Consider the following 57,228-nt stretch of genomic DNA (forward strand, 5'->3'; position numbering starts at 1 on the left):
CGAGCGGTCCAGCTCCGGGCGCAGCTGCTCGATCAGCACGTCGCGCAGCACGGCACGCGCCTCGTCGGTGGTCCGCACGCTGCGCGCCGCCATCTCCGCACGCAGCCGGGAGACGACGGCCGTGGTGCTCGCGGTGCCGAGGTCGGCGAGCACGAGGGTGTCCTCCACCTCTTCCCACGAGTCGTCGTCCAGGTCGCCGCCGCCGAGCAGGCCGAGCAGGCTCTTGCCGACCGCGTTCTGCGAGCGCGACAGCCGTCCGCGCAGCCGGACCAGGCGGCCCGCGGTGGGCTCGATCTCCTCCAGCGCGGCGGGCGCCTCGACGCCAGCGGGCGTGTCGGGCGCGACGATCTCGGTGGTGACGCCGGTGTCCGTGCCCGCGGTGCCGGTGACCGGCTCGGCGGTCGTGTCCTGAGCCGGGGCCTCCGGGGCCTCCACCGCGTCGCTGTCCTGCGGCACCGTCTCCGGCCCGGCCTCCGCTTCGGTGGCCGGCTCGACGACTTCCGGCGCGGGGGCCGCCTCGGTGACGTCGGCATCCGGCAAGGGAACGTTCGTGATGCCGCGTTTGGGCGCGTCGCGCGGTATCGCGGCGTCATCGCCGACGTGCGGCTGTCCTTCGGTGTCGGTGCGCTCGACCGGTTGCGGTTCGGTCGCCGTGCCACCCCGGCTGAAGGAGAATCCGCCGGACGCGGTGTAGCCACCGGACCGGTCGGTCAGCTCCTTGTCCTGCGTGGGCGGCGTCAGCGACACGCGGCCGCGCTTGTACCGGACGAATCCGGCGACGAGCACGACGAGCAGCAGTGCGGCGACCGCGGCGATCAGGATCCAGACTTCGGGACTCACGCGGACCATCCTTGCAGACCGGTCGTCACGGGATCGGCCCCGAGCCGCACCCGGCGCGCGAGTCGCGCGCCGGGGCCGACGGCGCGAAGTCGGCGAACATCGCAGGTACCGGGCCGTGGGCCGGTGCGAGCGGGCACCGACACAGCCCTCCAGATTTCTTGTCCTGCGGAACTTCTCGCGAAGGGACAATAGGATCGGCGACGTGACCGATCGAAACGTGCTTGGGGGGCCGCTGGAAGAGTGCGGCACCGATCCTCTCACCGGCTTCTACCGGGACGGCTGCTGCAGTACCGGGCCGGAGGATCTGGGCAGCCACACCGTCTGCACCGTTGTCACGGCAGAATTCCTGGAGCATCAGGCTTCCATCGGAAACGATTTGAGCACACCCCGTCCGGAGAACAATTTTCCCGGTTTGCAGCCGGGGGACCGGTGGTGCGTGGTCGCCGTGCGATGGCTGCACGCGCACGAGGACGGCGTCGCCGCGCCCGTGGTGCTGGCCGCCACACACGAGAACGCCCTGGAAGTGATCTCGATGGACATTCTGCGCAAGTACGCCGTCGACGTGCCCGACGACGTCAGCGACCTGCTCTGAGCAACCGGTAACCCCTTCCAACCGGCGGCGAGCGCCGCGCGGATCACCGGCTCACCCGGGGATCACGAGCCGGGGTCCGATCGGTCCGTGGCGCAGCCGAGCATCCGATGGCACAAATGCGCCATTCGGGCTCAGCGTGCCGCCGCGACCCGTCGGCGATGCGCCTTCTGGCGGCACGCGGCCGAGCAGTATCTGGCCCTGCGGCCCGTCCCGGCCCGGGGCACCGCCGCCCGGCACACCGGGCAGCGATCCGCTTGGCTTTCGTTACGCTCCTCAGTTTCGTTACGGTCTTCGGTGTCGCCCTCCCGTTTCGTCACCACCGGTCCGACCGGCCCCGCGCGCAGCGCGTCCAGCACGATCGCGGCGGTACGGTCGAGGCCGCCACTGGCCTTACGGAGCCGTTGGATCGCGACGCATCCGGTGAAGATGGCGAGCACGTCGTCGAGTTCGATGTCGGCCCGGACCGCCCCCTCCCGCTCGGCCGCGGCGAGCAGAGCCGCCACCGCATCGTGGAATCGCACCCCCGCGCTCTGTACCAGCGCGCGCGGCCAACCGTCGTCGGACTGAACGAGGTCGCACAGCGCCTGGTTGTCCGGGGTCGTGGCGATCACCGCGGTGCAGAAGTCGAAGAAGGCGGCGCCGGGATCGGGTGCGGCGAGATGGTCGGCGGCCAGCTTCGCCAACCGGTCGATGCGCTGTTGCATAACCGCTTCCAGCAGTGCGCTTTTCGTGGGGAAGTGCCGGTAGACGGTGCCCGCGCCGACACCAGCCCTGCGGGCGACCTCGACCAGTGACACGGAGGCGCCCTGTTCGGCGAAGGCGCGCTGCGCGGCCGCCAGCACGAGGGCGCGATTGCGCCGGGCATCGGATCGCGACATCCCGCCCGGAGCGAGCGATGCGGTCATTTCGTTACGGCCTTCCGATAAGCAGCCTGGTCGATCGGGTGGCGCGACCCGTATCGTCCGAATCCGGGTCAACCAACCCGATTCTACCGAGCAGAGAAGGCGGAGTATGTCCCCTCAGCACAACCTCATCCTGGTCACCGGGGCCACCGGCAAGCAGGGCGGCACGACCGCCCGGCGACTGCTGGCCGACGGCAGGGCGGTGCGCGCGCTCGTCCGCGACGCGCACGCGCACGCCGCGCAGGAACTGGCCGCGGCGGGCGCGGAACTCGTCGTCGGCGACTTCGACGCCCCCGAGACCTTGCCCGCGGCGCTGGCCGGTGTCAGCGGCCTGTTCCTGGTCCCGCCCGCCGCCTACGGTCCGGAAGGCTGGGACGTCGACTTGGAAGCCGCGCGCGGCGAAGCGATCGTCGAGGCCGCACGTGCGGCCGGGGTGCGGCAGATCGTGTTCACCGGCATCGCCTCGATGGGCGACAGCACCTCGTGGGGCGCGACGGGTAAGAAGCGCATCGAAGACGCGATCATCGCCAGCGGTCTGCAATACACCCTGCTGCGCCCGGTGCGCTTCATGGAGAACTACCTGCTGCGCACGTCACCCGTCGACGGCATCAAAGACGGCGTGCACCGGCACCTGTTCCCGGCCGAGGGGCCGATGAAGGTGATCGCCGTCGCGGACATCGGCGACATCGCCGGTCTGGCGTTCGCCGACCCGGATCGCTTCCACGGCCGCGTCCTCGAACTCGCAGGTGACGTGCTCGTCCCGCCCGTGGCCGCGGCGGCGATCAGCGCGGCCACCGGTCATCGAGTCAACTACCACGAAGTCGGCGAAGCCGAGGCGGACGCGATCGGCGCGGAGATCGGCAATACGTGGCGGCTCATGCGCCACACCGGCGGCTGGAGCGCCGACGTCGACGAGATCCGCGCAATCCATCCCGGGCTGCGGACATTCGACGCCTGGCTCGCCGAAACCGGTGCGGCGCAGATCAAAGCGCTGCTCGACCACGAAAGCTCCGATAAGGCTGGGTGATCGGGGTCGGATTCGCGGTTCGGGGATCCCGTCGCACCGTGGCGTCGCGTACGAGCCGGATCACATGAGACGACTCGCTGTCGCCGGCGGCCCCGGAGCTGAGGGGTCCCCCACCGAGGCCGTAGCCGCCGAGAGACCGAGCGTCGCGGCCGAACCACGCGGGACCCGAGCTTCCCGATGGGGGGGGCGATCGTCTCGTCCGTGGCCGCGTGGTGAAAAGGCCGCACCGAGAAGCGGGGCGGACCGGTGCCGGTGCCGGTGCCACTGGGCGCAGGCCCTGCTCACCGGGGTTGTCGAGCGGCGAGGCGTACGCTCGGCACGGTGGAAGGCATGCGCAGACGATCCGGCCGCGCCCGGCGCGATCCGGTCGGCGCGGAGGTCGACGAGATATTCGGCCCCTCGCGCAAGCACATCCACGAGCGCAAGGAATGGGTGGCGATCGCCAAGGTCGACGATCGGATCTCCGGTGACGACCCACTGGTCGACCTGGACTCCGGCACCGTCACCCTGCCCGCACGCCGGAGCTGACCGCGCGGCGGGTCAGCCCGCGGCGCCGACCGGGGCCAGATTCTCCCCGCGCAACCGCTGAGAGATCACCTGGGTGATGCCGTCGCCGCGCATGCTGACGCCGTAGAGCGCGTCGGCGATCTCCATCGTCGGCTTCTGGTGGGTGATGACGATCAGCTGGCTCTTCTCCCGCAACTGCTCGAACAGGCCGATCAGACGGCGCAGGTTGGTGTCGTCCAGCGCGGCCTCGACCTCGTCCATCACGTAGAACGGCGACGGCCTGGCGCGGAAGATGGCCACCAGCAACGCGACGGCGGTCAGCGACTTCTCCCCGCCGGACAGCAGCGACAGGCGCTTGACCTTCTTGCCCGGCGGACGGGCCTCCACCTCGATGCCGGTGGTGAGCATGTCCGAGGGGTCGGTGAGCAGCAGCCTGCCCTCGCCGCCGGGGAACAGTTTCGCGAACACCTCGACGAACTCGCGCTCCACGTCGGCGTACGCCTCGGTGAACACCTGCAGGATGCGGGCATCGACCTCGGCGACCACGTCGAGCAGATCCTTGCGCGCGCTCTTGACGTCCTCGAGCTGCGTGGCCAGGAAGTTGTACCGCTCCTCCAGCGCCGCGAATTCCTCGAGCGCGAGTGGATTCACCTTGCCCAGGGTGGCGAGATCCTTCTCGGCGCGCTTGGCGCGACGCTCCTGGGTCTGCCGGTCGTACGGCATCGGGGCGGGTTCGCTGACCTGCTCGCCGCGCTCCTTGGCCTGCTCGTACTCCTGCATCTCCAGCGCCGACGGCGGCAGCGGCACGTGCGGGCCGTACTCGGCGATCAGATCGTCCAGCGCGATACCGAACTGCTCGGCGATGGTCGCCTCCAGCTGCTCGATGCGCAGCGCCGCTTGGGCTTTGGCCACCTCGTCCCGATGCACCGCGTCGGTGAGCTGGGACAGTTGCGCGGTGAGCGCGCGCACCCGCTCCTTGACCTGTTCGACCTGCGCGGCGCACTCCGAGCGTTTGCGCACCAGCTCGTCGCGGCGGGCGCCGGCCTCGGCCACCACCCGCTCGAGTTCGGCGGCGATCTTCGCACCGGATTCGGCCACCGCGGCGGCGAGTTCGGCCGCCTGCCTGCGCGCGGCTCGCGCGCGTTCGGCGCGGGCGCGGTTCTCCCGCTCGGCACGGGCGGCGCGGCGCAGCGAATCGGCCTTGCCGCGAACGGATTCCGCGCGCTCCTCGGCGGTGCGCACGGCGAGCCTCGCCTCGACCTCCATGGCGCGCGCCTCGGCCAGCGCCGCGGCGGCCTCCTCGCGCGCGCGGCCCGCGGATTCGGTGCCCGCCGCGCCCGCGCCGTCGGCGTCCGCCTCGGACTGCTCCAATTCCGCGTGGCGCAGGCGGTCCTCCAGCTCGGCCAGCGCGGCCAGCGCCTCCTCCCGGCTCGCCTCCGCGTCGTCGCGCTGGCCGACCAGCCGTTCGCTCTCCGCGTGCGCGGTGCGAGCGGTCTGACCGAGCCTGCCCAGCCGCTCGTAGATCGCGACCAGCGCCTGATCGGATTCGTGCAGGGCGAGCAGCGCCTGGTCGACGGCGTCCTTGCGATCGGCCTGCTCCTCTAGCGCGCCGGACAGCGCGGCCTCGAGTTCCTCGGCGCGCCGCTGCGCCGCGATCAACTCCGCCTCGGCGGCGTCGATGTCGGCTTGGATCTCCAGCTGACTGGGCGCGCGATCGGAACCGCCGAGCAGCCAGCCGTTTCCGGTGAGGTCGCCGTCGCGGGTGACCACGCGCAGTTCGGGCCGCGCCGCGACCAGCGCGCGGGCGGCGGGCAGATCGTCGGCCACCGCGATCCCCGCGGCGAGCGCCGCGATCGCGCCGCGCACCGAGTCGGGGCATTCGACCACGTCGAACAGCCAGCGGGCGCCGTCGGGCAGCGCGTCCGGCCGCGGCCGATCGGCACGCTCGGCGCCGAAGACGACGGCGGCGCGGCCCGCGTCGGCGTCCTTGAGCGCCTGGATCGCGGCGTGCGCGGACTCGCCGGTGTCGGCGGCGACGGCGTCGGCCAGCGGGCCCAGCGCGGCGGCGACCGCCGCCTCGAAGCCGCCGTGCACGCGCAGCAGCGCCGAGAGCGGGCCGAGCAATCCCTGCTCGCGGTGCTCCACCAGCCAGGCCACACCGTCCCGGCGGGCCAGGTTCATGCCGAGCGCCTCGATGCGCGCGCTGAGCGACGCGACGCGCTTGCTCGCGTCCCGGTCCTGTTCGCGCAGTTCGGTGACCCGCTGATCGGCCAGTTCCAGCGCCTGCGCCGCGTGCTCGTGCTGAGCGTCGAGACCGGCCTCGCCCGCGTCGAGTTCGGCGAGTTCGGCTTGCACCGTGTCGAATTCGGCTTGCGCGGCCTCACCGCGATGGCGGGCGTCGGCGATCGCGACCGACAGCCGCGCGATCTCCGCGTCCACCGACTGCGCCCTGGCCCGCAGGGTGTCCACCTTGCCGGACAACCGGGCCACTCCCTCGCGCCGGTCGGCGATCGCCCGCACCGCGGCCAAGTGCGCCTGCTCGGCGGCCTTGGCGGCGTGTTCGCGTTCGGCCAGCTGGTCGCGGGCCGCCTCCAGCGTCTCCGTGGCGATCTCCACCGCTTCGCGCAGCTCGGCCTCCTCGGCCTCGACCCGGTCGGCCTCGGCCTCGAGTTGCTCGGGGTCGCGGCCGGTGCTGACCGGAGCCGCCGCGTCCAGGTGCCGCGCCCGGTCGCCCGCGATGCGGATGGTCGCGTTGACCCGCTCGGCGAGCGCGGACAGCTGGAACCACAGCTGCGCGGCGGCCTCCGCGCTCGGCGTCAGCCGCGACAGCTGGAATTCCTGCTGCGCCAGCGCCGCGTTCGCGGCGTCCAGCTCGGACTGCACGGTGATCTGCTGTTCGCGCGCGTACGCTTCCTTGCTCTGCTGGCTGGCCAGCTCTTCGCGCCGGGTGACCAGGTCGTCGGCGGCCAGCCGCAGCCGGGCGTCGCGCAGGTCGGCCTGCACGGTCTGCGCCCTGCGCGCCACCTCCGCCTGCCTGCCCAGCGGTTTGAGCTGGCGGCGCAGTTCGGTGGTGAGGTCGGTCAGCCGGGCCAGGTTGGCCTGCATGGCCTCGAGCTTGCGGACCGCCTTCTCCTTGCGTTTGCGGTGCTTGAGCACACCGGCGGCTTCCTCGACGAACGCGCGGCGGTCCTCAGGGCGCGATTCCAGGATGGCCGACAGCTGGCCCTGACCCACGATGACGTGCATCTCGCGGCCGATGCCGGAGTCGCTGAGCAGTTCCTGCACGTCCATCAGGCGGCAGGAGTTGCCGTTGATCTCGTACTCGCCCGCGCCGTCGCGGAACATGCGCCTGGTGATGGACACCTCGGCGTAGTCGATCGGCAGCGCGCCGTCGGAATTGTCGATGGTCAGCGTGACCTCGGCACGGCCGAGCGGCGCGCGGCCCGCCGTGCCCGCGAAGATCACGTCCTGCATCTTGCCGCCGCGCAACGCCTTGGCGCCCTGCTCGCCCATCACCCAGGTGAGCGCGTCGACGACGTTCGATTTGCCCGAGCCGTTGGGACCGACCACACACGTGATGCCCGGTTCCAAGCGCAGCGTCGTCGCGGACGCGAAGGATTTGAAGCCCTTCAACGTCAGGCTCTTCAGGTGCAAGTTCGACGACCTTTCCGTGTTCTGCCCGGTCGGCGTTCCGCGTCGGGGCAGCGCATCCGGCGACCTGTCATGGTATCCGTCGCGTACCGGGAGCTTCCGGGGCCCGACGGCGTGCGCGGCCGAGTGGTGGTTCGGCGATATCCGTAGGTTATCGACTCGCCGCCGGTTCGCGCGCATTTCGATATGCCCCGGGTTTGCCGGGACGGCGACGGCGGCGCCGGTCGCATCGGGTCGGCGGCCGCGACGCGACCGACTCCGCCGGCGCACCGGGATGCGGGAACGCCCGCTCTGCCACCGGCACGCGTCTCTTCCGTCAGCCCGCCGCCCATGCCCGGTCTCGAACTGGCACTGACGCCACATCCTCCGGCCCCTTACGATCCCTCTGATTCGTCAGCGGAACGTTCGGGAGCGCACCACGATGTCTGCCCCCTCACCAGGGACAAGTACCCGGTTCCGCCTTGCCCGGATCGCGGGGCTCGTCCTCGGCAGCCTGGTGTTCCTGCACGCCTGTGAACGCAGCAAGAGCGCGCTGCTGAGCGATGTGCGGATGGAGGTGGCGGTCGCGGCGGCTTTCGCCGCGGCCGCCCTTGGCGCGGCGTGGTTCGAGATCAAACTGCGGGGACCGGAGCAGGACGCGGACCCGCCGTGGGACGACGCCGACGAGGACGAAACTCCCAGTCCTGGGAATTTTCCCGGCCGAGCCGGGCGATCCGCCGAACCGGCGTACGGCAGGAGCGAGCGACCCGGGCGCACCGGCATCGGCCCCCGGTCGGCGCCCCCAGACCACTGGGAGGACGACGACCTGCCCGACGCCGCGGAATCCCCGGGCCGGGCGGATCTCGTCGCCGGGATTGCGCGGACATTGCGGATCACCCGCGCCCACATTGCGGACCGACAGCCGCTGCTCCCGCTGGGCGCGGTCACGAAATGGATGCGCCGCGTCGACCCCGACGACGAGATCGGTGCCCCCGAACTCGACGATGACGACCAGACCGAGCAGATCACCCGCACCGAAACGGGCGAACTCGTCATCGAGTCCGGCGTCCGGACGGTGCGGGCCAAGATCTCCCGCTCCGGCGACCTCGTCCTGCACGGCCGCAGACACGCGGAAGCTCGGTCCGAATGGAAGTGGACCTTCCCCACGGAAGCCTTCCCCGCCATCCGGGCCGCGCTCGGCGACGGCCCCGGCGATCTGCTCGATCTGCTCGAGGACACCCTTCCGTGGCTGGACGCCGTCGCCCGCCACGATCCGGGCGCGTGGTTGCGCGCGCACGACATCGCCGCCACTTATCAGGAGAAAGGCGTCAGCGCCACGCAGATCACCCGGGAGCTTCCCGTCCTCCAGCCGGGTCGTCCGCCGCAGCCGCCCCGTGCGAGCAGATCCCGCCGGAAGCCGCCGCAGGAGGCGCGCGGCGAGAGCCGGTCCACCCGTCGCGGAGCCGCCGAGCCACCGACCTCGTCCCGGCGCACCGATGCCGATCGACCGACACGCACCGCGAACTCCTGGCCGACAGCACGAACGAACCCTCCGGCCGGCGACTACAGCCCGCCCGCGGCAGCACGACGCCGCCGCCGCGAGGAATCCGAACCCGCTCGGCGAGGCGACCGGCTCCCGCGCGGCGGTGGGGCGAATCCGCCTCCGCGTTCTGCACCCGGCCGTCTCGACCCGCCGAGACGTCGGCGTCCCGATGAGCCCGACGCATCGCACCGCGCCGGACCTCGGGACGACTACGACGACGCGGAGGTCCGTCATCCGCGAGGGAGCGAGCAGACCGGACGCAGGCCCGCGGACCGCGAGCCAGGGACCGGCCGAAGAGAGCGGCCCGATGCGGCATACCGCGACCGTCCGGTGCCGTCCGACCGAGACCGGGCCGACGACCAACCACCCGGCCGCCGTCACCGCGGCGATCAGCGGTCACGGCGGGAACCCTCGCTTCCCCCGCACGAGTCCGCGCGGCGCGGGTGGTAGGACACGACAACGGCGCTGTCGCCCGGTGCGACGGGTGACAGCGCCGACGGTCGGAGCTCAGCTCGCGCGGTGGCTGAACCGGCCGTTCTCGAAGCCCGCCACCATCCGGAACGCCAGGACGGCGCCCCACGGGCCGATCACCCAGATCGGCCAGAAGTAGGTCAGCGCGCCGACGCTCAGCGAGACCGCGCCCCAGATGACGAGCACCAGCAGGCTCACGGCGAGCCAGGTGCTGCCCTCGATGCGCTGCCAGATCGGGATGCGGGGGCGCGCGGAAGCGGGCGCCACGGCGTCCTTGCCCAGTTCGGGCAGATCGGACAGCACCGCGCGCAGGTCTTCGCGATCGGTGGTGGCGTACACCTGGGCGACGCGCTGGTCGTACTCGGGCAGATCGATCCGGCCGTCCGCCATATGCCTGCCGAGCAGGCGCACCACGACGTCGCGTTCGGCGTTCGAGGCGCGAGTGCCGGTGGAGATGTCCATGCCTGGTCCTATCGACGGGTTTATCTTCCATAGTGGAATATGAGTCCAGCATAACCCTCCAAAGTGGAATGTCAACCCTCACGGGCGATTCCCGCTCGAAACTCGGGACTTCGCGCGATCCGGCGGTAGGGTTCGGATCGGGAACAACTGTATGGACAGGTGTTCAGCTCGCGGGTCCATGGAGCGACCGGATCCGCGTCCCGAGAACTCGCTCAGGAGGCACAGGTGTCGGAAACCGTCCGCGGGATCGTGGCCCGCAGCAAAGGCGCACCGGTCGAGAGCGTCGAGGTGGTGATTCCCGATCCGGGCCCGCACGACGTGGTGGTGCGGGTGCAGGCGTGCGGGGTCTGCCACACCGACCTGCACTATCGCGAAGGCGGCATCACCGACGATTTCCCGTTCCTGCTCGGCCACGAGGCGGCGGGCGTGGTGGAAGCCGTCGGCGCGGCGGTCACCCATGTGACCGAGGGTGACTACGTGATCCTCAACTGGCGCGCGGTCTGCGGTGAGTGCCGGGCCTGCAAGCGCGGCAGGCCGTGGTACTGCTTCGACAGTCGCAACGCGAGCAAGAAGATGACCCTCGCCGACGGCACCGAGCTGACGCCCGCCCTCGGCATCGGCGCGTTCGCCGACAAGACGTTGGTGCACGAAGGCCAGTGCACGAAGGTCGATCCGGAAGCCGACCCTGCGGTGGCGGGCCTGCTCGGCTGCGGCGTGATGGCGGGCATCGGCTCGGCGATCCACACCGGCAACGTCTCGATCGGCGACACCGTCGCGGTGATCGGCTGCGGCGGCGTCGGGGACGCGGCCATCGCCGGAGCCAGGCTCGCGGGTGCGCGCGCCGTCATCGCGGTGGACCGCGACGCCAGGAAACTGCGCTGGGCCACGGACTTCGGCGCCACCCACACGATCGATGCGACCACCGAGGACGTGGTCGAGAAGATCCAGGAGTACACCGACGGCTGGGGCGCGGACGTGGTCATCGACGCGGTCGGACGGCCGGAGACCTGGCAGCAGGCCTTCTACGGCCGCGACCTCGCCGGGACGGTGGTCCTCGTCGGCGTGCCGACCCCGGAGATGACCCTGGAGATGCCGCTGCTTGACTTCTTCTCCCGCGGCGGCGCGCTGAAATCCGCCTGGTACGGCGACTGTCTGCCGGAACGTGACTTCCCCGCCCTGATCGACCTCTACCGCCAGGGACGGCTGCCGCTGGACCGGTTCGTCTCCGAACGCATCGGGCTGGACCAGGTGGAGCAAGCCTTCGCCAAGATGCACGCGGGCGACGTGCTGCGTTCGGTGGTGGTCTGGTGACCATCCGCATCGACCGCGTCGTCACCTCCGGCGAGTTCCGCCTCGACGGCGGCACCTGGGCGGTGGACAACAACATCTGGCTCGTCGGCGACGACGACGAGGTGGTCGTCATCGATGCCGCCCACGACGCAGGCCCGATTCTCGCGGCGGTCGCCGGGCGCGCCGTTCGCGCGATCGTGTGCACCCACGGACACAACGATCACGTGACGGTCGCCCCCGAACTCGCCGAGCGCCTGAACGCACCCATCCTGCTGCACCCCGGCGACGAACCGCTGTGGCGCATGACCCATCCCGACACGGGATACCAGCCGCTCGCGCACGGCGATCGGATCGGCGTGTCCGACACCGAAATCCACATCCTGCACACCCCTGGCCACTCCCCCGGCTCGGTCGCACTGCATCTGCCCGACGCGAAGGCCGTGTTCACGGGCGACACGTTGTTCGCCGGCGGCCCCGGCGCGACCGGCCGATCGTTCTCCGATTTCGGCACGATCATCGAGTCGATCCGCCAACGCCTGCTGACGCTCCCGGAGGAGACCACGGTCCATACCGGACACGGCGATTCCACCACCATCGGCGCGGAGAAGCCCTTCCTCGCCGATTGGATCGCCCGCGGCCACTGACCGCCGTCGACGGCCGCGGGCGGCACAACGACACCGCCCGCGGCCGCCTCCGCGTCAACCGCGGTAGGGGTACCGGCGATCCAGGTCCAGGTTAAACCGCAGCACGTCGACCCGCGGCTCGCCGAGGAATCCCAGTGTCCGGCCGCTGGTGTGCTCGTCCACTACGGCGCGCACCTGCTGCTCGGAGATCCCGCGCGCTTTCGCGACCCGAGGCACCTCGATGGCCGCGTACCGCGGCGAAATGTTCGGATCGAGCCCGCTCCCGCTCGCGGTGACCGCATCGGCGGGCACCGCCGGGTCGGCGGGCGCGTCGCCGCGTATGGGGACGATGCGTCCGATGGAGTAATCCTGTCCCGGTTCGGCGCAGTCGACCCGGACGCCGCGATAGGCCGCGACGAACGGCGGTGCCGGACACGCCTCGTTGACGCTGACGACCCGTACGGGGCGCGAAACGTCCCCGTCGGAGTCACGCGGTCCGATCACCGAGAGCACCGCGCCGACACCGTCTTTCGTGCAGAACGGGCGGCTGCCGTCGATCCCCTCACGGTCGCCGACCTCCTTGCTGCGAGCGCAGACCGCGGTGAGCAGGCTCGCGCGTGCCGGAGTGTCGACGATGTCCTCGGGTCCGAGATTGCTCGCGGAAGTGGACATCGGGTCGTAGCCGTCACCGGCGGCCGAAGGGCGGCTCTGGAAATACTGCGCCGAGGCCGCACCGCCGGGGCCGGTGAACGATTGCCCGATCAGGCCGGAGCCCACCGTCGTTCCGTTCACCTCGATCAACGACCCGTCCGCTTTCTCGTGCAGACCGGGCAACTGGGCCACCGCGAAAACCGCCAGCGGGTAGACGATTCCGGTGATCGCCGTGAGCGCGAGCAACGCGCGCAGGGCGGCGAGATGCTGCCGGATCCAGGTTGAAAGGCGCATGTCAGGACATCCCGGGGAGGAACTGGACCACGAGGTCGACGAGTTTGATGCCGAGGAACGGCGCGATGATGCCGCCGAGCCCGTAGAGGGTCAGATTGCGGCTGAGCAACTTCGAAGCGTTCGACGGCCGGTAGCGCACGCCGCGCAGCGCCAGCGGGATCAGCGCCACGATGACGACGGCGTTGAAGATCACCGCGGACAGGATCGCCGACTGCGGGCTGGCCAACCGCATGACGTTGAGCAGGTCCAGGCCGGGGAACAGCGTCACGAACAGCGCGGGGATGATCGCGAAATACTTGGCGATGTCGTTGGCGATGGAGAACGTCGTCAGCGCCCCGCGCGTGATGAGCAGCTGCTTGCCGATCTCCACGATCTCGATCAGCTTGGTCGGATCGGAATCCAGATCGACCATGTTGCCTGCCTCTTTGGCGGCCGAGGTGCCGGTGTTCATCGCCACGCCCACGTCGGCCTGCGCCAGCGCGGGCGCGTCGTTGGTGCCGTCGCCGGTCATCGCGACCAGGCGTCCGCCCTCCTGTTCCCGCTTGATCAGCGCCAACTTGTCCTCCGGCGTCGCCTCGGCGAGGAAATCGTCGACCCCCGCCTCGTCCGCGATCGCTTGCGCGGTCAGCGGGTTGTCGCCGGTGATCATCACCGTGCGGATGCCCATGCTGCGCATCTCGTCGAACCGCTCGCGCATGCCCTGTTTCACCACGTCTTTGAGGTGGATGACGCCGAGCACCCTGGCGCCGTCGCCGTCGGCCTCGCCGACGACCAGCGGCGTGCCGCCCGCGGCGGAGATGCCGTCGACGGTCGCGCCGAGCTCGCCGGGCACCGAACCGCCCTGCGCGCGCACCCATTCGGTGACGGCACTCGCCGCGCCCTTGCGCAACCTGCGGCTCTCGACGTCGACGCCGGACATCCGGGTCTGCGCGGTGAACTCGACCCAGCGCGCGTGGTTCAGCTCACCGGGCGTGCGCTCCCGCAGACCGTGAGCCTGTTTGGCGTAGACCACGATGGAACGGCCTTCCGGGGTCTCGTCGGCCAGGCTGGAAAGCTGTGCGGCGTCGGCCAGCTCCTCCTTGCTCACGCCGGGTACCGGGACGAAGTCCGCCGCTTGGCGGTTGCCGAGCGTGATCGTGCCGGTCTTGTCCAGTAGCAGAGTGTTCACGTCCCCGGCGGCCTCGACGGCACGGCCGGACATGGCGAGCACATTGCGCTGCACCAAGCGGTCCATGCCCGCGATCCCGATCGCCGACAGCAGGGCGCCGATGGTCGTCGGAATCAGGCACACCAGCAGCGAGACCAGCACGATGCCGGTGACGCCGTGCGCGTCCAGCGCCGCGGTGTCCGGCACGCCCGGATTGTTCGACTTGCTGAAGATCGCCATCGGCTGCAGCGTGACCACCGCGAAGACGAAGATGAGCGTCAGCGCCGCCAGCAGGATGTTCAACGCGATCTCGTTCGGGGTCTTCTGCCTGCTCGCACCCTCCACCAGGGCGATCATCTTGTCGATGAAGCTGCGCCCCGGCTCCTGGGTGATCCGCACGACGATCCGGTCCGACAGCACGGTGGTGCCGCCGGTCACCGCCGAGCGGTCACCGCCGGATTCGCGGATGACCGGCGCGGATTCACCGGTGATCGCCGACTCGTCCACCGAGGCGATGCCTTCCACCACGTCGCCGTCGCCCGGGATCACCTGTCCGGCTTCGACCACGACGTGATCGCCGCGGCGCAGTTCCTGAGCGGCGACCCGTTCCTCGGCCACCCACGCGCCCGGCGACCACTCGACCAGTCGCCGCGCGACGGTGTCGGTCTTCGCCTTGCGCAGTGTGTCGGCCTGCGCTTTGCCGCGGCCCTCCGCGACGGCCTCGGCCAGGTTCGCGAAGATCACCGTGAGCCACAGCCACACGACGACGGCCCAGGCGAAGAAGGTCGGGTCGAGCAGAGCGAGCACAGTAGACCACACCGCGCCCAGTTCGACGATCAGCATCACCGGGTTGCGCCACAGCGTGCGTGGATCGAGCTTGCGCACCGCCTCCGGCAACGAGGTCAGCAGCATTTTCGGGTCGAGCACCCCGCTGCGGACGCTCTTGCCCCGCCGCGGCCGCTCGGACCCGGCCTGCGCCGAAGCCATTTCGAGAACGGGACTGGACATGTCAGTGGATTCCTTCGGCGAGTGGCCCGAGCGCCAGCGCGGGCAGGAAGGTGAGCGCGACCAGGATCACCGTCACGCCGACCACCATGCCGACGAACTGCGGCCGGTGCGTGGGCAGCGTGCCGATCGACGCGGGAGTGCTGCCCTGGCGCGCGAGCGAACCGGCCAGCGCGAGCACGAGGACGATCGGCAGGAAGCGGCCGAAGAGCATGGCCAGCCCGAGCGCGGTGTTGTACCACTCGGTGTTGCCGGTCAAGCCCGCGAAGGCCGAGCCGTTGTTGTTGGCGGCCGAGGTGAACGCGTAGAGCACTTCCGACAGCCCGTGCGGCCCGGAGTTCAGCATGCTCGCGCGCTGGCCCGGCATCGCCAGCGCCGCGGCCGTGCCGACCAGCACGATCAGCGGGCTGATCAGGAAGTACGACGCGGCCAGTTTGATCTCGCGCGGCGTGATCTTCTTGCCCAGGTACTCCGGGGTGCGCCCGACCATCAACCCGGCGACGAACACGGTGATCACCGCCAGGATCAACATGCCGTACAGGCCCGACCCGGTGCCGCCCGGCGCGACTTCGCCCAGCTGCATGTCGAACATCGTCATCAGGCCGCCGAGGCTGGTGTAGGAGTCGTGGAACGAATCGACCGCTCCGGTGGAGGTTAGCGTGGTCGCACCGGCGAAAGTGGCCGAATTCGCCACGCCGAAGCGCTGTTCCACGCCTTCCATCGAGGAGCCGATAGCGGTGGGCACCGTGCCGTGGTGCTGGAGCTGGAACAGATTGGTCAGCGTGACGCCGAGCAGCGCGATCGTCCCCATCACCGCGACGATCGCGTAGCCCTGCTTACGACTGCCCACCATCCGGCCGAAGGTGCGCGGCAGCGAGAAGCTGATCACCAGCAGCAGGAAGACCTCCACCCAGTTGGTCCACGCGGAGGGGTTCTCGAACGGATGCGCGGAGTTGGCGTTGTAGAAGCCGCCGCCGTTGGTGCCCAGTTCCTTGATCACCTCTTGGCTGGCGACCGGGCCGCCGGTGATCGTCTGCCGGGCGCCGCCCAGCGTCTGCGCCACTTGGTCGTGCAGGTGGAAGTTCTGGATCACGCCGCCCGCCACCAGCACGAGCGCGAAGACGAACGCGATCGGCAGCAGGATGCGCAGCGTGCCGCGCACCAGGTCCACCCAGAAGTTGCCGAGGTCGCCGGTGTGCCTGCGCGCGAACCCGCGTACCAGCGCAACGGCCACCGCCATGCCCACCGCCGCCGAGACGAAGTTCTGTACGGCCAGCCCGGCCATCTGCACCAGATGACCCTGGGTGGATTCGCCGGAGTAGTTCTGCCAGTTCGTGTTCGTCACGAAGCTGACCGCGGTGTTCCAGGCCAGCGCGGGCGTCATCGCGGTGCCCGGATCGTTCAGGTGCAGCGGCAACTCGCCCTGGACGAGCTGGAAGAAGAACAAGAACAGAATGCTCACCGCCGAGAAGGCCAGCACGCTGCGCGCGTACACGGGCCAGGGCTGCTCGACTCCGGGGTGCGCTCCGATCGCGCGATAGACGAGACGTTCGACGCGGGAGTGCTCGCGGCCGTCGTAGACCCGGTACATGTAATCGCCCAGCGGCACGTGCACCAGCGCGAGCGCCAGGACCAGGGCGGCCACGAAGACGATCCCCGCGGTTGTCGTGCTCACTCAGAACCTCTCGGGAAACAGCAGCGCCGCGACCAGATAGACCGCGACGCCGACGGCGAGGACGAGACCGGTCAGATTCGCGATCACAACTTCTCCACCCCGCGCTGAACCAGTCCGAGCAGCGCGAACGCCGCCACGGTGAGCGCGGTGAACACCACGACCGACATGACTCGACAACCTCCATCCGCGCGCCGGGCTTCGGCGCGACACAGCGAGTGAAGCGCCCCGGCGGCGCGTGCGGCCGTTTCCTGACGACTTCTTGACGCCCCGGTGCGCGGCATTTGCGGTTCGTTGACGGTCGTTCACCGCCCGCAAGCAACGCGTCAAGGAACACGGGCGGACCGTCAACACACCGTAAAAATCGAGGTCCGTCCGTCTGGCGACGGTAGAAGTGGAGAGCCGGGCGGGACCTGTCGGTGCCACCCAGCCGGACAGAAGAAAGGAGCGCGATGTCGGCAGTGATCTTCGTCGTCGCCTTCGTTTGCTGCGCGCTGGTCATCCGCGCGATCGGAACTCGTGCGCGGGCACCGCGGCCGCAACCGGTGGCGCTCGAGGCGGATGATGCGCGGCGGTGGGGCGCCAGCGCGCCGTGACGAACGCGGGATACTCGGCCGGAGCGGCGCGACGCGCGATGATGAAGGCGTGAAACGCGGTCGGCTGCGGATCTACCTGGGCGCCGCGCCGGGAGTCGGCAAGACCTACGCCATGCTCGGCGAGGCGCACCGGCGACTGGAGCGGGGTCGCGACGTGGTGGCCGCGGTGGTCGAGACGCACGGCAGGGAGAAGACCGCGGAACTGCTCGACGGCATCGAACGCATCCCTCCGAAGCTGATCGAATATCGCGGCAGCATCTTCCAGGAAGTCGACGTCGACGCGGTGCTGCGCCGCGCCCCCGCGGTGGTGCTGGTCGACGAGCTGGCGCATACCAACGCGCCCGGCAGCGCGCACGAGAAGCGCTGGCAGGACGTGGCGGAACTGCTCGACGCGGGCATCGACGTGATCTCCACGGTCAACGTGCAGCATCTGGAGAGCCTCAACGACGTCGTCGAGCAGATCACCGGCATCCGGCAGCGCGAGACCGTGCCGGACGCGGTGGTGCGCGGGGCGGACCAGGTGGAGCTGGTCGACATCACCCCGGAAGCGTTGCGGCGCAGGCTTTCCCACGGCAACGTGTACGCCGCCGAGAAGATCGACGCGGCGCTGCGGAACTATTTCCGCGCGGGGTACCTCACCGCGCTGCGCGAACTGGCGCTGCTGTGGCTGGCCGATCAGGTGGACGCCGCGCTGGCCAGGTACCGGGCCGATCACCGGATCACCGAACTGTGGGAGGCCAGGGAGCGCGTCGTGGTTGCGGTGACCGGCGGGCCGGAATCGGAGACGCTCGTGCGCCGGGCCAGCCGGATCGCCACCAAATCCAGCGCCGATCTGGTGGTCGTGCACGTGGTGCGCGGCGACGGCCTGGCCGGGGTCTCCACCGAACGACTGGCGCGGTTGCGTGAGCTCGCGGCCAGCCTGGACGCCTCCCTGCACACCGTCACCGGGGACGACGTGCCCACGGCGCTGCTCGAGTTCGCCCGCGAGGTGAACGCCACGCAGTTGGTGCTCGGCACCTCCCGCCGCTCGCGCTGGGCGCGCATGGTCGATGAAGGCATCGGCTCCACGGTGGTGCAGCGCTCCGGCAAGATCGACGTGCACATGGTGACGCACGAACAGGCCCACCGCGGATTCCGGTACGCGGGCCTGCACCCGCGCCGCCCCGTGGCCGCGTGGCTCGCCGCCGTTCTGGTGCCGGCCCTGGTCTGCGCGATCAGCGCCGCCTCCCTCGATGAGGTGCTGGATCTCGGCGGGATCAGCGCCGTGTTCGTGGTCGGCGTGGTCGCGGTGGCGCTGCTCGGCGGCGTGGTGCCCGCGTCGTTCTCGGCGCTGTTGTCCGGGCTGCTGCTGAACTGGTTCTTCGCGCCGCCGCGCTACAGCCTGACCATCGCCGAGCCGAACAGCTTCATCACCGTGGTGGTGCTGCTCATCGTCGCCGTCGCGGTGGCGGCGCTGGTCGACCTGGCCGCGAAGCGAACCACTCAGGCGCGCAAGGCCTCTCGGCAGGCCGAACTGCTCACCATGTTCTCCGGCGCGATCCTGCACGGCGCGGACCTGCCCCGGCTGCTCGAACAGATCAGAGAAGTCTTCGCGCAACGCGCGGTCGGCCTGGTGGAAGGCGACCACGTGCTCGCCGAAGTGGGTGCCGACCCGCCGCGGCAGCCCTCCGACGCGGACACCGTGGTGGAAGCGGGCGACGCCCGCCACCGGCTGCTGCTGGCCGGTCGCCCGCTGGCGGCCGCCGACCGTCCGGTGCTCAACGCGGTCACCAACCAGGCCGTCGCTCTGGTCCGGCAGGCCCGCCTGGCCGAAGAGGCGAGTGCCGCCGCGGCCCTGCTGGAGGCCGATCGCCTGCGGCGGGCGTTGCTCTCGGCGGTCGGCCACGACCTGCGCACCCCACTGGCCGGCGCCAAAGCGGCGGTTTCCAGCCTGCGCAGCGACGACGTCGAGTTCTCCCCGCAGGACACCGCCGAACTGCTGGAGACCATCGAGGAATCGGTGGATCAGCTCACCGCGCTGGTCGGCAATCTGCTCGACTCCTCCCGGCTCGCGGTCGGAGTCGTCACGCCGCAGCTGCGGCGGGTCTACCTGGACGAGGTGGTGCACCGCGCCCTGGTGAGCGTCGGGATGGGCGCGCGCGGGTTGCGGCGTGCGGCGATGGACCGGGTCCGGGTGGAGGTGGGCGACGTCTCGGTGCGCGCCGACAGCGGCCTGCTGGAACGGGTGCTGGCCAACCTGCTCGACAACGCGCTGCGCCACGCCCCGCGCGCGGGCACGGTCCGCGTCACCGCCGAACGCGCGGGCGACCGGGTCGCGATCGCGGTCATCGACACCGGGCCCGGCATCCCGCACGGCGCCGAGGAGCAACTGTTCGAACCGTTCCAGCGCCTCGGCGACCGGGACAACACCACCGGCGTCGGCCTCGGCCTGTCGGTGGTGCGCGGGTTCGTCGAGGCGATGGGCGGCACCGTGCACGCCGAGCCGACACCCGGCGGAGGATTGACCATGCTGGTCGAGCTGCCCGGCGGCGAGCCGTCCGAGACCGACGGCACGGGCGGCGCCGTGGCACACGAGACGACGAGCGCGGGTGAGTGAGGTGTCCGCGACGACACAGGAGGCGGCGGTTGTGACGAAGACGCCCGATGCGGTGGCGACGAAGGTGCTCGTGATCGACGACGAACCGCAGATCGTGCGCGCGTTGCGGATCAATCTCTCGGTCCGCGGCTACGAGGTGATCACCGCCGCGACCGGCGGCGCGGCCCTGCGGGCGGCGGCCGACCGGCATCCGGACGTCGTGATCCTCGACCTCGGCCTGCCCGACATGGACGGCATCGAGGTGCTCGCCGGATTGCGCGGCTGGACCTCGGCTCCGGTGATCGTGCTGTCGGCGCGGACGGATTCCGCCGACAAGGTCGAAGCGCTCGACGCGGGGGCCGACGACTACGTCACCAAACCGTTCGGCATGGACGAGCTGCTGGCCCGGTTGCGCGCCGCGGTCCGGCGCGGCGCCACCGATCCCGACGCCTCGGCGCCCGTGGTGACCACCGACTCGTTCACCGTCGACCTGGCCGCCAAGAAGGTCACCAAGCGCGGCGAGACCGTCCACCTGACCCCCACCGAGTGGGGCATGCTCGAGATGCTGGTGCGCAATCGGGGCAAGCTGGTGGGGCGGCGGGAGCTGCTGCGCGAAGTGTGGGGCCCCTCCTACGCCACCGAGACCCACTACCTGCGGGTCTACCTGGCGCAATTGCGCCGCAAACTGGAGGACGATCCGTCGCGTCCCAAACACCTGCTCACCGAGGCGGGTATGGGCTACCGGTTCCAGGAGTAATCCCGGCCACGGGCCGCCGACCGTGCGGAATGGCCGGTCCTGGCGCGGCGTTGCCAGGCCCGCGAGCTGATTGCGACGACAATGGCAGGATCGAACCCATGGCTGAACAGACCGCTACATCCGTCACCGCCACCGCGGCGCCGAGCGCGCCGGAGCCCACCACGTTGTGGGTGGAGCGCACCGGAACCAGGGCATACACCGGGCGCAGCTCCCGAGGCGCCGAAGTCCTGATCGGATCGCAGGGCGTTCCCGGTGTGTTCACCCCCGGCGAATTGCTGAAGATCGCGCTGGCCGCCTGCTCCGGCCTCAGCGCGGACTTCCCGCTGTCGCGCAAACTCGGCGACAACTTCGACGCGACCATTCGCGTCTCCGGCGACGCCGATCGGGAGAACGAGGTCTACCCGCACCTGGAGGAGGTGTTCGAGCTCGACCTCAGCGAACTCGACGACGAGGCCCGAGAACGGTTGCTGGTGACCGTGCAGCGTGCCATCGACAAGGTCTGCACGGTGGGACGGACGTTGAAGGCGGGCACGAAGGTGACGCTGTCGTTCGACATCGAGGCCTGATGGACCAGGCCGTTCGGTTGAGCGCCTGGGTGCACGGCCTGGTCCAGGGCGTGGGTTTCCGCTGGTGGACTCGGTCGCGGGCGTTGGAACTGGGACTGGCCGGGCACGCGACGAATGCCAGGGACGGCCGCGTGCACGTGGTGGCCGAGGGGCCCCGACCGGCTTGCGAGCGGTTGCTGAGCCTCTTGCGTTCCGGGGACACACCTGGTCAGGTCAAGTTGGTTGTGGAAAGCTGGGAGCCCGCGCGGGGTGATTTGACCGGTTTCGAGGAGCGGTAGTGGTGGTTCGGGCGAGGAGGGGGTCGCAGCGATGAGCACGCGAGATCCGGGTGACGAGCGCCGGGACGAGCCCGCGCGGCCGTCGGAGCCGCAGCGCCCGGCCGAGGACCGGCCCACGCCGGCGCCCGGCGAGGAACAGGACCGGTCGACGCCCGCGCCCGCTCCGGACGCCGCCGATCAGCCCGGAATCGATTGGTCCGCGCCCACTTCGGCACAGTCCGGCGGCACGAGCGGTCCAGACCGCCCATCCGCCGCGCCGCCGCGCCCCGGCAGCATCCAGCGCCAAGAAGCGGGCGTGACCCGGCCCCGCCCGCCCACGGTGGCCGAGGCGCGGGCGCGGGAGAAGGCGCGCAAGCGCGCCGAGGAAGCGCAGCAGGCGGCCATCGCGGCCGAGGAGGCCAAGAAGCGCACCCGCAAGCGCGTGATGATCGGCGGCGTCGCCATCGTCGGCGTCGCGGCCTTGGTCGGCGGCGGCTATCTGGCCTATCGCGCCCTCGCCGCGCCGGACCGGGTCACGGCCCAGTGCGTGAGAACCGAGAACGGTCAAGAGATCGTGGTCGATGATTCCTATTGCGGCGACGGCCGTCCCGGTTTCGTCAACGACACCGGCCTCAATCCCGGTCTGATCATCCTCGGCGGCGGGCCGCAGTACCGCTACTACTACGGCGGCACCGGTTCCATCGGCAAGCCGCCCACCGGCGGCACCACGATCAGGCCGAAGAGCGCCGAGATCAAGACCAAGAGCGGCACCACCATTCAGCGCGGCGGCCTGGGCAGCAAGAGCACCGGCGGAGGGTCATAGATGCGACGCGTACGGGACACGCCCCGGCCGGGCTGGCAGCAGATCATCGAAAGCCAGGGCCTGGTCTACGGTTCCCCGGGACGGGACGCGAGCGGTCAGCCGCGGCCGTACTGGGACGAATCGGTGCACTACGAGTTCGAGATGTCGGAGATCCTCGCGCTGGAGGCCGACGTCGAACTCCTGCACTCGATGTGCCTGAACGCGGTGGAGCACATCGTGCTCACCGAGCGGTACGCCGATTTCGGCCTGCCCGAGTGGAGCTGGGGCCCGATCGCCGAGTCCTGGCGGCGCTCCGACCCGCACGTGTACGGGCGTTTCGATCTGCGCTACGACGCGCGACGTCCGGCGAAGCTGCTGGAGTACAACGCCGACACCCCGACCTCGCTGCTGGAGGCGGCGATCGTGCAGTGGCACTGGCTGACCGACCGCTACCCCGGCGGCGACCAGTGGAACTCGTTGCACGAGAAGCTGGTCGAGCGGTGGGGCGAACTGCGTGACGCGCTGCCCACCGCGCAACTGCATTTCACCTGGTCCGGCGCCGACGCCACGGGCGAGGACAACGTCACCACCGCCTACCTGCAGGAGACCGCGGCCGAGGCGGGCTTCGACACCGTCGCGCTGCCGATCGAGGAGATCGGATTCGATTCCGAGCTGGAACGTTTCGTCGACCTGGCCGAGGCGCCGATGGAGGCGGTCTTCAAGCTCTACCCCTGGGAATGGGTGCTCGACGACGATTTCGGCAAACGCGTCGTGGACAGCCTGCCGGAGACCATGTGGATCGAGCCGCTGTGGAAGACGCTGCTGAGCAACAAGGCGATCCTCGCGGTGCTGTGGGAGATGTACCCGGGCCACCCGAATCTGCTGCCCGCCTATCTCGACCAGCCCAACGAGCTCACCGAGTACATCCGCAAACCGAAGCTGGGACGCGAGGGCGCCAACATGACGATCGTCGGCGCCGGACTGGAGACCGCGACCGGCGGCGTCTACGGCGAGGAAGGCTACGTGTACCAATTGCTGGACCCGCTGCCGGAATTCGACGACATGCGCCCGGTGCTCGGCGCGTGGATCGTCGGCGACGCCGCGGCCGGGCTCGGCATCCGCGAGACAGCGGGACTGATCACCGACGACGGCTCCGCTTTCGTCCCGCATCGCATCACCAGCGACTGAGCAGCGTCCTCGTCGAGCACCAATCCATCTCGGCCGCACGCCGACCCGTCCCGGAAGGATCAAGATGACCGCAGTCGCCCTGGAATCGGGGTACTGGAACTCGCTCGGCGAGGGTGTGGGAGCGATCGTCCTCTACGCCCTCGTCGGCTTGGTGCTCATGCTCGTCGGCTTCTACGCCATCGACCTGACCACGCCGGGAAAGTTGCGCAAACTGGTGGTCGCGGGGAAGCCGAACGCCATCATCGTCACCGCGGCGGGCATGATCAGCATGGCGTTCATCGTCGTGCTCGCCATCTTCGCCGTCGGCGGTGGCGGCAAGCTCTCCGAGGGCCTGATCGCCGCGCTGGTGTTCGGCCTGGTCGGCATCGTGGCCCAGGTCGTCTCGGTGCGCGTCATCGAACGGGCGCTCGGCATCGACATCGGCACGGCGCTGCACGCGGACACCTACACCACTGAAGTGCTCGTGGTGGCGGCCGCGCATTTCGCGCTCGGGCTCGTGGTGGCCTTCGCGATCCTGTAGACCTCACGCCGAGCCCCGGCATCGGGCAGGGCGCTCGGTGCTCTCGCGGCGTGCAAGCCGTTGGCTCAGTGCTCGTCCCCGTGGGCGAGGCAGTACGCCGCCGCCGCGAGGTACTGGCGGCACTCCGGGCCGTGACCGGCGTGCACGCTGCGGATGAACAAGGCGCGATCCATGTCGAGATCCGTCGACGGCTCCGCGGAACAATCCCGGTACCGGCTCCGCCACAGATCCTGTGTGTCCAGCGATGTCTGCATCGTGCACCTCCCGTGCTGCGTATCAGTGCGAGAAGGCTTGCAATATCCCTACATCGGGGGCGTACCCGCTTCCGCCGCGCGGCAACCTGTGCGGGTCACCTGGTCACCAACCGCCAGTCGTCGGGCAGGCGCGCCGCGGTGATCTGCGCGCCCTCGGCTTCCAGGTCGACGGTGGTGGCACCGAGCCGCAACGCGCGCAGCGAGAGCCTGCCCCACCGCGCGGGCAGTTGCGGCCGGACCGTGAGCGTCCTGGTGGGCGCGTCGGGGTCGAGCCCGAGGAACGCGCGCACCAGCAACAGCGGCGCCGCGCTCGCCCACGCCTGCGGCGAACAGGAAGTCGGATACGGCACCGGCGTGGCGAAGCGCGACCGGGGAAAGCCGCAGAACAACTCCGGCAGACGCCCGTCGAACACCGCCGCGGCGTCCAGCAGGCCGGTGGCCAGCCGAGTCGCCAGCTCCACCGCGCCGGGCACATGCCGGTAGCGCAGCAGGCCCGCCACCGCGATCGCCGTATCGTGCGGCCACACCGAGCCGCAGTGGTAGCTCATCGGGTTGTAGGCGCCCATGTTCGACGCCAGCGTGCGCAGCCCGAAGCCGGAATCCATCTCCGGAGCCGACATCCGCGCCACCAGCTCAGCCGCGTGCTCGTCGGTGGCGATGCCCGACCACAGGCAGTGCGCCACATTGCTGGTCAGCGCGTCGACCTGCCGCTTGCCGCCGTCCAGCGCCACGGCGTACCACCCGCGGTCGGCCAGCCAGAACTGTTCGGCGAACTTGACGCGCAACTCCGCGGCGCGTTCCCGTAGCTGTCCGGCCAGGCGCGGGTCGTCGAAAGCCTCCGCCAGTTCGGCTCTGGCCAGCATCGCGGCGTGCACATACCCCTGCACCTCGCACAGTGCGATGGGCGCTTCGGCGATATGGCCGGTGGCGTCGTTGATTCCGTCGAAGCTGTCCTTCCACCCCTGGTTGATCAGGCCGCGGTCGGTCGCGCGGCGGTACTCGACGAAGCCGTCGCCGTCCCGGTCGCCGTAGTCGGTGATCCAGTGCAGCGCGGCGTCGGCGGCAGGCAGCAGTTGCCGGATCGCCTCGGAGTCGGCGCCCCAGCGATGGCATTCGGCCAGCAGCATCACGAACAGCGGTGTGGCGTCGGCCGTTCCGTAGTAGATGTTGCCGCCGAACACTTGCCCGCCCGCGGGCCCGCGGCGCATCTCGTGCATGATGCGGCCGGGTTCCTCCTCGGTCAGCGGGTTCACGTCCTGCCCTTGCAGTTCGGCCAGCTGCTGCAGCGTGCCCAGCGCCAGATCGGCCTCCAGCGGCAGCGCCATCCACGCGGTGAGCAGGCTGTCGCGGCCGAACAGGGTCATGAACCACGGCGCGCCCGCGGCGACGAAAGGCCGCGCGTCGCCGGATTCGTCGCGCATCTGCAACGCACCCAAGTCGCTCTCGGTGCGGCGCAGCACCCGGGTGAGCACGGGGTCGGACGCGGCGATGTCGGTGGCGGTGTCGCGCCAGGCCTCGATCTTTCGGCCCGGCGCGCTGACGTTGTAGTGCTCCCCCGGCGAGATGGCCTGGAAACGCTGGTTGCCCACGGTCGGCTGGGCGATGATCTCGGTCTGCCAGCATTCGCCGACCGGCACGATCACCCTCCACAGCAGCGAACCGGGCATGACCTCGGGTTCCACGGTCGCCGAAATCGAGATGCCCCGGCTGCGGTCGGCGTGATCGTGCAGCACCAACTCCCCGTCGGCTACCGTCACGTCGGCCCGCCCGTGACCGGCGCGGCCTTCCTTCACCGCGAACAGATCGACGAAGTCGGCGTCTACGTGCAATTCCAGCAGCACCGCGGTGGGCTCGCGGCCCATGTTCTCCAGCGTGATCAGCTCGTGCATGCCGTCGGCGACGATCCGTTCGCGCACCACCAGCAGCGTGCTGTCGGCCAGGCCCGCCTGCGGGGGCCTGCGCAACACGAACCTGGCGGCGAACGCCTCGGGACTCAATACCGAAAGCGACTCGGCGGGTTTGCCGTTCACCAGCAACTCCCAGCGCGACAGCACGCGGGCGTCCCGGAAGAACAAGCCGTGCGGCTTGCCCGGTTCGACGTCGCCGAGCCGATTGGACAGGCAGAACGTGCCGCCTTCGACCAGGGTCACCGAGCCGCACCCCCCGAACCCGGCGGGCTCGCCGGAGTTCAGGGGGGCGTGGCTCACGGGCGCGGAATCGGTCACGCCTAGCCGCTCGCCGCGATCCGGATCGGCGAGCCGGACGCCGGGGCGTCGAGCGGCGTGGCCACGGACGCCGTGGTGACCAGCGGCGCGGCGCCGGCCCGCTGCTTCGAGCGCAGCACCCGGCGATACACCTGCTCGTAGCCGAAGCCGAGTGTGTCGGAGCCGAACTTGGCCTGCACGTGCGCCCGGCAGGCGTACGGATCCATCGACCGGACCTCTTCGATGGCCGAGGGCAATTCGGCGGGATCCTCGCAGATGCGGCCGGTCACGCCGTCGACGATCACCTCGGACACCGCCCCGCCGCGCAGCGCGACCACCGGCGTGCCACAGACCATGGATTCGATCATCACCATGCCGAACGGTTCCTCCCAGCGAATCGGGAACAACAGGCAACGCGCGTTCGCAAGCAGCTTACGCTTGGCCGTCGCGTCGGCGAGACCGAACACGTGGTCGTTTTCCGTCAGCAGCGGCCGCACCTTCTCCTCGAAGTAGGCCTGCTCGGGACGTTCGCTGCACTTGCCTGCCAGCACCAGCGGGATGCCTGCGGCGTGCGCGGCTTCCAGCGCCAGATGCGGAGCCTTGCACTCGTTGAACCGGCCGAGGAACAGCGCGTAGTCGTCCTTCTCGACGCGGAACGGCCAATCGTCGACGTGCAGCGCGTTGTGCACCCGCCCGGACCAATTGAGACCCTGCGCGAGTTCGCGCTGACGGTCGCTGATCGCCACCAAGGCGACCTCGTCGCCCAGATCCTGGTAATAGCGGTAGATGTCGTCCTCCACCGGCCCGTGCACGGTCAGCACCGTCGGCAGGCCCATGTTCTGGAAGACGGTCGCGTTCAGCGGCCCCGCGAAGGTGTGGTCGTGCACCAGGTCCACACCCGAAGTGGCCATGAGCTTCTCGATCGCGCGACGCACCCGCAGCGCGTGCACGACCTCGGGGAACGGCTCTCCGAGGCGTTCGGGCAGCGCTCGGTCCCACACCGGCACGAACTTGGCCTTCGTCCCCGGCTCACCCGCGCCCAACAGCGTGACGTCGTGGCCGCGGGCCACCAGCGCGTCGACGAGGTCGGCCACCACGGCCTCGACACCGCCGTACGCCTTGGGCGGGACGTCGAAGTACGGCGGCACGACCATCGCGATGCGGAACGGGCCGCTGGAACGATCTGTCGACAGGTAGTCGGACGACGGCATCTCCAGATCAGACGACGCCTGCGCGGAAATCGGCACGGAAAGCGCGCTCATGACCCTCCTTCCAGGGACAACCAAGTAGCACTCGCATTCACCCAGCACTCGGAGTACCGGGCGCCGAACTGAACTAAGTGGCCGCCGCGGCGGGGGTGAAGACCTAGCTGCACCGCCGTCCATGGGGCTTGGTTGGCCTGGTCACGCCTCCGGCATGATCAGGGGGGCCGAGTGGGAGGTACCTCAGCGGGCGTCGTTCAAACCAAACAGTTCGGGAAAAATCGCCGCACCCAGCGTTCGTTCGGCTACCGATGGGTAGTCCGGTGTCCCCGCCTTGCCGGTTCACTGATCGGGCAGGCAGCGGCCGGGGTCGGGCAGGTCGGCGCACGGCGCGTTGCCGTGTGCGCGCAGCACCTCTTTGCCGGTCCTATCGGTCAGGAAGTGCAGGAAACTCGCGGCGAGCGAACCACCGGGCAACTCGCCGTTACTGTATGCGTACTCCACGCCCCAGAAGGGATAGGCGCGCCGCACGGCGGCGTCCCGGCTCGCGCCGACGCCATCGATCGCGATCGTCGGCAGACCGGCGGCGACGGCCTCGGCGAACTCGGAATAGCCGACCGCCCCTGGTATTTCCGCCACCGCCTTGCGCATGTCTGCGGTGACCTGCACCTCGCACTGCGCGGGCGCGGTGGTGACGGTGCCCTTCAGCGCCGTGCAGCTCACGTGCGGGCGCTCCGGCTGCGCGCCTTCCAGCAGCCTGCGTTCGAAAATGGTGCGCGTTCCGGAGCCGGGGATCCGGTTGACCAGCACCACCGGCAGGTCCGGACCGCCCACCTCGCGCCAGTTGCCGACCTTGCCCCGGTAGAGATCCCGGATCTGGGCGAGGGTGAGATCGCGGACGCCGACGCCGGGATGCGCGATCATGGTGAACAGCGACAACGCCAACGGCCGGTGCACCAGCGCCGGGTAACCGCCGCCCTTGGCGCCGTCGGTGATGGCGATCAGGCCGGAATCGCCCGTACCCTGCTCGGCGAGCCGGTCCAATCCACGCTCGGACCCCTCGAAGCCGTACGCGAAACTGGCTCCGGCGCAACTCTTGCGGTATTGCTCGGCGGCGTCTTTTATCACCTGGGCGAACGCCGTCGACCCGAGCACGGTCAGTTTGCCCGAGGCGCAGTCCAGCGGCGTCGGCGACGGCTCCAGAGCGGCCACCACCAACTGGACGATGATCACCAGCACCAGGAACACGGTCAGCGCGACCATCATCAGGGGAACGCCGGTGCGGCTACGGGTCTCGGTGATCCGCCCGCCTTTGATGCCGCCACGCAGCACGGGCTGCGGGTATTCGCCCATCCCTTCCGAACGCTGCAGGATCGCCAGGATCTTGTAGTGATCGCCGGGGGCGAGCGGCACCTTCGGCAGATCGATCACGCCGATGTGCCCGCCGGTGTCCTCGCGCACCGCGATGCCGGAATCGGCGTCGAGATTGTCGGCCAAGGCCGGATCGCTGAGCTCGTTCACCGCCATGCCGATCACGCGGCGTTGCGGAAAACGCAGGTGCAAACCGATCCGCGCGGCGTCCGGCGCCTTGTAGTCATGACTGTCGATGGTCGTGATGCCGCTGTTCTCGACGCGCACCAGAACGACCGAGATGTCCTTCAGATCCGGGCTCGCGCCGTCCGCTGAGGGGCGCAACTGCGGCAGCACACCGGGGAACACCGATTCGATCTCACCGGTGACGGGCGTGTCCATCTGCACCCGATAGCCGAGGCGCCTGCGGCCCGCTAAGACGAACTCCCACAGGAACGCGCCGATGGGCACCGCGATACCGATGAGCGCGAGCACGATTTCGAGCGGAAAGTCGCCCACCAGTTGATCCCCCCAGCAATCCGTGTGGCCCTTATTCTCGGCGCCGACAGCCCTCTGACACAAGCGAAGTCGTACTGTTCGACAACAGTTGACCCCGCGGTCACGCTCGCGCGCGAGTCCAGGCCAGCAGATCCGCCAGCGGCCAGGTGTTGATCACCCGTTCCGGCGCGACGCCGTTCGCGAGCGCGCGCTCACAACCGTACCCTTGCCAGTCGAGCTGCCCGGGCGCGTGCGCGTCGGTGTCGATCGAGAAGTGACATCCCATCTCGGCGGCCAGGCGCAGCAATCGCGAAGGCGGATCGAGGCGTTCGGGTCTGCTGTTGATCTCCACGGCGGTGCCGTAGGCGCGGCACGCCTCGAACACCACCTCGGCGTCGAACGTGGATTCCGGCCTGGTGCCGCGTCCTCCCGTGACCAGGCGGCCGGTGCAGTGGCCGAGCACGTCTACGTTGGGGTCGGCGACCGCGTACGCCATGCGCTTGGTCATCGTCGCGCTGTCGTCGCGCAGCCGCGAGTGCACGCTGGCCACCACGATGTCCAGCCGGGCCAGCAGATCCGCCTGCTGATCGAGGGCGCCGTCGTCGAGGATGTCCACCTCGATGCCGGTGAGGATACGGAACGGCGCCATCCGCTCGTTGAGTTCGGCGACCACGTCCAGTTGCCTGCGCAACCGGTCGGCGGACAGGCCGTTGGCCACGGTCAGGCGCGGGGAATGGTCGGTCAGGGCGCAGTATTCGTGCCCGAGCGCGGCCGCGACCCGCATCATCTCCTCGATCGGGCTGCCGCCGTCGGACCAGTTCGAGTGGGTGTGCAGATCGCCGCGCAAGCGCTCCCGCAACGGCTTGCCCGGCGCCCCGATCGGCTGCGCCGCCGCCCGCAACTCGGCCAGGTACCGCGGCACCACGCCGGCGTACGCCTGCTCGATGACGGCGGCGGTCTTGGGGCCGATGCCGGCGAGCTCGGTCCAGGTGCCCGCCGCCCGGCGCGCCGCGCGCTCGTCGGCGGACAACCCCGCGACGACATCGGCGGCGCGCCGGTAGGCCTTCACCCGGTGGGTCTCGGCCCTCGAGCGCTCCAGCCAGAAGCCGATCTCGCGCAGCGCCGCCTCCGGACCGGGCGCCGCGGCGCCGTCCGGCATCCCGGTCGGTTCCTGGCCGGGCACCGGGTCAGTGCACCCGGCTGTATTTGACGAAGGCCACTCCGTCTTCGAACACCGTGCTGGTGATCACCCGGAATTTGGCCGGTTCCGGCAGCCGTGACCCGGCGCCGAACAGCGCGCGACCGCTCCCGAGCACGATCGGATAGAGCTTGAGAAAGATCTGGTCGATCTCCGGCAGCAGCGCCTGCGCCAGCTCACCGCCGCCGCACAGCCAGATGCCGAGCCCGCTTTCCCGCTTCAGGGCACGAACCTTCTCGATCGGGTTCTCCGAGATCAGCTCGACGGCCGGATCGGGACTCTCCGGCAGCATGGTCGAGACCACGAACTGCCGCAGATGCGCGTAAGGGGTCGAGGTGCCGGTGCGGACGCCGAAGTCGTGCGTCTTGCGTCCCATCAGCACCGTGTCGAAGTAGCGATTGCGCTCCTCCAGCCCGATCGCCTCCCGCACCTTGGTGGGCAGCGTCTCGGGGTACTGCGCGTTGATCGAGGGACCGTGGTCGCCGCCGACCGGGAAGAAATCGACCGAGCCGTCCTCGGTGGCGATGAATCCGTCAATGGTCGACGCGACGTAATAGGTGAGCTTGCGCATGCTTCCCTTCCTCACGGTCGGCTGACAATTCCGAACCGCCCTGAGGAAACGGTAGCTCGCCCGCGCTAACGACGCCGAGGCTTCGGCTGGCAGCGCGGGCAGGAGTAGGACGAGCGGTTCATGAACCGCTCGCGGATGATCGGCGCACCACACCGGCGACACGGCTCGTGCTCCCGACCGTATACGGCGAGGGACCGTTCGAAGTAGCCCGACTGGCCGTTGACATTCACATAGAGCGCGTCGAAGGACGTACCGCCCGCGGCGAGCGCTTCGCCCATCACGGCCGCGACTTCGGCGAGCAACCCGCGCACCGCGGGCCTGGACAGCCCCGATGCGGGCCTCCCACCGTGGATCTTGGCACGCCACAGCGCCTCGTCGGCGTAGATGTTGCCGATGCCGGAGACGACGCCTTGGTCGAGCAGCACGCGTTTGATCTCGCTCTGCTTGCCCCGGATCACGGCGACCACGGATTCGACGTCGAACCGCGGATCCAGCGGGTCGCGGGCGATGTGCGCGACCGGCTCCGGCACCAGGGTGCCGTCCACTTCGACCAGCGGAGCGAGCGTCCAACCACCGAACGTGCGCTGGTCGACGAAGCGCAACTGGGTGCCGTCGCCGAGGGTGGCGCGGATGTGGGCGTGCTTCTCCAGCGGCGCGTCGGCGGGCTGCACCAGCATCTGGCCGCTCATGCCGAGATGCACGACCAGCGCCGCTTCCGGATCGTCGAAGGTGAGCCAGAGGAATTTGCCGCGACGCTCGGCCGAGGCGACCCTCAGGCCGGTCAGCCGCGCGGCGAGATCTGCGGCGCCTTCGAGATGGCGACGCACCGAGCGAGGATGGGTGATCGCCACCGATTCGATGATCCGGCCGATCACGTGCTCGGCGAGCCCGCGCCGCACGACCTCGACCTCGGGAAGTTCGGGCACGTCAGGTTTCGGCGGTCAGCGCCTCGTAGGCGGCCCCCGCGGCCTTCTGCTCGGCTTCCTTCTTCGACCGGCCGACGCCCTGCCCGTAGGCCCGGCCGCCGATCACCGTGGTGGCGGTGAACTCCTTGTCGTGGTCCGGCCCGGTCGAGGTGATCTCGTAGCTGGGCACGCCGAGACCACGCTCGGCGGTGAGTTCCTGCAGGCTGGTCTTCCAGTCCAGGCCCGCGCCCATCCGCGGGCCGCGCTCGAGCAGCTCGGCGAACAGGCGAAGCACCACGGAACGAGCCACCTCGATGCCGTGCTCGAGATGCACGGCGCCGAGCAACGACTCCATGCCGTCGGCGAGGATGCTCTCCTTGTCCCGGCCGCCGGTGAGTTCCTCGCCCTTGCCCAGCAGCAGGTGGGCGCCGAGCCCGCCCTCGCCGAGGCCGCGGGCGACCTCGGCCAGCGCGCGCATGTTCACCACGCTCGCGCGCAATTTGGCCAGCTCACCCTCGGTCTTCGAGGGATGCTCGTGATACAGCCGTTCGGTGATGCTCAGCCCGAGCACGGAGTCGCCGAGGAACTCGAGACGCTCGTTCGTCGGCAGGCCGCCGTTCTCGTACGCGTAGGAACGATGGGTCAGTGCGAGACGCAGCAGATCCGGCTGCAGGTCGACGCCCAACGCGGCGAGAAGGCTCGCGTGTTCACCGGACGAGTCGGGTTCGTCGGTCACGTCGCTACGACAGGTCGTACGGTCAGACCGCCGCCGTGACCTGGCGGCCCTTGTAGGTGCCGCAGGACGGGCAGGCGATGTGCGGCAGGGTCTTCTCGCCGCAGGCGCGGTTCGGGCAGGTGATCAGGGTCGGCGCGGCGGCCTTCCACTGGCTGCGCCGCGACCTGGTGTTGGAACGGGACATCCGGCGCTTGGGAACGGCCACGACTACTTCTCCTCTGTCTAATTGCTCTGCCGGTTTCGGCTGACGGTCTTGCTCAGCGGTCTCGGTCGGCCGCACCCTCGTCGGGGCTGCCGGTGCCGGGCGATCCGGAGGCGAATTTAGCCAGTCCGGCCCAGCGAGGGTCAAGTATCTCATGCCGATGGCCGGATCCCGCAATCGCCATCCGTACGCCGCATTCCGGGCACAGTCCCGCGCAATCCGGGGTGCACAGCGGCTGCAGCGGCAACTCGAGGCCGACGGCGTCGATCACCACCGGCTCGAGATCGATGAGGTCGTCGTCCATGCGATAGACCTCGTCGTCCTCGGTGGTCTGCTCGGTGGTGCTGTCCGGGTAGGCGAACAGCTCGGTCACCTGGAGGGTGACGGCATCGGTGAACGGCTCGAGGCAGCGCGAGCACTCGCCTTCCAGCGGCGCCGAGACCGTCCCGGTGACCAGCACTCCCTCGGACACCGCCTGCAACTGCAGGTCGAACTCCACCTGCGCGCCGACGGGAACGCCGATCAGATCCAGACCGATCCGCTCCTCGGTGGTGACGGTGCGGCGCAACTCGCGCATCGTCCCCGGCCTGCGGCCGAGGCTGCGGGTGTCCAGCACGAAACCCGCGTCCGGCGAGCGGCGCTTGGCCGACTGGGGACGCGAGGCGGAACCGGAACCGGCGGACATCACGAACTCACTCACGATCGAGGGGATACGGGCAACCACTCAACAATACGCGATCGCACGGTGCACGCCCAAACGCAGCCCACCGCCGCTACCTGCGGAATTCGGACGCGTAGTCGGGTGCGCCCGCCCCGCTGCGCAGCTGATGGCGGCCCCGCCCGACCGTGCGCAGCGTACTGGTCAGCGTCTCCTCGAAATCGGCGAGCCTGGAGTCGACGTAGTGATCGCATTCCTCGCGCAGGCGATCCGCCTCGGCGTGCGCGGCGTCGATCACCCTGGCCGATTCTGCGTGCGCGGCGCGGACCACCTCGGTCTGCGTGACCAGCCGCTCCTGCTCGGCGAGCCCGTCGGCGACGGAGCGGTCATAGGCGGCCTTGCCCGCCTCGATCATGCGCTCCGACTCCAGCCGCGCCCGCCCGGTCACCGCCTCGTACTCGGCGTTGCCGTCGGCGACCACCCGGTCGGCCTCCTCCTGGGCGGAGGCGACCAGGCGATCGGCGTGCGCGCTCGCCTCGGCGACCATCCGGTCGGCGTGCGCCTTGGCGTCGGCGAGGATGCGGTCGGCTTCCTCGCGCGCCGAGCTGATGGTGCGCTCGGCCTGCTCGTTGGCCCCGGTCACGGCGGTCTCCGCGGCGGTCCTGGCATCGGAGACGATCTTGTCGCGATGGTCGAGCACGTCCTGGGCGTCGTCGAGTTCGCCGGGCAGCGCGTCGCGGACGTCGTCGAGTAGTTCGAGCACATCGCCGCGCGGCACGATGCAGCTGCGGGTCGGGGGGATGCCGCGCGCCTCTTCGACGATGGCGACCAGTTCGTCGAGCGCTTCGAATACGCGATACATGCTCACTACCCTCCTGCGGACTCACGGCGAAACTCTCCGCCCGACGCCCAGTGTGCCCCTCGTCACCGCTCGTGCCGAGTCACTTTCCGGTGTGTCGTGCAGGTGTCTCGCACGCCACAGAAATCAAGTGGAGACCGCCTCTCCGCTTCGTGTTACATTTTTCTGGAAGGTCTACCAAGATCTTCAGCACCTACCGCGTTCCCCGGATCGCGGACAAGGAAGCCGGAGGTACGGACAACCCGCCGTCGAATGTTGACAGGCGCCGACACGTCAGCCAGTGCCCGATACGGGCCGACGAACGGAACCTGCCAAGAGTCGACGGGGGAAGCCACGCGAGCACCATCGCCGTTGTCCCCGCCGAGGGCTTGTGTTCGATCGGAAAGACGATGACCCTACTGGAACTGCCGCGACCCGGAGGAGTAAGCGCCACCAGCTTCTTCGTGCCCTGGGTCGGCCCCTCCCCGGTACTGCCGACGACCTCGGTGACGGCCGGGTTCGGCCGGCTCGCCCGGTATCTGCGCGGTGATCGCGCCTTCGCCCAACTGATCCGGTTCGCGCTGGTCGGCGGCTCCAGCAACATCGCCTACGTCCTGTTGTTCCTCGCCATGCACGGCGTCGGACCGCTGATCGCCAACGTCGTCGGCTCGATCGTCAGCACCGTGATCGCCAACGAGCTGCACCGCCAGCTCACCTTCCACGCGGCGGAACGAGTCGGCTGGTTCACCGCGCAATGGGAAGGCGGCGGCCTCGCGCTGGTCGGACTCGGCGTCAGCACGGCGGCGCTGGCCGCGCTGGGCTTGTGGGCTCCCGGGCTCGGGGACACCGCTCAGGCCGTCGCGATCCTGGCGATCACCGCCGCGGTCGGCGGCATGCGGTTCCTGGCCCTCCGCGGTTTGGTGTTCTGAACCGCCTCTCCGTACGTCAGCTCTTTCGTTCGGCCAAGCGGTCGAGGAGGCGCTTGTGTACCGACGGGGGCAGCATGTCGGCGACGTCGCCGCCGTACGTGGCGACCTCCTTGACCAGCGAACTGGACAGGAAGCTGAAGGCGGGGTTGGTGGCGATGAAGAAGGTGTCCACCCCGGACAGCTTCTTGTTCATCTGCGCCATCTGCAGTTCGTAGCCGAAGTCGCCCGCGTCGCGCAGGCCCTTCACGATCGCGGTGATGCCCTGCTCGCGGGCGAAGTCCACGGTCAGGCCCTGCCACGACTCCACCCGGACGTTGCCCAGGTGCGCGGTCGACTCGCGCAGCATCTCCATGCGCTCATCGACGGTGAACATGCCCTGCTTCTTCGGGTTGATCATGACGGTGATGACGACCTCGTCGAACTGGGCCGCCGCCCGGGTGAAGACGTCGAGGTGTCCGTAGGTCACGGGGTCGAACGACCCGGGGCACAGTGCTCCTGCCATGAGGCGACGCTAGCAGGACACACCCGGCCCGGCACGAGTGGCCGCACCCGCTCCTATTCCTCCGGATCGAACTCGGCCAGCTCGATGCGGGTTTCGCCGTACCGGCGCGACTTGGCCGGGACGAAGCCTGCGGGCCAGGCTGTTTCGGGCGAACGCGCCGAGCGCTCCAGCACGATCAGCGCACCGGGACACAACCAACCGCGTTCGGCCAGCGCGCTCAGGTCGGCCAGCACCGCGGCGTTGGCCACCGCGTAGGGCGGGTCGGAGAAGACCAGGTCGAACTCGCCCGCCCCGCCCGATTGCAGCACACTGGCCACCGTCGCCACCCGCAGTTCGGCGCCCGGCAGGCCGAGATCGGCGATATTGCCGCGAACCACGGCCGCCGCCTTGCGATCGGATTCGACGAGCAGCGCGTGCTCGGCGCCGCGCGAGAGCGCCTCCAAGCCCAGCGCGCCGGAACCCGCGTACAGGTCGAGCACCCGCGCGCCCGCGAAGTCCAGCCGGGCGTCCAACGCGCTGAACAGCGCCTCCCGGACGCGATCGGAGGTCGGACGGGTGCCGGACGGCGGCACCCGCAGGCGCCGTCCGCCCGCCGTCCCCGCGACGATCCGCGTCATCCGGCCGACGACTCCCGTACCGCCAGTTCGATGAGCAGGTCACCGCCTTCGACCTGCTGCACGGCGCCGATGGCGACGCGGCCGACGATGCCGGCGCGCGGCGCGGTGATCGCGGCTTCCATCTTCATGGCCTCGATGGTGCCGATGGTGTCGCCCGCCGCGACCGAATCGCCTTCGGACACCGCGAGAGTGACGACACCGGCGAACGGCGCCGCGACATGACCCGGGTTGGCCTTGTCGGCCTTCTCCGCCGCCGGGATCTCGCTGGCGATCGACCGGTCGCGCACCGACACCGGCCGCAGCTGCCCGTTGAGGATGCACATCACCGTGCGCATGCCGCGCTCGTCGGGCTCGGAGATCGCTTCCAGGCCGATGAGCAGGGTGACGCCCTTCTCCAACTGCACCCGGTGTTCCTCACCGCGGCGCAGGCCGTAGAAGAACTGGTTGGCCGACAACCCGGAGGTGTCGCCGTACTTCTCGCGGTGGGCGAGGAATTCGGCCGTCGGGCCGGGGAACAGCAACCGGTTCAACGTCGCCCGCCGCTCCTCGGAGCTGCCTGCGAGGCCCTTCTCGTCCGCGGGCGTCAACGGGGTTTCCGGCTTGGCCGCGCCGCGCCCGGCCAGCGCCTTGGTGCGGAACGGTTCGGGCCAGCCACCAGCGGGTGTGCCCAGTTCACCGCGCAGGAAGCCGATCACCGAATCCGGGATGTCGTAGCGGCCCGGGTCGGCGGCGAAGTCCTCGACGTCGACGCCGGTGCCGACCAGGGCCAGCGCCAGGTCGCCGACGACCTTCGAGGACGGGGTGACCTTCACCAAACGGCCCAGCAGCCGGTCGGCGGCGGCGTACTTCGCCTCGACCTCCTCGAACCGGTCGCCCAACCCGAGCGCGATGGCCTGCTGGCGCAGGTTGGACAGCTGCCCGCCGGGGATCTCGTGGGTGTAGACCCGGCCGGTCGGCGCGGGCAGACCGGACTCGAACGGCGCGTACACCTTCCGCAGCGCCTCCCAGTACGGCTCCAGGTCGCACACGTTCTGCAGATTCAACCCGGTGTCGTACTCGCTGTGCGCCGCCGCGGCGACGATCGCCGACAACGCGGGCTGGCTGGTGGTGCCCGCCATCGCCGCGCTGGCGCCGTCGACGGCGTCGGCTCCGGCCTGCCACGCGGCCAAGTAGGTGGCCAGCTGGCCACCGGGGGTGTCGTGGGTGTGCACGTGCACCGGCAGATCGAAATTGCTGCGCAACGCGGTGACCAGCTTGGTCGCGGCCGGGGCGCGCAGCAGTCCGGCCATGTCCTTGATCGCCAGCACGTGCGCGCCGGCGTCCACGATCTGCTCGGCCAGCTTCAGGTAGTAGTCCAGGGTGTAGAGCGACTCGTCCGGATTCGCCAGATCCCCGGTGTAGCTGATCGCGACCTCCGCGATCGCGGTGCCGGTCTCGCGGACCGCGTCGATGGCCGGGCGCATCTGGTCCACGTTGTTGAGGGCATCGAAGATACGGAAGATGTCGATGCCCGTGGCGGTCGCCTCCGAGACGAACGCGCGGGTCACCGCCTCCGGGTACGGGGTGTAGCCGACGGTGTTGCGGCCGCGCAGCAGCATCTGCAGACAGATGTTCGGAATCGCCTCCCGCAACGCCGCCAGCCGCTCCCACGGGTCCTCGTACAGGAACCGCAACCCCACGTCGTAGGTGGCACCGCCCCAGCACTCCACCGAAAGCAGCTCCGGCGTCAACCGCGCCACATGCCCCGCCACGCCCAGCAGGCCGTTGGTGCGCACCCGGGTGGCCAGCAGCGACTGGTGCGCGTCGCGGAAGGTGGTGTCGGTGACGCCGACCGCCTTCTGCTCGCGCAACGCCCGCGCGAAACCCTCCGGACCCAGCCGCAGCAGGCGCTGGCGGGAGCCGTCCGGCGGCGGCACGCTCAGATCGATCGCGGGCAGTTTGTCGTGCGGGTACACCGTGGTCGGCCGCTCGCCGTGCGGCTTGTTCACCGTGACGTCGGCCAGGTAGTCGAGGATCTTGGTGCCGCGGTCGGCGGACCGGCGCAGGGTCAGCAGCTGCGGACGCTCGTCGATGAACGAGGTGGTGATCCGCCCCGCCCTGAAGTCGGGATCGTCCAGCACCGCGAGCAGGAACGGAATATTGGTGGCCACGCCGCGAATCCGGAATTCCGCCAGCGCCCGGCTCGCCCGCGCCACCGCGGCGCCGAAGTCGCGGCCCCGGCAGGTGAGCTTGACCAGCATGGAGTCGAAGTAGGCGCCGATCTCTGCGCCCAGGTTCGCGCCGCCGTCCAGGCGGATGCCCGCGCCGCCGGGCGTGCGGTAGGCGGTGATGCGGCCGGTGTCGGGGCGGAATCCGTTGGCCGGGTCCTCGGTCGTGATCCGGCACTGCAAGGCCGCGCCGCGGATCGTCACGGCGTCCTGGCTCAGACCCAGTTGCTCGAGCGTCTCGCCCGCCGCGATGCGCAGCTGCGACTGCACCAGGTCGACGTCGGTGATCTCCTCGGTCACCGTGTGCTCCACCTGGATGCGCGGGTTCATCTCGATGAAGACATGGTTGCCGCGCTCGTCCAGCAGGAATTCCACGGTGCCCGCGCACGAGTAGCCGATCTGCCTGGCGAAGGCGACCGCGTCCGCGCAGATCCGCTCGCGTAATGCGGGGTCCAAATTCGGCGCGGGCGCCAGCTCGATCACTTTCTGGTGCCGCCGCTGCACCGAGCAGTCCCGCTCGAACAGGTGCATGACATTCCCGTGCTGATCAGCCAGGATCTGCACCTCGATATGGCGGGGGTTCACCACGGCCTGCTCCAGGAACACCGTCGGATCGCCGAACGCCGACTCCGCTTCCCGCGAGGCCGCCTCGATCGATTCGCGCAGCTGGTCGGGCGCGGCGACCCGGCGCATTCCGCGCCCGCCGCCACCGGCGACCGCCTTGACGAAGATCGGGTATTCCAGTTCCCGCGCCGCCGCCAGCAACTCTTCCACGTCCGACGACGGTGCGCTCGAACGCAACACCGGCAACCCGGCGGCCTTCGCCGCCTCGATCGCCCGCGCCTTGTTACCGGCCAGTTCGAGCACTTCGGCCGACGGTCCGATGAAGGTGATGCCCTCCCGCGCGCACGCCGCCGCCAGATCCGGGTTCTCCGACAGGAACCCGTAGCCCGGGTAGATCGCGTCCGCGCCCGCCGACTTGGCCGCCTCGATGATCGCCTCGATCGACAGGTAGGCCCGCACCGGATGGCCCGGCTCGCCGATCTGGTACGACTCCGCCGCCTTCAACCGATGGACCGAATTGCGGTCCTCGTACGGGAACACGGCGACCGTCCCGATGCCGAGTTCGTAGGCCGCGCGGAAGGCGCGGATGGCGATCTCGCCACGGTTGGCAACCAAGACTTTCGAGAACATTGACCTAAGGTACCCGGCCGCGTGAACCGCACCGACACAGAAGCCCCCTTCGCAAACCTCTTCACAAGACCGACTAGCACCGTTGCGAAGTTGCGTTCACCGGCCCGACACATGGGCGCCGCGGCAGCAACCGATGTGCTGTCCGGAGGCCGGGATCGGTGCGGAGGTCCGAGGGCGTGGGCCGTCGAACAGGTGCCCGATGGCCGAGCGCGGTATCGAGCCGAGTTCGCCTGACCCGCGTCCGCACCTGCGGACCAGGCGAACGGCGAGTTCGAGAAGGTGGTTACCGGATGGCCCGACGTCCGGATGGCCGATGGAGCGATCCGAGTCCGCATGCGCGGGCGGGCCGATAGCCGGAACGGGAAGCAGGCGCCCGATCGCTGCGCGTCGCGCGGGCCGGGCAATTGCCGGCGTGACATCCCTCGCGATCTGCTCGCCTCGCCGCGTCCTATGCTGAGTGGGCAGCTGGTTCACCGCAGCACGACGAGATGGAGCCCCGACGTCGCGCGACGGAGTCGAGCCCGCCCGTGCGGCGACGTCACGGCGGGTGAGAGGGAACCCGGTGGGAATCCGGGACTGTCCCGCAGCGGTATGCAGGAACGACCGCCGTCACCAGGCACTGAGTTCACCGAGCCGGAAGGCTCCGCGACTCGGGAAGCGACGGCCAGTAGGTCGGCCATCGGGAGCTATCCGGCGTATGCCGGCCCGCACGGCCGGTGCCCGCGAGTCCGAAGACCTGCCAGCCGTGCCGGGTACGCCGTATCCGGCGGCCACCGCCTCGTGGATTGGGCGCGCGGATCACCAGCTGACGTGTCGGGCTCCTCGGCCGGGAACATCACCGGCATGTCACCGGGTTCTCCGCCTGCCCGTATGGCGATGGCTTTCGTCCTCAGCAATGGAGAAACATCGTGACTGTTGCACAGCAAAAGCCGTTCACCGCGACGGTTCTCGGGCTTCCACGAGTGGGGCCGCGGCGCGAACTGAAGCGGGCCACCGAGGCCTATTGGGCAGGCAAGATCGACGCCGGTCGGTTGCACGCCGTGGCGCGCGAACTCCGGCACGCCCAGTTCGCCGAATTACAAGCCGCGGGCTTGGACTCCATTCCGGTCGGTACGTTCTCCTACTACGACCAGATGCTCGACACGGCCGAGTTGCTCGGCGCGTTGCCGCCCCGGGTCGCAGGGATCACGGACCCGCTGGAACGGTACTTCGCCGCCGCACGCGGCACCGACGCCGTCGAACCCTTGGAGATGACCAAGTGGTTCGACACGAATTACCACTACCTGGTACCGGAGATCGGCCCGGACACCTCCTTCTCGCTGCACCCGGACAAGCTGCTGGCGGAACTGCGCGAAGCGCTCGAACTGGGCGTGCCCGCGCGTCCGGTGGTGATCGGGCCGATCACCTTCCTGAAGCTGGCGAAGGCGACCGGCGGTTCGGCGCTGGCCCGGCTGATCGAGTTGCTGCCGTTGTACCGGGAGCTGCTGCGCAGGCTCGCCGTCGCCGGCGCCGAGTGGGTGCAGATCGACGAGCCTGCGCTGGTCACCGACCTCACGGCGGAGGAGATCGGCTTGGTGCAGGTCACCTACGAGGAACTGGCCGACGCCGCCGAGCGCCCTGCGGTGCTCGTCGCGACCTACTTCGGGCAGCCGGGTGCCGCACTGCCGGCGCTGGCGAGCACGGGGATAGAGGGGGTCGCCCTCGACTTCACCGCGGGCGCCGACATCTCCACCATTTCCGCGCTGGCGGGCAAGCTGGTCGTCGCGGGGGTCGTGGACGGTCGCAATGTATGGCGCACCGATCTCGACCGGGCCGTCGCCACACTCGGCGCCTTGTCGGAATCCGCTGCGCCTGTGGCGGTTTCGAGTTCCTGCTCGTTGCTGCACGTACCGTACTCGCTGGCCGCGGAAACCGGGCTGGACGAGCGACTGCGGTCCTGGCTGGCGTTCGGCGCGGAGAAGGTCGCGGAGGTACGCCTGCTCGCGACCGGATTGACCCAGGGCACCGAGGCGATCGCCGCCGAGTTGGCCGAGGTGCGCGCGGCGCTGGCGTCGCGCAGGTCGGATCCGCGGCTGAACGATCCGCGGGTGCGGGCCGCACTGGCCGCGCTCGGGCCGGACGCCGACCGCCGCGCGCCCGCCGAACAACGCCGGGAACTGCAACGGGACCGTTTGCGGCTGCCCGCGCTGCCGACCACGACGATCGGTTCCTACCCGCAGACCTCGGCCATCCGGTTGGCGCGCGCCGCGCTGCGCAAAGGCGAGATCGATCGAGCGGAGTACGTGCGCCGGATGCGCGCGGAGATCGCGGACGTCATCGCGCTGCAGGAGGAGCTGGGGCTGGACGTGCTCGTGCACGGCGAGCCGGAACGCAACGACATGGTGCAGTACTTCGCCGAGCAACTCGACGGGTTCGCGACGACCGAGCAGGGGTGGGTGCAGTCCTACGGGACGCGCTGCGTGCGTCCGCCGATCCTGTTCGGAGACGTCGCGCGGCGCGAGCCGATGACCGTCGAGTGGATCGGCTACGCGCAGTCGCTCACCGGCAAACCGGTGAAAGGCATGCTGACCGGCCCGGTGACGATCCTGGCGTGGTCGTTCGTGCGCGACGATCAGCCGTTGGACGAGTCCGCCCGCCAAGTGGCGCTGGCGATCCGGGAGGAGACCGTGGACCTGGAAGCGGCCGGCATCCGGATCATCCAGGTCGACGAGCCCGCCTTGCGGGAACTGCTCCCCCTGCGCGCGGCCGATCAGCCGGGATACCTCGATTGGTCGGTGCGGGCGTTCCGGCTGGCGACCTCCGGGGTGTCCGACGCGACGCAGATCCACACGCACCTGTGCTATTCGGAGTTCGGCGAGGTGATCGACGCGATTGCCGGGCTGGACGCCGACGTCACCTCCATCGAGGCGGCACGCTCGCGCATGGAGGTGCTCGACGACCTCAACGCGGCGGGATTCGACCTCGGCGTCGGCCCCGGCGTGTACGACATCCATTCTCCGCGTGTGCCCAGCGTGGACGAGATCACCGCATCGTTGCGCGCGGCGCTGAAAGCCATTCCGGCCGAACGACTGTGGGTGAACCCGGACTGCGGCTTGAAGACCAGGAAACGCACCGAGGTGGAAGCCTCGCTCCGCAATATGGTCGCCGCGGCGGCGGCCGTGCGGTGATCCTGCCCGCCGATCGCTGATTCGGTGCCCCCTTCGCCTGTCGAAGGGGGCACCGATCTTCCGCATCTCAGCTGGACTCCGGTTCCGGCCGAGGCGGTTGCCGCCGCCGTCGGGTGTACCGATCACACGGTTCTTCCCGCCGCGTCACCGGCAGCTCCCGCGCCCGCGCCCGCATCCCTCGCCGCCACGCCGTATGACACCCGGAACAACGCTCCATCGGCTACCCCTCCTCACAAGTCGACTACGACACCGTCTTTCCCCTCTTGCCTACCTTCGACGCGCCTGCCCTCGATTCGGTTCCATCGATATGAAAATTCACTTCACAAATCCGAATGTCGCTGCGCCCTATTATCTTTCACCTCATGCCGACACAGCAGCACGAAGTGCTCGTAGAGATGTTCCGGTCGCGGCCGATTCTGGCGGCCGGTCTACTCACCGACGCGTTCGGCATCTCCCTACCCGAGTACGCCGACGCGCGCACGGGGTCATCCGACTACACGGACGTCGGCCCCACCGAGTTCCGGGGCGATGTCGCCTTGATCTGCACCGATTCGGCGGGAATCGCCGTGGCCGGCATCGTGCTGGAAGTGCAGCTCGGTCGTGACCGCTCCCGACAGTGGGCTTGGCCGGTGTATGTCAGCACTCTCCGGGCTCGATTGCAGTGCCCGGTCTTCCTGATGATCGTCACACCGGACGCTCAGGTGGCCGCGTGGTGTCGCCGGACTGCAGAGTACCGATGACGAGCGGGCGAAAATGTACTATGACCTTGTTGTCGCGGCACTGTCGAAGACGGCCCGGCATCGACTGGAGGAACTGATGACCTCGACCTTCAAGTACGAGTACCAGAGCGATTTCGCCCGTAAGTACGTGGCGCAAGGACGCGACGAGGGGCGGACCGAAGAAGCGGTGCGAGCTCTCTTCCTTGTATTGGAAGCACGCGGGATCGACATCCCGGCGAGGACCCGAGCCGAGATCGCCGGGTGCACCGATCTCGACCAGCTCGAGTCCTGGACGCGCAAGGCGGCTACGGCCGAATCCGCGAACGATCTTTTCGGCTGAGGCTCCTACAGGCCGAAAGCGCGGTTGATGGCGGCCATGTCGAAGTAGTCGCGCCAGGTGGTGATGACGCCGTCGGCGACTTCGAAGAAGCCCATGACCGCGAGCGGGGTCTCGCGCCCGGCGGAGCGGAGGGTGTCGGTGCGCACGTTCATCACCACGTTGCCCGCGGCGATCTGGTGGTGGATGTCGAAATCGATGGCCTCGAAGGTGGTCAGGAAGCCTGCGATGAAGTCGCGGATGGCGGCGCGGCCGACAATGGGCTCCATCGGAATGTTGTGGTAGACGGCGTCCTCGGCGAAGTACGCGCTGATCCGGTCCGGATCGGGATCGGACCAGCTTCGGCACATCGCACGCACGAGTTCGTCGGGATCGGGCATTCGTTCTACTCACTTCCTGGCGCCGGAGCGGGATACCGGAACCGATCGATTGAACCAAGCAATCGTTCGGTAGGGAAGGGTGTCCTCGACTTCCGCGACGGCAAAACCTCTCTTCGCACGCTACGCAGATCGAATGCATTGCTGGACACCTGGCAAAAGCAGAGTTTTGTGTGTAATAACGCGCGTTATTGCGATGATTGCAAATAATCGCAGCTACCATCGTGCACGTGCGCAAGATGTATGCGGGCGCCCGGCTTCGGCGATTGCGTGAAGAGCGGAGGATGACTCAGGCGGCTCTGGCGAAATCGCTGGATCTGTCGCCGAGCTACCTCAATCAGCTCGAGCGCGACCAGCGCCCCCTCACCATTCCCGTACTGCTGAAACTGAATTCCACCTTCGATCTGGATGTCCAGTTCTTCGCCGCGGATTCCGACGCCCGGCTCGTCTCGGACCTGCACGAAGTGCTGGTCGACGCCGCGGGCGGGCACACCGCGCCGCTGACCGAGGTGGAAGAGCTGGCGACCCGCCAACCGGAAGTCGCCAGGATCGTCGTCGCCATGCATCGCCGACTACGCGCCGCCACCGACCAGCTCGACCTGCTGTCGGCGCGGGTGTCCGCGCCTGCGGGCGCGCCCGGTGTGCCCATGCCTTACGAGGACGTGCGCGACTTCTTCTACGACCACCACAACCACATCCCACAACTGGACATCGCCGCCGAGCAACTGTTCGAGAACTCCGGGCTGACCATCGGCTCGCTCGACCGCCAGCTCGCCCGCATCGCCGAGGAGCGCGCCGGCGTCACCGTTCTGGTGCGCGGCGACGGCGCCGACCCCACCGTCCCCAAGCGCCACTACGACCCGGAGACCCGCACGCTCACGCTCGCTCGCCGGTTGCGTCCTGGCCAGCGCGCTTTCCAGATCGCGACGACGCTCGGCCTGCTGCTGTACGGGGCCGAGCTGGATGCCGTGCTGGCCGAGAGCCCCTCGCTCACCGGCGAATCCCGCACGCTGGCGCGCATCGGGCTGGCCAATTACTTCGCGGGCGCGCTGGTGCTGCCCTACGGCCGATTCCTGCGCTCGGCCGAGGAACTGCGCTACGACATCGACCTGCTCGGTCTGCGTTTCGAGGTCGGGTTCGAGACGATCTGCCATCGGCTCAGTACCCTGCAACGGCAGGGCCAGCGTGGCGTTCCGTTCTTCTTCGTCCGTACCGACCGGGCCGGCAACATCTCCAAACGCCAGTCCGCGACCGCGTTCCACTTCTCCCGGGTCGGCGGCAGTTGCCCGCTGTGGGTGGTGCACGAGGCCTTCTCCAATCCCGGCCGGATCCTCACCCAAGTGGCCGAGATGCCCGACGGCCGCCGGTATCTGTGGATCGCGCGCACCGCGGCGATCACCCCGCACGGGTTCGGCACCGCGGCGAAGAACTTCGCCATCGGCCTCGGCTGCGATATCGAATACGCCGACCGCTTGGTGTACTCGGCCGGGCTGCAACTGGACGACCCGGCGGCTTCGGTCCCGATCGGCGCGGGCTGCAAAGTGTGCGAGCGCCCGGCGTGCCCACAGCGCGCCTTCCCGCACATCGGCAGTCCGTTGGCGATCGCCGAGCACACCAGCACCGACCTGCCCTACCCGCGGCTCGGGCGCTGACCACTCCGATTCCGGCGAATTGTTCCGGACGACCACGGCGCGGATCGTCCGGCCCCTCGGCGTGCGCGGACTCGAGACGTGACCTGGTTCCGGTCGGGCTTTTCCAGACGCCGGGCCCGAGACCGCTCCTTCGTGGGCGTAGACGAGGTCGCGGCCTTGAAACGGCCGCAGCGCTGCGGTTCATTCGCCGCCGTCTGACCAGAACACCACACACAACCGCGCCCGCCAGTCCGCCGTGCGGCGCTGAACTCTTCGGCTCCCCCAGTGCGCGTATCGGTGCGCCATCGCCGCCACACACGGACGCGAACCTCGAAGCAGCGAGCGTAAGGGTACGGCGACGGCACCGCCACGCATGCACCCACACCTCGAACCACAGAGCGTATGGGCGCGGCGACGGCACCGCCATACATGGACGCGAACCTCGAAGCGGTGAGCGTATGGGTGCGGCGGCACCACGCACGCATGCACCCACACCTCCAACCGCAGAGCGTATGGGCGCGGCGACGACACCACCACGCATGCACCCACACCTCGAACCGGAGAGCGAGCCGACGATCCGTTGCGGGGAGCAGCCGAGGATTTCGGCATACCGCGCGACCTGTGGCGGGAAGATCGCCCGTGCAGTCAGGACTTCGCCAGGTACTCCAGACGCTCGGAATCCACCGCCGCGTGCATCATTCCCGCGAGGCCGGGATGCCTGCGCAGCCCCGGGTCGGCGGCCACCACCGCGCGGGCGAATTCCTGCGCGGCGGTGATGACCTCGAGATCGTCCAGCAGCGACAGCAGCCGCAGCGACCGGGCCGTGCCGGACTGGGCGGCGCCGAGCACGTCACCCTCGCGGCGGGTCCGCAGGTCGAGCACCGCGAGTTCGAAGCCGTCGGTGGTTGCGGCGACCGCGTCCAGCCGAGCCATGGCCGACCCGCCCGGCGCGGCGTCCGTGATCAGCAGGCACAGGCCGGGGTGCTCGCCCCGGCCGATCCGGCCGCGCAGCTGATGCAGTTGGCTGACGCCGAACCGGTCGGCGTCGACGATCACCATCACCGTCGCGTTGGGCACGTCCACGCCGACCTCGACCACGGTGGTGCACACCAGCACGTCCACCGATCCGTCGTTGAACGCCCGCATCACCTGGTCCTTCTCGTCGGCGGGCAGCCTGCCGTGCAGCAGGCCGACCCGCACGCCGGACAGCGGGCCCGCGCGCAGCATCTCGAACACGTCGAGCACGGCCTGGGTGGTCGGTCCTTCCTTCTCACCGTCGCCGTTCTTCGCGCGCCCGTTGCGGGATCTGCCCGCGGTCTCCTCGTCGTCGCCGATACGCGAACACACCACGTACGCCTGGCGCCCGGCGGCGACCTCCTCCACGATCCGCTCCCAAGCGCGATCCACCCAGTTCGGGTGCTGTCTGCGCGGCACCACCTTGGAGACGATCGGCGAGCGGCCCTTCGGCAGTTCGGTGAGGGTGGAGGTCTCCAGATCGCCGAGCGTCGTCATGGCGATGGTGCGTGGGATCGGCGTCGCGGTCATCACCAGCAGATGCGGACTGGTCCCGGCTTTCGCCTTGGCGCGCAAGGCGTCCCGCTGCTCGACGCCGAAGCGATGCTGTTCGTCGACCACCACCATGCCGAGGTCGAAGAACTCGACGTTGTCCTGGATCAGCGCGTGCGTGCCGATCACGATGCCCGCCTCTCCGGTGACCGCTTCCAGCAGCGCCGCCTTCTTGGCCGCGGCCGACATCGACCCGGTCACCAGCACCACGCGGGTGGCGTGGTCGGCCGCGCCCAGTTCGCCCGCGGCGCCCAGCTCGCCGAGCATGCCGCGCAGCGACCGATAGTGCTGCGCGGCGAGCACCTCGGTCGGGGCGAGCAGCGCGCACTGCAGTCCCGCGTCCACGACCTGCAGCATGGCGTGCAGGGCGACGATCGTCTTGCCGGAGCCGACCTCGCCTTGCAGCAACCGGTGCATCGGCTGCTCGCGAGCCAGATCGGCGGAGATCTCCGCGACGACCTGCTGCTGCCCCGCGGTGAGCTCGAAGGGCAGCCGCTGGTCGAACGCCGCGGCGATGCCGTCCGGCCGTGGCGCGCAGGCGCGCGCCCTGCGCCCCGACACCTCGTGCCTGCGCTCGGCCAGCACCAATTGCAGAGCCAGCGCCTCGTCGAAACGCAGCCGATCCTTGGCCCGATCGATGTCACCCTTGCGCTCGGGTAGGTGGATCAGACGCAACGCGTCGGACAAGGTGGGCAGCGCGCGTTCGGCGAGCAGGTCTTCCGGCAGCGGATCGTCGAGCGGATCGAGCTGATCGAGGACCTGACGCACGCAGGCGAGCACGTCCCAGCTCTGCACCTTCGCGGTCGCGGGGTAGACGGGGATGAACTCGCGTTCCATGAAGGAGGTATCCACGCCCGCCGCGCCTTTCGCGCTCTCGGCGAGGCCGCGCAGGTCTCCGCCGCCGCGCACCTTGGTCAGCGCGCCGACCGAGTCGTCCTCGCCCTCGGTCTCCGGCAGGATCAGGTAGCCGGGGTGGCTCAGATTCCACTGGCCGGGACGCCAGTAGTTCACGGTGCCGGACATCATCGCGCGCATGCCTTCGCGGACCACGTACTTCACTTTGTCGCCGTGGAAGAAGGTGACGTCGACGCCGCGACCCGCGCCGGTGTCGAGCACCACCTTCAGCAACGACCCGCGGCGGTTGCGCATCGGCCGCAGTTCGGCCTTGGTGATCCGTCCGATGACGGTGATGTGCGAGCCGTCCTCGGGCGCTTCCTCGGTGAGCGGCTGCCCCTGCGTCGCGTACCGCAGCGGGTAGTGCCGCAGCAGGTCCTCGACGGTCTGCATCCCGAAGGCGTCCGCGAGCGAGGCCGCCGCCTTCGCGCCGAGGATGTGGTCGAGCCGATCGCTCAGTGTCGCCATGCCCTACTCCACTCCGATCTGCACCGAATCACCCTGTTGCCCACCGGAATACACGATCACCTCGACACCGGGAAAGTGCCGCGCGATATACGCCGCCAACTCGTCGCCGAGTCCGTCCGGCGCCGCGGCGCCCATCAGCAGGGTGACCAGCTCGCCACCGAAGGCGAGCAGGCGGTCCAGCAGCGTCCGTCCCGCGGCGCGCACGTCGCGCTCGATCACGACGACGTCGTGCCCGGCCAGGCCGAGCCCATCGCCCGGTGCACAGGTGCCGACCATGGTGAGCGCGCGCTCGGTCGCCACGCGCAGCGATCCCCAGCGCGTGGTGGCGGCCGCCTCCGACATGGCGAAGGCGTCGTCCACCGCGATCCGCCCGCGGTCGTGCACCGCCACCGCGGCCAGTCCCTGCACCATCGACCCACTGGGCAACAGCAGCACGTCGCGGTGGGCGTCACGCGCGGCGACACCGACGGCGACGAGTTCGTGCGCGGGCAGCGCGCCGTTGGGCAGCACCAGCACCTCGCGGTTGGGCATCCGCCGGATCGCGGCCAGCAACGTGGACGCGGTGACGGGTTCGTCCGCCAGCACCACCGCGCCCGCGTCCTCGAACAGCGCCGCCGCGCCCGCGCCCGCGACCACCGCCAGAATCCCGCGATCGGCCGGAACTCCCGCGGGCGCCGCGCTCGGGCCGAGCGCTCCGGCCACCACCTGCGTCGAATCGGCGGCCGGGGCGGACCCCGCGATGCCGTCGACGCGGGTTGCCCCGGTCCCGAACGCACCACCATCGAATGGTTCGCCCGGATCTCGACCCGCGCCCCCACTGCGATCGGCGGCGCCGATGCTCACGTCGGACAGCTCGGCATGCGATGCGAAAGCGACGTTCTCGACGCGGATCCGGCTCAGCCTGCCCGCCGCGATGCCCGCCTCCACCGCCGCACCCGCGTCGGCGCAGTGCACGTGCGCCGACCATGACCCGCTTCCGTCGCCGACCACGACGACCGAGTCGCCGAGTTCGCCAAGACGTGCACGCAGCGCGGCCACTCTCCGCTCGTCGGAGTCGGTCAGCAGGTACATCACCTCGTACTGCGGTTCGGCCTCGCGAGCGGGCGCCGGACGCGCGGACGCCGCGGGCCGCGGGTACTCCGGCCGCGCCGGCGCCTCCCCTCTGGTCACGGCGACCAAGCTGTCCAGCAGCACGACCAGCCCGCGGGCGCCCGCGTCGACGACACCGGCCCGGCGCAGCACACCCAATTGGAACGGCGTGTCACCGAGCGCTTTGGCCGCGCCGTCGGCCGCCGCGAGCGCCACGTCGGCCAATTCCTGGTCGGGGCATCCGGCGGCCGCGGCGGTCGCGCAGTCCAGCACGGTGAGGATCGTGCCCTCGATCGGCACGCTCAGCGCCTCGCGGACCAGTTCCGAGGCCCTGGCCAGCGCGGCGCGCAGGTTGTCGGCCGTGAACGGACCGCGGTGCACCGTGTCGGCGACGCCGCGCAGCACCTGGGACAGGATGATGCCGGAATTGCCGCGGGCGCCGACCGTCGCGCCGTGCGCCATCGCGACGGCGACGGCGCTCGCGCTCCCGTTCGCCCGCGCGGCCCCCTCGCCCGCCTCCACCGCGGCGCGCATGGTGGCGAGCAGATTGGTGCCGGTGTCGGCGTCCGGCACCGGGAAGACGTTGAGCGCGTTGATCTCGTCACGCCGCTGCTCCAGGCCGGCGAGACAGGTGCGGCCCCAGCGCAGCAATGCCGTGCCGTCCATCACGTCTCGCGCTGCGGACACCGTCACCTCACTCCCTTCCGCCACCCACGCGCCACCACCGCCCGCCAGGTTAGCGGGCGGTCCCGACAGGCGACCGGCAAGACCGCGTCATTAGAATGGATATGCCCGGCGACCGATCCGGCACTCGTTCGCGGGGACCGGTTTGGTGGATCGAAGGCGGCACAGCTACCCTTGCAGGGTTGCCTCGCGCGGCCGTCACCGGTCAGCGCTGGCCGGCTCTCCGCCGGCAGGGCACACACTCGACATTGCACGAGGACGCGCCGCACCGCGAAGGCGGCGGTCCCCACCATTGACATGAAGGAGTTCGCGACTATGGCTGCCGTCTGCGACGTCTGCGCCAAGGGCCCCGGCTTCGGGAAGTCGGTCTCGCACTCGCACCGGCGCACCAACCGTCGTTGGAACCCGAACATCCAGACCGTGCGCGCGCAGGTCGCCCCGGGCAACACCCGGCGCATGAACGTGTGCACCTCCTGCCTGAAGGCGGGCAAGGTCGCCCGCGGCTGATCCGCCCTCCGGCTGACCGGCACCGCCGGCACACGCCCCGGCACCCTTATCGGGTGGTCCGGGGCGTCGTCATGAGTGCGGGCCGCGCATGGCCGCGGTGACCGAGCGTCCGTGGCGGGTCCAGCCGCTCAGCGCCGAGCACGTCCACAGCCTCGCCGAATGCCACATCGCCTGCTGGCGCGAGGCGTACCGGGGGCTGGTGCCCGCGCACGTGCTCGACGCCTTCGACATCGGGCGGCGAGCCGAGCAGTGGGAGCGCGACCGGGCGCGCTATCCGGGCCGCACGCAGGTCGCGATCGTCGACGACGTGGTGATCGGATTCTCCAGCGCGGGCCCGCCCGGCGACGCGGACGCGGTGACCCCGCTCGAGCTGCACGCCCTGTACGTGCGTTCCTCCTGGCACGGCAGCGGAGTCGCCGACGAGCTGATTCGCGCCGCGCTCGATCCGGCCGCTCCGTGCTCGCTGTGGGTGTTCGAGCAGAACGCGCGCGCCCAGGCGTTCTACCGGCGGCACGGTTTCGTGCTCGACGGCACGCGCAAGGTCGAGGCATTCACCGCCGCGATCGAGGTGCGCATGGTGCGCACGCCCACGATGCACGCCGACTCCGCAGAGGACAGCCCCTAGGCGACATAATTCGGCCATAGAGTTCGTGTCTCTCCCGCGCCCGGATGCCGCGGACCACCGAGGGCTCGCGCCCGGACGCGCCGATTAAGGTGCAGAACATGACCACCAGCGAGCAAGCCGGGTACGTGACGACCGTCGACGGCGTCCTCCAGATCACCATCGCCACTTCCGCCAACGGCACATCCATGGACTTCGCCGGCATCAACGCGGGCACCGCCGCACTGCGCTCGCTCGGCTCCGAGGTGGGCGCGGTATTGCTGCGCGGCGTGGGCGCGAACTTCTGCGCGGGTGGCGACGTGCGCGGTTTCGCCGCGGCGCAGGACCGCTCGGCGCACATCCACGGTCTCGCCACCGACCTGCACGAATTCGTGCGCGCGCTGGACGCTACGACGGTTCCGGTGGTGGCCGCGGTGCAGGGTTGGGCGGCGGGCGCGGGGATGAGCCTGGTCTGCCTGGCCGACATAGCCCTCGGCGGACCCGGCACCAAACTGCGTCCGGCCTATCCCGGCATCGGCCTGAGCCCCGACGGCGGCATGTCCTGGACGCTGCCGCGCATCGTGGGGCGGGCGCGGGCGCGCGAGATCCTGCTCACCGACGCCGTCCTCGACGCCGGCGACGCGGTGCGCCTCGGCGTGCTGAGCAGGCTGGTTCCCGACGCCGAGATCGCCGAGGAGGCGCAGCGCCTCGCGCGGACCCTGGCCGCCGGGCCGCGATCCACCCACGCGAGCATCAAGTCGCTGTTGCGGCAGTCGGACACGGCGACTTTGAGCGATCAGCTCGACAGCGAGCGCGACGGGATCGCAGCGGCCGCGGGCTCCGCCGCCGGACGCGAAGGTGTCGACGCGTTCGTCGCGAAGCGCAAACCGGACTACGCCGGGCTCGCCTGATCGGGCGTCACTCCCGGGTCGAGAGCACGAATTTCGCCACCGCGTCGGTGAACGAGTCGTTGTCGTCACCGGCCGCGGTGTGCGCGGCGCCGCCGATCTCCACCAGTTGAGCGTGCGGCACGAGCCGTTGGAAGGCTTCGGCTCCCTCGGCGCTCACCACGTCCGAGCGCATGCCGCGCACCAGCAGCACCGGGATGCGCAGCGCCCGCGCCGCGTCCTCCATCGGCTCGATCATCGCGGACGGATCCTCGACCCGGTCGCTGAGCATGTCCGGATCCCAGTGCCAGTACCAGCGACCGTCGCGCTCGCGCAGATTGCGCAGCAGTCCCTCGGGGCTCTTCGGGCGCGGGCGGTGCGGCAGGTACTCGGCGACCGCGTCGGCGGCTTGTTCGAGACTGTCGAAGCCGTCGCGATGCTTGCCGAGGAAGTCGATCACTCGGGCCACCCCTTCCGGCTCGGGCCGGGTCACGATGTCGACGAGCACCAGCGCGGTGATCGCCTCTCCGCCGGGCCGCGCGGTGGCGAGCAGACCGGTGATTCCCCCCATGCTGGCCCCGACGACCACCGCGGGCTCGCCCAGCTGTTCCAGTACCAGCAGCAGGTCGTCGACCATGGTCTGGCGCCGGTAGTCGCGATCCGGCGCCCACTCGCTGTCGCCGTGGCCGCGGGCGTCGACCGTGACGACCCGCATCCCCGACGCGCCGAGCCGGGCGCCGGTCTTCTTCCACGAATGGCGGGTTTGCCCGCCACCGTGCAAGAAGACGACGAGCGGGCCGTCGACCGGGCCGAACTGATCGGCGGCCAGCTCGATTCCGCCCGAACCGCGCAGCCGGAGCCGGGACGGTTCGAGAAGATAGTTCGCATTACTCACGATCCGTAGGATCGCACAACGCCGGGCCGCGCTGGCGCGAACCCGGCGTTTCGAGGGTTCAGCAGGCGAGATTGCCCGCGAAGAACAGGCACGCGATCTTGGCGTTCACCGACGCGGAGATGGTGGAGGAGCCGGTCGAGGTGTATTCCTCGGCGACCGGAGCCGTGGTGGTCTCCGTAGCGGGCTCCAGCCGCAGCGGGGCCGCACTCGCGACGGCGGCGCCGCTGCTGAGAGCGGCGCAGAAGGCCAGGGTCGCGGTCGTGCCGCGCAGCGCGCCGCGGACGGTGGTGTTGTGCATGGAACAGCTCCTCACTCGTTAACTCGGTCGATCACACACAGACGCCCGATTCAGGGCAGGCGCCAGTCAACCGGTTCGGCCCCCAGTTCGTCGAGCAATTCGTTCACTCGCGAGAAGGGGCGGGAACCGAAGAATCCACGAGACGCCGACAGCGGCGACGGATGCGCGGACTCGATGTAGGGCACCTCGGCTTCGGTCAGCAGCGGTTTGAGCGTCGCCGCGTCGCGGCCCCACAGGATCGCGACCAACGGCTCGTCCCTGGCGACCAAGGCGCGGATCGCCTGCTCGGTGACCGCCTCCCACCCCTTGCCGCGATGTGAGGCCGGCTTGCCGGGCGACACGGTGAGCACGCGGTTCAGCATCAGGACTCCCTGATCCGACCACGGGCTCAGATCGCCGCAGGACGGCGTCGGGTGACCGAGATCCTTGCTGTATTCGGCGAAGATGTTGGCCAGGCTGCGCGGGATCGGCGAAACGTCCGGCGCGACGGAGAAACTCAGTCCCATCGGGTGGCCCGGCGTGGGATACGGATCCTGGCCGACGACGAGCACGCGCACCGCGTCGAACGGACGCTGGAAGGCCCGAAGGACGTTGTCACCCGAGGGCAGGTAGCCACGGCCGGCGGCGTTCTCGGCACGAAGGAATTCGCCCATGGCGGCAATCCGATCCGCCACCGGCTCGAGTGCCTTCGCCCATCCCGGATCCATGATTTCCGACAGTGGTTTCGCGCCCATGACCGCACAACTTAGCGTGGCCGGTCGCCGGATGACGAGTCCGCCCCACGGAACGATTCCCACCCGCCGTCGCCGGTCTGCGCCACACCGTCGACGGTGAGCCCGCGACCGGCCACAACCCGCCCGATCGCGACCCATCCGGGCGGTAGCGCGCGGCCCGGCGCCCAGACGCCCGCGAAGGCATGGTCCTCGCCGCCGGTCAGGATCCATTGCGCTGCATCGGCTTCCAGCAGGGCCGCGACGGATTCCAGCGCCGGGTCGCGCAGGGCGGCCGAATCCAGGTCGATGGCGACACCCGAGGACGACGCGATGTGACCCAGATCCGCGAGCAGCCCGTCGGACACATCGGTCAGCGCGTGCAGGCCGATATCGGGGGCATCGGTCTCGGCAGGCGAAATGCGCTGCGCTATAGAAAGTTTCTTTCCTCCCTGTCGCCCGCGTCCCAGCGCGTCCAGCACTAGCGCGTACGGCGGTTGCGGAACACGATGCGCCGCAAGGGCTTCCGCGACTTCGGGTCCGGTCGCTCCGGCGGTGAAGGCGGCCAGTCCAGCGGCCGACCAGCCGAGGCGGCCCGCCACCGCGACGACATCGCCCACGCGCGCTCCCGCCCGGGTGACCGGCGCGCCGCGGCCGGGATCGCCGAAGGCGGTGACGGAGACGACCAGTTCGCGGCTGCGAACCAGGTCGCCGCCCGCGATGGACGCCCCCGCCCTTGCGGCTTCGGCCCACATGCCGTCGGCGAGGCCGTCGATCACCTCGAGCGGGGTGTCGGCCGGGCAGCCGAGCGCTACGACGAACGCGGTCGGCGTCGCCCCCATGGCCACCACGTCGGCGGCGTTCTGCGCGATCGCCTTGCGGCCGACGTCCTCGGGACCGGACCAGTCCAGCCGGAAGTGCCGGTCCTGCACGAGCATGTCGGTGGTGACCACGAACCGGCCGTCCGGCGCCGCGACCAGCGCCGCGTCGTCGCCGGGGCCGAGCAGGACACCCGGCGCCTGCACGCGGCCCGCGTTGATGCGCTCGATCAGCGCGAACTCACCCAGTTCACGCACTGTCCTCGGGGCCCTGCTGGCGCTGATGACCGATCCTTTCCGGCGCGCTGCTTGCTGGAACGAGCCCGACGGTACCCTTTCGGAGGCACTCGAGTACCACCCGGCCCCTCGCCCTGCGGCGGGGGCGGCGACCAGCGCCGACGCGCGAGGAAGAAAGGATCGGTGAGCATGGCGGCGGATTCGTCGGACCGTGATTCGGCGGAGCCCGGGCACGAACACACCGATGCGACGGACCCGGGGAACGCCCCGAGGGAGTCCTCGTCCTCGAGCGGCGCGGACGATGACACGCAGACCGCTGCGGCCTCCGCCGCGAAGAGCTCGGACGGCGAGAAAGCCGGCGTCGCCGAGCCGGACAGCGAACCCGCGCCGGCCCGGGCACACCAGTACCCGCCCGCGCTCATCGCCACGGCGGTGGCGCTTCCGGTCGTGCTGGTCGTCGCGGTGCTCGTGGCCGCCGTGCTCGCGCGCCGGGCGCCCGTCGAGCGGGAACCGCTGGTGCTCGGCCCCGTCCCTGCTCCGGCGGCGGAGGGCCCGGCCTGCGCCGCCCTGCTGCCCGCCCTGCCTGCGGACCTGGGCGAGTTCACGAAATCGACCCTGGTCGAACCCGCTCCACCGGCCACCCGCGCGTGGCAGCGCGCCGAAGGCGGCGACCCGATCGTGCTGCGCTGCGGGCTGGATCGCCCGCTGGAGTTCAACCGCGCTTCGCCGCTGCAGGTCGTGAACGGCGTGCAGTGGTTCGAGGTCCGCGACCAGGCCGCCGAAGCGAGCACGTGGTTCGCCGTCGACCGGGGGACCTACGTCGCGCTCACCGTCCCCGACGGATCGGGTCCGACCCCGCTGCAAGAAGTCTCCGACACCATCACCGCCAACCTTCCGCTCCAGCCGATCGACCCGGGACCGCTGCCCAACTGACGCGCCTCGCGCAGCGCTCGCTGCCCGGTCCCGGCGTGGATGTCGAGCATGCCGCGGACGTCGCGCGCGGGATCGCGTTCCCCGCGTCCGCCCGATCATCCGGAGATTTCGAGTGGCGATTCTTCAGCAACCGTCGGGCCCCGGGTCGCAGCCGACGAAAGATGTCCGATGCGCTGCGGGAGCTCGTACTGATCTCCCGAGGACTCCGCGCGGTCCCGCCCGATTCCACGTATCGCCGATAACTGGCCGGGCACCCGGTGATTGCTCGCCGGATCGCTACCGCGCCGCCGCGCCCTAGCGCAGACCGGTGCCGCGGACGAGCGCGGTTTCGATGAGCGTGGAGACGAGCGCGGCGTAATCGATGCCGGTGGCCTCCCACATGCGCGGGTACATGGAGATCGCGGTGAATCCCGGCATCGTGTTGATCT

Annotated in this window: 53 protein-coding genes and 1 riboswitch (2 of these 54 running past the window's edge); of the genes, 23 read left to right on the forward strand and 30 right to left on the reverse strand. The window is 70.0% G+C overall.

The window, feature by feature from the left end; translation table 11 throughout:
• On the reverse strand, positions 1–849 hold the 5' portion of the coding sequence (gene ftsY / locus ACH49X_RS05125) for a signal recognition particle-docking protein FtsY (protein WP_357206886.1). 630 nt of this gene lie to the left of the window's left edge; the window shows 849 of its 1,479 coding nt (coding positions 1–849); the start codon lies at positions 847–849; its stop codon lies off the left edge, out of view.
• Between the two features lie 193 nt (positions 850–1,042).
• On the opposite strand from ftsY, the gene ACH49X_RS05130 reads away from it, so the two are divergent.
• Complete coding sequence (locus tag ACH49X_RS05130) at positions 1,043–1,432, forward strand: DUF2237 family protein (RefSeq protein WP_019048221.1); 390 nt, start codon at positions 1,043–1,045, stop codon at positions 1,430–1,432.
• A gap of 131 nt (positions 1,433–1,563) precedes the next feature.
• Here ACH49X_RS05130 and ACH49X_RS05135 read toward each other — a convergent pair whose 3' ends face one another.
• Positions 1,564–2,409 (reverse strand): helix-turn-helix domain-containing protein, encoded by an 846-nt coding sequence (locus tag ACH49X_RS05135; RefSeq protein ID WP_357206888.1) that lies wholly within the window; start codon positions 2,407–2,409, stop codon positions 1,564–1,566.
• Positions 2,410–2,443: 34 nt separating this feature from the next.
• On the opposite strand from ACH49X_RS05135, the gene ACH49X_RS05140 reads away from it, so the two are divergent.
• The gene (locus ACH49X_RS05140; protein ID WP_357206890.1) at positions 2,444–3,361 is read left to right on the forward strand and encodes an NmrA family NAD(P)-binding protein; all 918 of its coding nucleotides are present in this window, start codon (positions 2,444–2,446) and stop codon (positions 3,359–3,361) included.
• Between the two features lie 330 nt (positions 3,362–3,691).
• Positions 3,692–3,889 (forward strand): hypothetical protein, encoded by a 198-nt coding sequence (locus ACH49X_RS05145; protein WP_195078702.1) that lies wholly within the window; start codon positions 3,692–3,694, stop codon positions 3,887–3,889.
• Positions 3,890–3,901: 12 nt separating this feature from the next.
• Here ACH49X_RS05145 and smc read toward each other — a convergent pair whose 3' ends face one another.
• Positions 3,902–7,522: a chromosome segregation protein SMC gene (gene smc / locus ACH49X_RS05150; protein WP_195078701.1), complete on the reverse strand. Its 3,621-nt coding sequence runs from the start codon at positions 7,520–7,522 to the stop codon at positions 3,902–3,904.
• A 418-nt stretch (positions 7,523–7,940) separates the two neighbouring features.
• On the opposite strand from smc, the gene ACH49X_RS05155 reads away from it, so the two are divergent.
• Positions 7,941–9,491, forward strand: a complete 1,551-nt coding sequence (locus tag ACH49X_RS05155) for a hypothetical protein (RefSeq protein ID WP_357206892.1) — start codon at positions 7,941–7,943, stop codon at positions 9,489–9,491.
• A 57-nt stretch (positions 9,492–9,548) separates the two neighbouring features.
• On the opposite strand, the gene ACH49X_RS05160 is transcribed toward ACH49X_RS05155, so the two are convergent.
• Positions 9,549–9,974, reverse strand: a complete 426-nt coding sequence (locus ACH49X_RS05160; protein WP_195078699.1) for a DUF1707 domain-containing protein — start codon at positions 9,972–9,974, stop codon at positions 9,549–9,551.
• 225 nt (positions 9,975–10,199) lie between these two features.
• On the opposite strand from ACH49X_RS05160, the gene ACH49X_RS05165 reads away from it, so the two are divergent.
• Positions 10,200–11,285 carry an S-(hydroxymethyl)mycothiol dehydrogenase gene (locus tag ACH49X_RS05165; RefSeq protein WP_195078698.1) on the forward strand — a complete coding sequence of 362 codons (1,086 nt, stop codon included), beginning with the start codon at positions 10,200–10,202 and terminating at the stop codon, positions 11,283–11,285.
• Complete coding sequence (locus ACH49X_RS05170) at positions 11,279–11,908, forward strand: MBL fold metallo-hydrolase (protein WP_397069178.1); 630 nt, start codon at positions 11,279–11,281, stop codon at positions 11,906–11,908. The genes ACH49X_RS05165 and ACH49X_RS05170 overlap by 7 nt, the downstream gene beginning before the upstream one ends.
• Positions 11,909–11,962: 54 nt before the next feature.
• Here ACH49X_RS05170 and ACH49X_RS05175 read toward each other — a convergent pair whose 3' ends face one another.
• Genes ACH49X_RS05175 through ACH49X_RS05195 form a run of 5 tightly spaced genes read right to left on the reverse strand, consistent with a single transcriptional unit; the run spans position 11,963 to position 16,940 of the window.
• On the reverse strand, positions 11,963–12,832 hold the full coding sequence (locus ACH49X_RS05175) for a potassium-transporting ATPase subunit C (RefSeq protein WP_357206895.1): 870 nt from the start codon (positions 12,830–12,832) through the stop codon (positions 11,963–11,965).
• 1 nt (position 12,833) lies between these two features.
• The gene (gene kdpB / locus ACH49X_RS05180; RefSeq protein WP_397069180.1) at positions 12,834–14,966 is read right to left on the reverse strand and encodes a potassium-transporting ATPase subunit KdpB; all 2,133 of its coding nucleotides are present in this window, start codon (positions 14,964–14,966) and stop codon (positions 12,834–12,836) included.
• A gap of 22 nt (positions 14,967–14,988) precedes the next feature.
• Positions 14,989–16,659: a potassium-transporting ATPase subunit KdpA gene (kdpA, locus tag ACH49X_RS05185; protein ID WP_357107712.1), complete on the reverse strand. Its 1,671-nt coding sequence runs from the start codon at positions 16,657–16,659 to the stop codon at positions 14,989–14,991.
• A complete protein-coding gene (gene kdpF, locus ACH49X_RS05190; RefSeq protein WP_353963128.1) occupies positions 16,660–16,746 on the reverse strand; it encodes a K(+)-transporting ATPase subunit F in 87 nt (28 codons plus the stop codon).
• Positions 16,743–16,940, reverse strand: coding sequence for a hypothetical protein (locus tag ACH49X_RS05195; protein WP_357107867.1), 198 nt, complete (start codon positions 16,938–16,940; stop codon positions 16,743–16,745). Before ACH49X_RS05195 ends, kdpF begins: the two co-directional genes overlap by 4 nt.
• A gap of 168 nt (positions 16,941–17,108) precedes the next feature.
• Here ACH49X_RS05195 and ACH49X_RS05200 point away from each other — a divergent pair, with 168 nt between their 5' ends.
• From ACH49X_RS05200 to ACH49X_RS05235, 8 genes are all read left to right on the forward strand, one after another.
• Positions 17,109–17,252, forward strand: a complete 144-nt coding sequence (locus ACH49X_RS05200) for a hypothetical protein (RefSeq protein WP_195078693.1) — start codon at positions 17,109–17,111, stop codon at positions 17,250–17,252.
• Positions 17,253–17,301: 49 nt separating this feature from the next.
• Positions 17,302–19,848 (forward strand): sensor histidine kinase KdpD, encoded by a 2,547-nt coding sequence (locus ACH49X_RS05205; RefSeq protein ID WP_357206897.1) that lies wholly within the window; start codon positions 17,302–17,304, stop codon positions 19,846–19,848.
• 31 nt (positions 19,849–19,879) lie between these two features.
• Positions 19,880–20,584, forward strand: a complete 705-nt coding sequence (locus ACH49X_RS05210) for a response regulator (protein WP_323124206.1) — start codon at positions 19,880–19,882, stop codon at positions 20,582–20,584.
• A 98-nt stretch (positions 20,585–20,682) separates the two neighbouring features.
• Positions 20,683–21,150, forward strand: a complete 468-nt coding sequence (locus tag ACH49X_RS05215) for an OsmC family protein (RefSeq protein ID WP_195078691.1) — start codon at positions 20,683–20,685, stop codon at positions 21,148–21,150.
• Positions 21,150–21,428 (forward strand): acylphosphatase, encoded by a 279-nt coding sequence (locus tag ACH49X_RS05220; RefSeq protein ID WP_195078690.1) that lies wholly within the window; start codon positions 21,150–21,152, stop codon positions 21,426–21,428. Before ACH49X_RS05215 ends, ACH49X_RS05220 begins: the two co-directional genes overlap by 1 nt.
• Before the next feature lie 31 nt (positions 21,429–21,459).
• Positions 21,460–22,230, forward strand: coding sequence for a hypothetical protein (locus tag ACH49X_RS05225; RefSeq protein ID WP_323124205.1), 771 nt, complete (start codon positions 21,460–21,462; stop codon positions 22,228–22,230).
• Positions 22,231–23,397, forward strand: a complete 1,167-nt coding sequence (locus ACH49X_RS05230) for a glutathionylspermidine synthase family protein (protein WP_195078689.1) — start codon at positions 22,231–22,233, stop codon at positions 23,395–23,397.
• A gap of 64 nt (positions 23,398–23,461) precedes the next feature.
• Positions 23,462–23,917 (forward strand): DUF350 domain-containing protein, encoded by a 456-nt coding sequence (locus tag ACH49X_RS05235; protein ID WP_067798388.1) that lies wholly within the window; start codon positions 23,462–23,464, stop codon positions 23,915–23,917.
• Positions 23,918–24,266: 349 nt separating this feature from the next.
• On the opposite strand, the gene ACH49X_RS05240 is transcribed toward ACH49X_RS05235, so the two are convergent.
• The 10 genes from ACH49X_RS05240 to ACH49X_RS05285 form a co-directional block, all read right to left on the reverse strand.
• Positions 24,267–26,378: an amylo-alpha-1,6-glucosidase gene (locus ACH49X_RS05240; protein WP_195078687.1), complete on the reverse strand. Its 2,112-nt coding sequence runs from the start codon at positions 26,376–26,378 to the stop codon at positions 24,267–24,269.
• A 20-nt stretch (positions 26,379–26,398) separates the two neighbouring features.
• The gene (locus ACH49X_RS05245) at positions 26,399–27,586 is read right to left on the reverse strand and encodes a glycosyltransferase family 4 protein (RefSeq protein ID WP_195078923.1); all 1,188 of its coding nucleotides are present in this window, start codon (positions 27,584–27,586) and stop codon (positions 26,399–26,401) included.
• A 333-nt stretch (positions 27,587–27,919) separates the two neighbouring features.
• The gene (locus ACH49X_RS05250) at positions 27,920–29,446 is read right to left on the reverse strand and encodes a PstS family phosphate ABC transporter substrate-binding protein (RefSeq protein WP_195078686.1); all 1,527 of its coding nucleotides are present in this window, start codon (positions 29,444–29,446) and stop codon (positions 27,920–27,922) included.
• Positions 29,447–29,546: 100 nt separating this feature from the next.
• Positions 29,547–30,584 carry a PHP domain-containing protein gene (locus ACH49X_RS05255; RefSeq protein ID WP_357107856.1) on the reverse strand — a complete coding sequence of 346 codons (1,038 nt, stop codon included), beginning with the start codon at positions 30,582–30,584 and terminating at the stop codon, positions 29,547–29,549.
• A 28-nt stretch (positions 30,585–30,612) separates the two neighbouring features.
• Positions 30,613–31,194, reverse strand: a complete 582-nt coding sequence (locus ACH49X_RS05260; RefSeq protein WP_357107721.1) for a dihydrofolate reductase family protein — start codon at positions 31,192–31,194, stop codon at positions 30,613–30,615.
• Between the two features lie 65 nt (positions 31,195–31,259).
• Positions 31,260–32,120 carry a bifunctional DNA-formamidopyrimidine glycosylase/DNA-(apurinic or apyrimidinic site) lyase gene (gene mutM, locus ACH49X_RS05265; RefSeq protein ID WP_357206899.1) on the reverse strand — a complete coding sequence of 287 codons (861 nt, stop codon included), beginning with the start codon at positions 32,118–32,120 and terminating at the stop codon, positions 31,260–31,262.
• A 1-nt stretch (position 32,121) separates the two neighbouring features.
• Complete coding sequence (gene rnc, locus ACH49X_RS05270) at positions 32,122–32,835, reverse strand: ribonuclease III (RefSeq protein WP_067797422.1); 714 nt, start codon at positions 32,833–32,835, stop codon at positions 32,122–32,124.
• A 22-nt stretch (positions 32,836–32,857) separates the two neighbouring features.
• Positions 32,858–33,040: a 50S ribosomal protein L32 gene (rpmF, locus tag ACH49X_RS05275; RefSeq protein ID WP_039799574.1), complete on the reverse strand. Its 183-nt coding sequence runs from the start codon at positions 33,038–33,040 to the stop codon at positions 32,858–32,860.
• Between the two features lie 52 nt (positions 33,041–33,092).
• Positions 33,093–33,722: a DUF177 domain-containing protein gene (locus tag ACH49X_RS05280; protein ID WP_357107859.1), complete on the reverse strand. Its 630-nt coding sequence runs from the start codon at positions 33,720–33,722 to the stop codon at positions 33,093–33,095.
• A gap of 88 nt (positions 33,723–33,810) precedes the next feature.
• Positions 33,811–34,557, reverse strand: a complete 747-nt coding sequence (locus tag ACH49X_RS05285; RefSeq protein ID WP_195078683.1) for a DivIVA domain-containing protein — start codon at positions 34,555–34,557, stop codon at positions 33,811–33,813.
• A 386-nt stretch (positions 34,558–34,943) separates the two neighbouring features.
• Here ACH49X_RS05285 and ACH49X_RS05290 point away from each other — a divergent pair, with 386 nt between their 5' ends.
• Positions 34,944–35,462: a GtrA family protein gene (locus tag ACH49X_RS05290; RefSeq protein WP_195078682.1), complete on the forward strand. Its 519-nt coding sequence runs from the start codon at positions 34,944–34,946 to the stop codon at positions 35,460–35,462.
• A gap of 16 nt (positions 35,463–35,478) precedes the next feature.
• Here ACH49X_RS05290 and coaD read toward each other — a convergent pair whose 3' ends face one another.
• Genes coaD through ACH49X_RS05305 form a run of 3 tightly spaced genes read right to left on the reverse strand, consistent with a single transcriptional unit; the run spans position 35,479 to position 39,982 of the window.
• Positions 35,479–35,964 carry a pantetheine-phosphate adenylyltransferase gene (gene coaD / locus ACH49X_RS05295; protein ID WP_195078681.1) on the reverse strand — a complete coding sequence of 162 codons (486 nt, stop codon included), beginning with the start codon at positions 35,962–35,964 and terminating at the stop codon, positions 35,479–35,481.
• 53 nt (positions 35,965–36,017) lie between these two features.
• Positions 36,018–36,581 (reverse strand): 16S rRNA (guanine(966)-N(2))-methyltransferase RsmD, encoded by a 564-nt coding sequence (gene rsmD / locus ACH49X_RS05300; RefSeq protein WP_357206901.1) that lies wholly within the window; start codon positions 36,579–36,581, stop codon positions 36,018–36,020.
• Positions 36,578–39,982: a pyruvate carboxylase gene (locus ACH49X_RS05305; RefSeq protein WP_357206903.1), complete on the reverse strand. Its 3,405-nt coding sequence runs from the start codon at positions 39,980–39,982 to the stop codon at positions 36,578–36,580. Before ACH49X_RS05305 ends, rsmD begins: the two co-directional genes overlap by 4 nt.
• A gap of 550 nt (positions 39,983–40,532) precedes the next feature.
• Positions 40,533–40,720: riboswitch (cobalamin riboswitch) on the forward strand.
• A 167-nt stretch (positions 40,721–40,887) separates the two neighbouring features.
• Here ACH49X_RS05305 and metE point away from each other — a divergent pair.
• The 3 genes from metE (at position 40,888) to ACH49X_RS05320 (ending at position 44,208) form a co-directional block, all read left to right on the forward strand.
• Positions 40,888–43,149, forward strand: coding sequence for a 5-methyltetrahydropteroyltriglutamate--homocysteine S-methyltransferase (gene metE, locus ACH49X_RS05310; RefSeq protein WP_357206977.1), 2,262 nt, complete (start codon positions 40,888–40,890; stop codon positions 43,147–43,149).
• 362 nt (positions 43,150–43,511) lie between these two features.
• Complete coding sequence (locus ACH49X_RS05315) at positions 43,512–43,889, forward strand: hypothetical protein (RefSeq protein ID WP_357206905.1); 378 nt, start codon at positions 43,512–43,514, stop codon at positions 43,887–43,889.
• Between the two features lie 76 nt (positions 43,890–43,965).
• Entirely contained in the window at positions 43,966–44,208 is a 243-nt protein-coding gene (locus ACH49X_RS05320; RefSeq protein WP_323124203.1) for a hypothetical protein, read from the forward strand.
• A 5-nt stretch (positions 44,209–44,213) separates the two neighbouring features.
• On the opposite strand, the gene ACH49X_RS05325 is transcribed toward ACH49X_RS05320, so the two are convergent.
• Complete coding sequence (locus tag ACH49X_RS05325) at positions 44,214–44,585, reverse strand: nuclear transport factor 2 family protein (RefSeq protein ID WP_357206907.1); 372 nt, start codon at positions 44,583–44,585, stop codon at positions 44,214–44,216.
• A gap of 227 nt (positions 44,586–44,812) precedes the next feature.
• On the opposite strand from ACH49X_RS05325, the gene ACH49X_RS05330 reads away from it, so the two are divergent.
• Positions 44,813–46,234 (forward strand): short-chain fatty acyl-CoA regulator family protein, encoded by a 1,422-nt coding sequence (locus ACH49X_RS05330; RefSeq protein ID WP_195078677.1) that lies wholly within the window; start codon positions 44,813–44,815, stop codon positions 46,232–46,234.
• Positions 46,235–46,858: 624 nt separating this feature from the next.
• On the opposite strand, the gene recG is transcribed toward ACH49X_RS05330, so the two are convergent.
• Positions 46,859–49,141: an ATP-dependent DNA helicase RecG gene (recG, locus tag ACH49X_RS05335; protein ID WP_195078676.1), complete on the reverse strand. Its 2,283-nt coding sequence runs from the start codon at positions 49,139–49,141 to the stop codon at positions 46,859–46,861.
• Positions 49,142–49,144: 3 nt separating this feature from the next.
• Entirely contained in the window at positions 49,145–50,896 is a 1,752-nt protein-coding gene (locus ACH49X_RS05340; protein WP_195078919.1) for a DAK2 domain-containing protein, read from the reverse strand.
• Between the two features lie 333 nt (positions 50,897–51,229).
• Here ACH49X_RS05340 and rpmB point away from each other — a divergent pair, with 333 nt between their 5' ends.
• The 3 genes from rpmB to ACH49X_RS05355 all read left to right on the forward strand — a co-directional run bounded on the left by rpmB (position 51,230) and on the right by ACH49X_RS05355 (position 52,933).
• The gene (rpmB, locus tag ACH49X_RS05345) at positions 51,230–51,421 is read left to right on the forward strand and encodes a 50S ribosomal protein L28 (RefSeq protein ID WP_039799620.1); all 192 of its coding nucleotides are present in this window, start codon (positions 51,230–51,232) and stop codon (positions 51,419–51,421) included.
• An 88-nt stretch (positions 51,422–51,509) separates the two neighbouring features.
• Entirely contained in the window at positions 51,510–52,046 is a 537-nt protein-coding gene (locus ACH49X_RS05350) for a GNAT family N-acetyltransferase (protein ID WP_323124202.1), read from the forward strand.
• A gap of 98 nt (positions 52,047–52,144) precedes the next feature.
• Complete coding sequence (locus ACH49X_RS05355) at positions 52,145–52,933, forward strand: enoyl-CoA hydratase/isomerase family protein (RefSeq protein ID WP_195078675.1); 789 nt, start codon at positions 52,145–52,147, stop codon at positions 52,931–52,933.
• 7 nt (positions 52,934–52,940) lie between these two features.
• On the opposite strand, the gene ACH49X_RS05360 is transcribed toward ACH49X_RS05355, so the two are convergent.
• Genes ACH49X_RS05360 through thiL form a run of 4 tightly spaced genes read right to left on the reverse strand, consistent with a single transcriptional unit; the run spans position 52,941 to position 55,888 of the window.
• Positions 52,941–53,804 carry an alpha/beta fold hydrolase gene (locus ACH49X_RS05360; protein ID WP_195078674.1) on the reverse strand — a complete coding sequence of 288 codons (864 nt, stop codon included), beginning with the start codon at positions 53,802–53,804 and terminating at the stop codon, positions 52,941–52,943.
• Between the two features lie 58 nt (positions 53,805–53,862).
• On the reverse strand, positions 53,863–54,102 hold the full coding sequence (locus ACH49X_RS05365; RefSeq protein WP_195078673.1) for a hypothetical protein: 240 nt from the start codon (positions 54,100–54,102) through the stop codon (positions 53,863–53,865).
• 50 nt (positions 54,103–54,152) lie between these two features.
• Positions 54,153–54,836, reverse strand: a complete 684-nt coding sequence (locus tag ACH49X_RS05370; RefSeq protein WP_067797457.1) for a uracil-DNA glycosylase — start codon at positions 54,834–54,836, stop codon at positions 54,153–54,155.
• 11 nt (positions 54,837–54,847) lie between these two features.
• Positions 54,848–55,888, reverse strand: a complete 1,041-nt coding sequence (gene thiL, locus ACH49X_RS05375) for a thiamine-phosphate kinase (protein ID WP_195078672.1) — start codon at positions 55,886–55,888, stop codon at positions 54,848–54,850.
• Positions 55,889–56,056: 168 nt separating this feature from the next.
• Between thiL and ACH49X_RS05380 the strand changes: the two genes are divergently transcribed.
• Complete coding sequence (locus ACH49X_RS05380; protein WP_357206909.1) at positions 56,057–56,800, forward strand: DUF3515 domain-containing protein; 744 nt, start codon at positions 56,057–56,059, stop codon at positions 56,798–56,800.
• A 294-nt stretch (positions 56,801–57,094) separates the two neighbouring features.
• Here ACH49X_RS05380 and ACH49X_RS05385 read toward each other — a convergent pair whose 3' ends face one another.
• Positions 57,095–57,228, reverse strand: partial view of a D-alanine--D-alanine ligase family protein gene (locus ACH49X_RS05385; protein ID WP_357206911.1) — the 3' end only. 970 nt of this gene lie beyond the right edge of the window; 134 of the gene's 1,104 nt are visible here — the last part of the coding sequence; its start codon lies off the right edge, out of view; it ends in the stop codon at positions 57,095–57,097.

The sequence above is a fragment of the Nocardia sp. NPDC019323 genome (genome assembly GCF_044389845.1).
In the GTDB taxonomy this organism is placed as follows: Bacteria; Actinomycetota; Actinomycetes; order Mycobacteriales; family Mycobacteriaceae; genus Nocardia; species Nocardia implantans.

Bases quoted from the DNA above. Each gene is read 5' to 3' on its own strand.
- ACH49X_RS05140 (WP_357206890.1), top strand. From the start codon at position 2,444: ATGTCCCCTCAGCACAACCTCATCCTGGTCACCGGGGCCACCGGCAAG.
- ACH49X_RS05145 (WP_195078702.1), top strand. From the start codon at position 3,692: ATGCGCAGACGATCCGGCCGCGCCCGGCGCGATCCGGTCGGCGCGGAG.
- ACH49X_RS05155 (WP_357206892.1), top strand. From the start codon at position 7,941: ATGTCTGCCCCCTCACCAGGGACAAGTACCCGGTTCCGCCTTGCCCGG.
- ACH49X_RS05160 (WP_195078699.1), bottom strand. From the start codon at position 9,974: ATGGACATCTCCACCGGCACTCGCGCCTCGAACGCCGAACGCGACGTC.
- ACH49X_RS05175 (WP_357206895.1), bottom strand. From the start codon at position 12,832: ATGCGCCTTTCAACCTGGATCCGGCAGCATCTCGCCGCCCTGCGCGCG.
- kdpB (WP_397069180.1), bottom strand. From the start codon at position 14,966: ATGGCTTCGGCGCAGGCCGGGTCCGAGCGGCCGCGGCGGGGCAAGAGC.
- ACH49X_RS05195 (WP_357107867.1), bottom strand. From the start codon at position 16,940: ATGCCGCGCACCGGGGCGTCAAGAAGTCGTCAGGAAACGGCCGCACGC.
- ACH49X_RS05200 (WP_195078693.1), top strand. From the start codon at position 17,109: ATGTCGGCAGTGATCTTCGTCGTCGCCTTCGTTTGCTGCGCGCTGGTC.
- ACH49X_RS05215 (WP_195078691.1), top strand. From the start codon at position 20,683: ATGGCTGAACAGACCGCTACATCCGTCACCGCCACCGCGGCGCCGAGC.
- ACH49X_RS05220 (WP_195078690.1), top strand. From the start codon at position 21,150: ATGGACCAGGCCGTTCGGTTGAGCGCCTGGGTGCACGGCCTGGTCCAG.
- ACH49X_RS05225 (WP_323124205.1), top strand. From the start codon at position 21,460: ATGAGCACGCGAGATCCGGGTGACGAGCGCCGGGACGAGCCCGCGCGG.
- ACH49X_RS05230 (WP_195078689.1), top strand. From the start codon at position 22,231: ATGCGACGCGTACGGGACACGCCCCGGCCGGGCTGGCAGCAGATCATC.
- ACH49X_RS05235 (WP_067798388.1), top strand. From the start codon at position 23,462: ATGACCGCAGTCGCCCTGGAATCGGGGTACTGGAACTCGCTCGGCGAG.
- ACH49X_RS05245 (WP_195078923.1), bottom strand. From the start codon at position 27,586: ATGCCGTCGTCCGACTACCTGTCGACAGATCGTTCCAGCGGCCCGTTC.
- ACH49X_RS05255 (WP_357107856.1), bottom strand. From the start codon at position 30,584: ATGCCGGACGGCGCCGCGGCGCCCGGTCCGGAGGCGGCGCTGCGCGAG.
- ACH49X_RS05260 (WP_357107721.1), bottom strand. From the start codon at position 31,194: ATGCGCAAGCTCACCTATTACGTCGCGTCGACCATTGACGGATTCATC.
- ACH49X_RS05280 (WP_357107859.1), bottom strand. From the start codon at position 33,722: ATGTCCGCCGGTTCCGGTTCCGCCTCGCGTCCCCAGTCGGCCAAGCGC.
- ACH49X_RS05285 (WP_195078683.1), bottom strand. From the start codon at position 34,557: ATGTATCGCGTATTCGAAGCGCTCGACGAACTGGTCGCCATCGTCGAA.
- ACH49X_RS05290 (WP_195078682.1), top strand. From the start codon at position 34,944: ATGACCCTACTGGAACTGCCGCGACCCGGAGGAGTAAGCGCCACCAGC.
- coaD (WP_195078681.1), bottom strand. From the start codon at position 35,964: ATGGCAGGAGCACTGTGCCCCGGGTCGTTCGACCCCGTGACCTACGGA.
- rsmD (WP_357206901.1), bottom strand. From the start codon at position 36,581: ATGACGCGGATCGTCGCGGGGACGGCGGGCGGACGGCGCCTGCGGGTG.
- ACH49X_RS05305 (WP_357206903.1), bottom strand. From the start codon at position 39,982: ATGTTCTCGAAAGTCTTGGTTGCCAACCGTGGCGAGATCGCCATCCGC.
- ACH49X_RS05315 (WP_357206905.1), top strand. From the start codon at position 43,512: ATGCCGACACAGCAGCACGAAGTGCTCGTAGAGATGTTCCGGTCGCGG.
- ACH49X_RS05320 (WP_323124203.1), top strand. From the start codon at position 43,966: ATGACCTCGACCTTCAAGTACGAGTACCAGAGCGATTTCGCCCGTAAG.
- ACH49X_RS05325 (WP_357206907.1), bottom strand. From the start codon at position 44,585: ATGCCCGATCCCGACGAACTCGTGCGTGCGATGTGCCGAAGCTGGTCC.
- recG (WP_195078676.1), bottom strand. From the start codon at position 49,141: ATGGCGACACTGAGCGATCGGCTCGACCACATCCTCGGCGCGAAGGCG.
- ACH49X_RS05340 (WP_195078919.1), bottom strand. From the start codon at position 50,896: ATGGACGGCACGGCATTGCTGCGCTGGGGCCGCACCTGTCTCGCCGGC.
- rpmB (WP_039799620.1), top strand. From the start codon at position 51,230: ATGGCTGCCGTCTGCGACGTCTGCGCCAAGGGCCCCGGCTTCGGGAAG.
- ACH49X_RS05350 (WP_323124202.1), top strand. From the start codon at position 51,510: ATGGCCGCGGTGACCGAGCGTCCGTGGCGGGTCCAGCCGCTCAGCGCC.
- ACH49X_RS05355 (WP_195078675.1), top strand. From the start codon at position 52,145: ATGACCACCAGCGAGCAAGCCGGGTACGTGACGACCGTCGACGGCGTC.
- ACH49X_RS05365 (WP_195078673.1), bottom strand. From the start codon at position 54,102: ATGCACAACACCACCGTCCGCGGCGCGCTGCGCGGCACGACCGCGACC.
- ACH49X_RS05370 (WP_067797457.1), bottom strand. From the start codon at position 54,836: ATGGGCGCGAAACCACTGTCGGAAATCATGGATCCGGGATGGGCGAAG.
- ACH49X_RS05380 (WP_357206909.1), top strand. From the start codon at position 56,057: ATGGCGGCGGATTCGTCGGACCGTGATTCGGCGGAGCCCGGGCACGAA.